The organism is Ruegeria sp. YTSA219 (assembly GCF_059609985.1).
On sequence record NZ_JBXWMT010000014.1, the window covers coordinates 55538 to 100339 of the forward strand.

Annotated in this window: 56 protein-coding genes (1 of these 56 running past the window's edge); 32 read left to right on the forward strand and 24 right to left on the reverse strand. The window is 57.2% G+C overall.

Features of this window, described 5'->3' with window-relative positions:
* Positions 1–566 carry the 5' portion of an adenosylcobinamide-phosphate synthase CbiB gene (cbiB, locus tag AC2FFB_RS16710; protein ID WP_496875213.1) on the reverse strand. 355 nt of this gene lie to the left of the window's left edge, so the window shows 566 of its 921 coding nt (coding positions 1–566); the start codon lies at positions 564–566; the stop codon falls past the left edge of the window.
* Positions 563–1528, reverse strand: a complete 966-nt coding sequence (locus AC2FFB_RS16715) for a threonine-phosphate decarboxylase (protein ID WP_496690327.1) — start codon at positions 1526–1528, stop codon at positions 563–565. The genes cbiB and AC2FFB_RS16715 overlap by 4 nt, the downstream gene beginning before the upstream one ends.
* A gap of 183 nt (positions 1529–1711) precedes the next feature.
* Between AC2FFB_RS16715 and AC2FFB_RS16720 the strand changes: the two genes are divergently transcribed.
* A complete protein-coding gene (locus AC2FFB_RS16720; RefSeq protein ID WP_281995887.1) occupies positions 1712–2074 on the forward strand; it encodes a response regulator transcription factor in 363 nt (120 codons plus the stop codon).
* On the opposite strand, the gene AC2FFB_RS16725 is transcribed toward AC2FFB_RS16720, so the two are convergent.
* On the reverse strand, positions 2056–3045 hold the full coding sequence (locus AC2FFB_RS16725; RefSeq protein WP_281995873.1) for a glutathione S-transferase family protein: 990 nt from the start codon (positions 3043–3045) through the stop codon (positions 2056–2058). The genes AC2FFB_RS16720 and AC2FFB_RS16725 overlap by 19 nt on opposite strands.
* A 212-nt stretch (positions 3046–3257) precedes the next feature.
* Here AC2FFB_RS16725 and AC2FFB_RS16730 point away from each other — a divergent pair, with 212 nt between their 5' ends.
* Complete coding sequence (locus tag AC2FFB_RS16730; RefSeq protein WP_142639206.1) at positions 3258–3611, forward strand: hypothetical protein; 354 nt, start codon at positions 3258–3260, stop codon at positions 3609–3611.
* A 35-nt stretch (positions 3612–3646) separates the two neighbouring features.
* Here the strand turns inward: AC2FFB_RS16730 and AC2FFB_RS16735 are convergent, their stop codons facing one another.
* Positions 3647–4819, reverse strand: coding sequence for a MalY/PatB family protein (locus AC2FFB_RS16735; RefSeq protein WP_496875214.1), 1173 nt, complete (start codon positions 4817–4819; stop codon positions 3647–3649).
* A gap of 94 nt (positions 4820–4913) precedes the next feature.
* Between AC2FFB_RS16735 and def (AC2FFB_RS16740) the strand changes: the two genes are divergently transcribed.
* Genes def (AC2FFB_RS16740) through AC2FFB_RS16760 form a run of 5 tightly spaced genes read left to right on the forward strand, consistent with a single transcriptional unit; the run spans position 4914 to position 7321 of the window.
* Positions 4914–5432 carry a peptide deformylase gene (gene def, locus AC2FFB_RS16740; RefSeq protein ID WP_271951383.1) on the forward strand — a complete coding sequence of 173 codons (519 nt, stop codon included), beginning with the start codon at positions 4914–4916 and terminating at the stop codon, positions 5430–5432.
* Positions 5429–5923 carry a peptide deformylase gene (def, locus tag AC2FFB_RS16745; protein WP_496714028.1) on the forward strand — a complete coding sequence of 165 codons (495 nt, stop codon included), beginning with the start codon at positions 5429–5431 and terminating at the stop codon, positions 5921–5923. The genes def (AC2FFB_RS16740) and def (AC2FFB_RS16745) overlap by 4 nt, the downstream gene beginning before the upstream one ends.
* 2 nt (positions 5924–5925) lie before the next feature.
* Complete coding sequence (gene fmt, locus AC2FFB_RS16750; RefSeq protein ID WP_496690326.1) at positions 5926–6840, forward strand: methionyl-tRNA formyltransferase; 915 nt, start codon at positions 5926–5928, stop codon at positions 6838–6840.
* 6 nt (positions 6841–6846) lie between these two features.
* Positions 6847–7083 carry a hypothetical protein gene (locus AC2FFB_RS16755; RefSeq protein WP_496690325.1) on the forward strand — a complete coding sequence of 79 codons (237 nt, stop codon included), beginning with the start codon at positions 6847–6849 and terminating at the stop codon, positions 7081–7083.
* Position 7084: 1 nt separating this feature from the next.
* Positions 7085–7321 (forward strand): GlsB/YeaQ/YmgE family stress response membrane protein, encoded by a 237-nt coding sequence (locus AC2FFB_RS16760; RefSeq protein WP_271951375.1) that lies wholly within the window; start codon positions 7085–7087, stop codon positions 7319–7321.
* 7 nt (positions 7322–7328) lie between these two features.
* Here AC2FFB_RS16760 and AC2FFB_RS16765 read toward each other — a convergent pair whose 3' ends face one another.
* The 6 genes from AC2FFB_RS16765 to AC2FFB_RS16790 all read right to left on the reverse strand — a co-directional run bounded on the left by AC2FFB_RS16765 (position 7329) and on the right by AC2FFB_RS16790 (position 11155).
* Complete coding sequence (locus AC2FFB_RS16765) at positions 7329–7958, reverse strand: trimeric intracellular cation channel family protein (RefSeq protein ID WP_496875215.1); 630 nt, start codon at positions 7956–7958, stop codon at positions 7329–7331.
* A complete protein-coding gene (rnhA, locus tag AC2FFB_RS16770) occupies positions 7955–8422 on the reverse strand; it encodes a ribonuclease HI (RefSeq protein ID WP_142639217.1) in 468 nt (155 codons plus the stop codon). Before rnhA ends, AC2FFB_RS16765 begins: the two co-directional genes overlap by 4 nt.
* Entirely contained in the window at positions 8415–8999 is a 585-nt protein-coding gene (locus AC2FFB_RS16775; protein ID WP_281995875.1) for a class I SAM-dependent DNA methyltransferase, read from the reverse strand. Before AC2FFB_RS16775 ends, rnhA begins: the two co-directional genes overlap by 8 nt.
* On the reverse strand, positions 8996–9448 hold the full coding sequence (locus AC2FFB_RS16780) for a DUF3429 domain-containing protein (RefSeq protein WP_496678771.1): 453 nt from the start codon (positions 9446–9448) through the stop codon (positions 8996–8998). Before AC2FFB_RS16780 ends, AC2FFB_RS16775 begins: the two co-directional genes overlap by 4 nt.
* Positions 9445–10395, reverse strand: a complete 951-nt coding sequence (gene ispH, locus AC2FFB_RS16785) for a 4-hydroxy-3-methylbut-2-enyl diphosphate reductase (protein WP_496690322.1) — start codon at positions 10393–10395, stop codon at positions 9445–9447. The genes AC2FFB_RS16780 and ispH overlap by 4 nt, the downstream gene beginning before the upstream one ends.
* 190 nt (positions 10396–10585) lie before the next feature.
* On the reverse strand, positions 10586–11155 hold the full coding sequence (locus AC2FFB_RS16790) for a LabA-like NYN domain-containing protein (RefSeq protein WP_142639223.1): 570 nt from the start codon (positions 11153–11155) through the stop codon (positions 10586–10588).
* A 140-nt stretch (positions 11156–11295) separates the two neighbouring features.
* On the opposite strand from AC2FFB_RS16790, the gene folK reads away from it, so the two are divergent.
* The 13 genes from folK to recO all read left to right on the forward strand — a co-directional run bounded on the left by folK (position 11296) and on the right by recO (position 21266).
* Positions 11296–11865, forward strand: a complete 570-nt coding sequence (gene folK / locus AC2FFB_RS16795) for a 2-amino-4-hydroxy-6-hydroxymethyldihydropteridine diphosphokinase (RefSeq protein WP_142639232.1) — start codon at positions 11296–11298, stop codon at positions 11863–11865.
* Between the two features lie 94 nt (positions 11866–11959).
* Positions 11960–12313, forward strand: a complete 354-nt coding sequence (gene rpoZ, locus AC2FFB_RS16800; protein ID WP_142639234.1) for a DNA-directed RNA polymerase subunit omega — start codon at positions 11960–11962, stop codon at positions 12311–12313.
* 26 nt (positions 12314–12339) lie between these two features.
* Positions 12340–14472: a RelA/SpoT family protein gene (locus AC2FFB_RS16805; protein WP_142639236.1), complete on the forward strand. Its 2133-nt coding sequence runs from the start codon at positions 12340–12342 to the stop codon at positions 14470–14472.
* 16 nt (positions 14473–14488) lie between these two features.
* The gene (locus tag AC2FFB_RS16810; RefSeq protein WP_142639238.1) at positions 14489–15187 is read left to right on the forward strand and encodes a DUF2062 domain-containing protein; all 699 of its coding nucleotides are present in this window, start codon (positions 14489–14491) and stop codon (positions 15185–15187) included.
* A complete protein-coding gene (locus AC2FFB_RS16815) occupies positions 15180–15926 on the forward strand; it encodes a pyridoxine 5'-phosphate synthase (RefSeq protein ID WP_281995877.1) in 747 nt (248 codons plus the stop codon). The genes AC2FFB_RS16810 and AC2FFB_RS16815 overlap by 8 nt, the downstream gene beginning before the upstream one ends.
* Positions 15923–16546 carry a LysE family translocator gene (locus AC2FFB_RS16820; RefSeq protein WP_282027895.1) on the forward strand — a complete coding sequence of 208 codons (624 nt, stop codon included), beginning with the start codon at positions 15923–15925 and terminating at the stop codon, positions 16544–16546. Before AC2FFB_RS16815 ends, AC2FFB_RS16820 begins: the two co-directional genes overlap by 4 nt.
* Positions 16543–16962: a holo-ACP synthase gene (acpS, locus tag AC2FFB_RS16825; RefSeq protein ID WP_142639245.1), complete on the forward strand. Its 420-nt coding sequence runs from the start codon at positions 16543–16545 to the stop codon at positions 16960–16962. Before AC2FFB_RS16820 ends, acpS begins: the two co-directional genes overlap by 4 nt.
* Positions 16963–17019: 57 nt before the next feature.
* Positions 17020–17859, forward strand: a complete 840-nt coding sequence (gene lepB / locus AC2FFB_RS16830; RefSeq protein WP_496694503.1) for a signal peptidase I — start codon at positions 17020–17022, stop codon at positions 17857–17859.
* Positions 17856–18536, forward strand: coding sequence for a ribonuclease III (gene rnc, locus AC2FFB_RS16835; RefSeq protein WP_496694502.1), 681 nt, complete (start codon positions 17856–17858; stop codon positions 18534–18536). The genes lepB and rnc overlap by 4 nt, the downstream gene beginning before the upstream one ends.
* 201 nt (positions 18537–18737) lie before the next feature.
* Complete coding sequence (gene era, locus AC2FFB_RS16840; RefSeq protein WP_142639251.1) at positions 18738–19646, forward strand: GTPase Era; 909 nt, start codon at positions 18738–18740, stop codon at positions 19644–19646.
* On the forward strand, positions 19643–19972 hold the full coding sequence (locus tag AC2FFB_RS16845) for a DUF1491 family protein (protein WP_142639253.1): 330 nt from the start codon (positions 19643–19645) through the stop codon (positions 19970–19972). Before era ends, AC2FFB_RS16845 begins: the two co-directional genes overlap by 4 nt.
* Positions 19973–20120: 148 nt before the next feature.
* Complete coding sequence (locus AC2FFB_RS16850) at positions 20121–20444, forward strand: SemiSWEET transporter (protein WP_496875216.1); 324 nt, start codon at positions 20121–20123, stop codon at positions 20442–20444.
* A 96-nt stretch (positions 20445–20540) separates the two neighbouring features.
* Complete coding sequence (gene recO, locus AC2FFB_RS16855; RefSeq protein ID WP_496787653.1) at positions 20541–21266, forward strand: DNA repair protein RecO; 726 nt, start codon at positions 20541–20543, stop codon at positions 21264–21266.
* Here the strand turns inward: recO and AC2FFB_RS16860 are convergent.
* Positions 21250–21642, reverse strand: a complete 393-nt coding sequence (locus AC2FFB_RS16860) for an META domain-containing protein (RefSeq protein ID WP_496752422.1) — start codon at positions 21640–21642, stop codon at positions 21250–21252. The two genes, recO and AC2FFB_RS16860, sit on opposite strands and share 17 nt — an antisense overlap.
* Positions 21643–21874: 232 nt before the next feature.
* On the opposite strand from AC2FFB_RS16860, the gene AC2FFB_RS16865 reads away from it, so the two are divergent.
* A complete protein-coding gene (locus tag AC2FFB_RS16865) occupies positions 21875–23104 on the forward strand; it encodes an SGNH/GDSL hydrolase family protein (RefSeq protein ID WP_496678791.1) in 1230 nt (409 codons plus the stop codon).
* A 2-nt stretch (positions 23105–23106) separates the two neighbouring features.
* Here the strand turns inward: AC2FFB_RS16865 and AC2FFB_RS16870 are convergent, their stop codons facing one another.
* Positions 23107–23664 (reverse strand): hypothetical protein, encoded by a 558-nt coding sequence (locus AC2FFB_RS16870; RefSeq protein WP_142639261.1) that lies wholly within the window; start codon positions 23662–23664, stop codon positions 23107–23109.
* Between the two features lie 216 nt (positions 23665–23880).
* On the reverse strand, positions 23881–25572 hold the full coding sequence (locus tag AC2FFB_RS16875; RefSeq protein WP_496694499.1) for an acyl-CoA dehydrogenase family protein: 1692 nt from the start codon (positions 25570–25572) through the stop codon (positions 23881–23883).
* 144 nt (positions 25573–25716) lie between these two features.
* Here AC2FFB_RS16875 and AC2FFB_RS16880 point away from each other — a divergent pair, with 144 nt between their 5' ends.
* Positions 25717–26481 carry a sulfite exporter TauE/SafE family protein gene (locus AC2FFB_RS16880; RefSeq protein ID WP_496694498.1) on the forward strand — a complete coding sequence of 255 codons (765 nt, stop codon included), beginning with the start codon at positions 25717–25719 and terminating at the stop codon, positions 26479–26481.
* Here the strand turns inward: AC2FFB_RS16880 and AC2FFB_RS16885 are convergent.
* The 3 genes from AC2FFB_RS16885 to AC2FFB_RS16895 all read right to left on the reverse strand — a co-directional run bounded on the left by AC2FFB_RS16885 (position 26478) and on the right by AC2FFB_RS16895 (position 29308).
* Positions 26478–27020 (reverse strand): hypothetical protein, encoded by a 543-nt coding sequence (locus AC2FFB_RS16885; RefSeq protein WP_271951321.1) that lies wholly within the window; start codon positions 27018–27020, stop codon positions 26478–26480. The genes AC2FFB_RS16880 and AC2FFB_RS16885 overlap by 4 nt on opposite strands.
* Positions 27021–27056: 36 nt before the next feature.
* A complete protein-coding gene (locus AC2FFB_RS16890; protein ID WP_246097302.1) occupies positions 27057–27434 on the reverse strand; it encodes a hypothetical protein in 378 nt (125 codons plus the stop codon).
* Positions 27435–27709: 275 nt separating this feature from the next.
* Positions 27710–29308, reverse strand: a complete 1599-nt coding sequence (locus AC2FFB_RS16895) for a phosphoenolpyruvate carboxykinase (protein WP_142639267.1) — start codon at positions 29306–29308, stop codon at positions 27710–27712.
* A gap of 347 nt (positions 29309–29655) precedes the next feature.
* Between AC2FFB_RS16895 and AC2FFB_RS16900 the strand changes: the two genes are divergently transcribed.
* Genes AC2FFB_RS16900 through AC2FFB_RS16930 form a run of 7 tightly spaced genes read left to right on the forward strand, consistent with a single transcriptional unit; the run spans position 29656 to position 35079 of the window.
* A complete protein-coding gene (locus AC2FFB_RS16900) occupies positions 29656–30360 on the forward strand; it encodes a response regulator transcription factor (RefSeq protein WP_142639269.1) in 705 nt (234 codons plus the stop codon).
* 32 nt (positions 30361–30392) lie between these two features.
* Positions 30393–32111 (forward strand): sensor histidine kinase, encoded by a 1719-nt coding sequence (locus AC2FFB_RS16905; RefSeq protein ID WP_281973490.1) that lies wholly within the window; start codon positions 30393–30395, stop codon positions 32109–32111.
* Between the two features lie 4 nt (positions 32112–32115).
* Entirely contained in the window at positions 32116–32586 is a 471-nt protein-coding gene (locus tag AC2FFB_RS16910; protein WP_142639273.1) for an HPr kinase/phosphorylase, read from the forward strand.
* Complete coding sequence (rapZ, locus tag AC2FFB_RS16915) at positions 32583–33464, forward strand: RNase adapter RapZ (protein WP_142639310.1); 882 nt, start codon at positions 32583–32585, stop codon at positions 33462–33464. The genes AC2FFB_RS16910 and rapZ overlap by 4 nt, the downstream gene beginning before the upstream one ends.
* Positions 33461–33874 (forward strand): PTS sugar transporter subunit IIA, encoded by a 414-nt coding sequence (locus AC2FFB_RS16920; RefSeq protein ID WP_142639275.1) that lies wholly within the window; start codon positions 33461–33463, stop codon positions 33872–33874. The genes rapZ and AC2FFB_RS16920 overlap by 4 nt, the downstream gene beginning before the upstream one ends.
* A complete protein-coding gene (locus tag AC2FFB_RS16925) occupies positions 33871–34140 on the forward strand; it encodes an HPr family phosphocarrier protein (protein ID WP_142639277.1) in 270 nt (89 codons plus the stop codon). Before AC2FFB_RS16920 ends, AC2FFB_RS16925 begins: the two co-directional genes overlap by 4 nt.
* A 39-nt stretch (positions 34141–34179) precedes the next feature.
* The gene (locus tag AC2FFB_RS16930) at positions 34180–35079 is read left to right on the forward strand and encodes a lysophospholipid acyltransferase family protein (RefSeq protein ID WP_271951305.1); all 900 of its coding nucleotides are present in this window, start codon (positions 34180–34182) and stop codon (positions 35077–35079) included.
* A gap of 65 nt (positions 35080–35144) precedes the next feature.
* Here the strand turns inward: AC2FFB_RS16930 and AC2FFB_RS16935 are convergent, their stop codons facing one another.
* Positions 35145–36020 (reverse strand): 3-hydroxybutyryl-CoA dehydrogenase, encoded by an 876-nt coding sequence (locus AC2FFB_RS16935; protein WP_142639281.1) that lies wholly within the window; start codon positions 36018–36020, stop codon positions 35145–35147.
* Positions 36021–36182: 162 nt separating this feature from the next.
* Here AC2FFB_RS16935 and AC2FFB_RS16940 point away from each other — a divergent pair, with 162 nt between their 5' ends.
* Positions 36183–37004 (forward strand): DUF6473 family protein, encoded by an 822-nt coding sequence (locus AC2FFB_RS16940; protein WP_496875217.1) that lies wholly within the window; start codon positions 36183–36185, stop codon positions 37002–37004.
* A gap of 61 nt (positions 37005–37065) precedes the next feature.
* Here the strand turns inward: AC2FFB_RS16940 and AC2FFB_RS16945 are convergent, their stop codons facing one another.
* From AC2FFB_RS16945 to AC2FFB_RS16970, 6 genes are all read right to left on the reverse strand, one after another.
* Positions 37066–37995, reverse strand: coding sequence for an electron transfer flavoprotein subunit alpha/FixB family protein (locus AC2FFB_RS16945; protein ID WP_142639283.1), 930 nt, complete (start codon positions 37993–37995; stop codon positions 37066–37068).
* Positions 37995–38753 carry an electron transfer flavoprotein subunit beta/FixA family protein gene (locus AC2FFB_RS16950; protein ID WP_496690308.1) on the reverse strand — a complete coding sequence of 253 codons (759 nt, stop codon included), beginning with the start codon at positions 38751–38753 and terminating at the stop codon, positions 37995–37997. Before AC2FFB_RS16950 ends, AC2FFB_RS16945 begins: the two co-directional genes overlap by 1 nt.
* Before the next feature lie 264 nt (positions 38754–39017).
* Positions 39018–39590 carry a cob(I)yrinic acid a,c-diamide adenosyltransferase gene (locus AC2FFB_RS16955; protein ID WP_142639287.1) on the reverse strand — a complete coding sequence of 191 codons (573 nt, stop codon included), beginning with the start codon at positions 39588–39590 and terminating at the stop codon, positions 39018–39020.
* Positions 39591–39794, reverse strand: a complete 204-nt coding sequence (locus tag AC2FFB_RS16960; protein ID WP_142639289.1) for a twin transmembrane helix small protein — start codon at positions 39792–39794, stop codon at positions 39591–39593.
* A gap of 80 nt (positions 39795–39874) precedes the next feature.
* Complete coding sequence (locus tag AC2FFB_RS16965) at positions 39875–40702, reverse strand: SDR family NAD(P)-dependent oxidoreductase (protein WP_281995884.1); 828 nt, start codon at positions 40700–40702, stop codon at positions 39875–39877.
* A gap of 68 nt (positions 40703–40770) precedes the next feature.
* Positions 40771–41373, reverse strand: a complete 603-nt coding sequence (locus AC2FFB_RS16970) for an SH3 domain-containing protein (RefSeq protein ID WP_246097307.1) — start codon at positions 41371–41373, stop codon at positions 40771–40773.
* A 201-nt stretch (positions 41374–41574) separates the two neighbouring features.
* Here AC2FFB_RS16970 and AC2FFB_RS16975 point away from each other — a divergent pair, with 201 nt between their 5' ends.
* On the forward strand, positions 41575–43923 hold the full coding sequence (locus AC2FFB_RS16975; RefSeq protein WP_496875218.1) for a DNA topoisomerase IV subunit A: 2349 nt from the start codon (positions 41575–41577) through the stop codon (positions 43921–43923).
* A gap of 95 nt (positions 43924–44018) precedes the next feature.
* Complete coding sequence (locus AC2FFB_RS16980) at positions 44019–44609, forward strand: hypothetical protein (protein WP_496678806.1); 591 nt, start codon at positions 44019–44021, stop codon at positions 44607–44609.
* Here AC2FFB_RS16980 and AC2FFB_RS16985 read toward each other — a convergent pair.
* Positions 44606–44802 (reverse strand): hypothetical protein (locus AC2FFB_RS16985; protein ID WP_271951280.1); only part of this gene is annotated, 197 nt, incomplete at its 5' end. The two genes, AC2FFB_RS16980 and AC2FFB_RS16985, sit on opposite strands and share 4 nt — an antisense overlap.

Consider the following 44802-nt stretch of genomic DNA (forward strand, 5'->3'; position numbering starts at 1 on the left):
GCCCATCCGAAATCGCGGTATTTATCCGTGCGATAGCCGACCATGCTGTCGGCAGTATTGATCGCCTTGTAAACCAGAAGCCCTGGCAGGCCACCCACCAGAAACCAGAAGGCCGGCGCGATGACTCCGTCGCTGAGGTTTTCAGCCGCGCTCTCGATCGCGGATCGGGCGACCTGTGCTTCGGTCATGTCCTTGGTGTCGCGTGACACGATCATGGCGACCTTCGCGCGCCCATCGACCAGCGAGGTCTGCAAACCCTCGCCAACAGCGCGAACATGTTCCACCAGCGATTTTTGTGCCATCAGCACAGCGCAGATGATGGTGCCGATGATCGGGCCAAGCAAAGACAGAAGCCCCCCAAGCCCAGCGGCACCTGCGACCAGCAGCGCGGCAACAGCTATGCCCTTAAGGCGACGGTACGAGTCATGGTTCAGGCGGTCGTCAAGCCACTCGATGAGTTTACCAATCATAACGGCGGGGTGCCGGATGCGCGACCACAGCCAATCCGGCTCGCCCAGTGCCGCATCCAGACACATGGCGCAGACCAAGATAAAGGCGGTGCTCACAGGGCCGCCTCAAGCCGCGCCCAGCCATCTGCCGGTGGCAGGCCAAGGCGCAGATAGGTTTGCGAATAGGGGAATACACGAGTCCAGATATGTGCGCGGGCCAGACGGTCTTGCCAGGCACTGGCGTCGTCGACCTGATAGAGCCGGAACAGGCTGGTGCCGCCGATCAGCTGCGCGCCTTTCTGCGTTACCATCCGATCCATCCGGGCGGCATCGGCCGCCAAAAGCAGGCGGGTCTCGTCAGCCCAGGCCGTGTCGCGCAGCGCTTGCTCTCCGATCCGCAAGGCGGGACCTGAGACCGCCCAAGGCCCGGTCAGATCGTTCAAACGTGCGATCAGATCAGAGCGTGCGATGGCAAATCCCAGCCGTAGCCCCGCCAGCCCCCAAAACTTGCCAAAGCTTTTCAGCACGATAACTCCGGGCCGGTCGGCAAGATGGATCAGCGAGGCATCGGGCGTGACGTCGCAAAAGCTCTCGTCGATAATCGTCAGGGGGGCATCCACATCGCCCACGCTCCAGATGCGCCCATCTGGGTTGTTGGGGTGCACGATCACGCGTGCCTCAACTGGGCCGGAGTTCTGTAGTGTCCAGCCCTGCGCGGCAAAGGCGGCGGCATGTTCGTTATAGGTCGGAGTGGTAATCTGAACTCGGCCGGTTGCAGCCAGCGCAGGAATGCGGGCGATCAGAGCAGATGCGCCGGGCGCAGGCAGGATCTCTGCACCCTCGGGAACTGACCAGAAACTGCGGGCCGCATCGGCCAGCCGTTCAAATGCGCGATGGTCGGGCAATTCCATCCAATCCGATGGGGTGAGCCCGGCAACCTCGTATGGAACCGGATTGATTCCGGTGGACAGGTCGATCCAATCGGTTCGCTTACCGCCATAAACTGACATGGCCCCATCCAGCCCACCGCCATGGTCCCGAGCGGCCCGCGGATTCAAATCTCTATTTTCGCGCGCCATCGGGCCCCTCGCCGGAATCACCAAATTTTGCCTGTTTCAAGCGGATTTCTGCCAGTTTTACAAGCAAATCCGCGTGATCAGGGGCGTGCTCCGTCTCGGTTAACACTTTGTTAATGAATTGGCGTGAACACAAACCTTAGGGGTCGGCACCACTCACCAATATAAGTGCCGAGGTTGTTGATGATGAATGTACTGATTGTTGAGAGTAACCCTGATTTAGGTCGGGTCTGGAAAAGGCATCTTGAGCGACAGGGTGCCGAGGTCACGCTTGTGACCGGGCAAGAGGATGCGATCCTTGCCCTTTATGGTGCCGAATTTGAGATCATCGTGATGGATCTGGTGCTGGAAACCGGTAGCGCCTTGGCCGTGGCTGATTTTGCCAGCTATCGCAGGCCCGAGGCCCGGGTGATCTTCGTGACCAACACCACTTTCTTTTCGGATGGCTCGATCTTTGCCCATAGCCCGAATGCCTGCGCTTATGTGCAAAGCTGCACGCCGCCAGAGGATCTGGCGGCGATGGTTGAGCATTACGCGGCGGGGCGCTGATCGCGCCCATGGGGCTCCAGATAGTTCAGGATCGGGTTCGTCGGGATGATCCGGTGCGGGTTAATGCTCTCATGGCTGTAGTGATAGTGGCGCACGATATGGTTTAAGTTCACGGTCCGCGCGACACCCGGCCACTGGTACAGCTCGCGGGTATAGGCCCACAGGTTGGGATAGTCGATCAGACGCCGCCGGTTGCATTTGAAATGCAGGTGGTAGACCGGATCAAACCGGATCAGCGTGGTGAACAACCGCCAGTCGGCCTCGGTGATGCGGTCGCCCATCAGATAGCGGCTGGTGGACAGCCGGTCTTCGAGCCAGTCCAGCGTGTCAAAGAGCGGGCCAACGGCTGCGTCATATGCCGCCTGGCTGGTGGCAAAGCCGGATTTGTAGACCCCGTTATTGATGTCGGAATAGACGCGGGCATTGACCTGTTCGATTTCGTCACGCATCGCCTCGGGCCAGTAATCATCGGTGTTCCCGGTGATCCCGTCAAAGGCCGAGTTGAACATCCGGATGATTTCCGAACTTTCGTTTGAGACGATGGTTTCCTGTTCCTTGTCCCACAGGATCGGAACGGTTACGCGCCCCGAATAGGTCGGGTCAGCCTTGGTATAGATTTGGTGGGTATAGTCCATTCCGTACAGTACGTCGCCCGCCGCCCCGTGTTCGTCGGTTGCAAATGTCCATCCCTTGGTCAGCATGTCTGGGTGTACGACCGAAACCGGGATCAGATCGGACAGCTCTTTCAGTTCGCGGAATATCAGTGTCCTGTGGGCCCAGGGGCAGGCATGGCTGACATAAAGATGGTACCGGTCAGGTTCGGCTTTGAAGCCGCCCGTGCCGGAGGGTCCGGCACTGCCATCAGCGGTCAACCAGTTGCGAAATTGCGCCGCGCTACGCTTGAAGGCGCCGCCTGTGGATTTGGTATCATACCATGTGTCGTGCCATTTGCCGTCGACCAATAGGCCCATGCTTGGATCCTCCGTAATGCGGTTTCCCGGAACATACGCTTTGAAGGGAACCGATCCTATGCGAGCCGCCGCGCATTGTGCCTGCGTTTTCGCACAGGTTGGAATGGGATTTCCGTGCAACAGGTTTGGATTCGACCGCGTTGAGTGATCGGCTTCACTGGATTTTTACAGTCTACGTTCCAAAATAGAGTCCGCTGCGGGGGAGTTTTGATATGAGTACCTATGTTTCCAAAGAAATCAGCGCCGAATTGGATGCTGCGCGAATCGCGAGTCTGAAGAAAACCAGCCGACTTCGTGTCGAATTGGGTGACAATACCTACAAAATTCTCCGATTGTGGAAGGATGGCTTCACCGTAGAGGCCGCGACCACGCCTCGATTGCGCGGTTTGGTCGATATCTACGATGGCGCGCGTCACTTATATCAATGCCTGATCATTGCCGATGAATGTGAGGCAGGCGAAATGCGCTATGAATTCAAGCGCAGCACGGCCGCCTCCGACAAGGCCCCTTTGGATTTCTATCGATCTCCGGACGCGCCCATCGCGCTGCTTGGAAACAAGGACTAGGCATTTGCCCATCGGGTCTGCCGATGGGCATCCCGCTATTGCAGATCGGAAAACGCGTGTTTCAGCCGTTTGCTGGCCTCTTCAACACGCCCGCGTTGCGTCGCAAGATTGAACCGCTCGAATGTCTCTCCGCCCGCACCAAAGCCGGGGCCGGGCGAGGTGGCGATTTTTGCATCCTCGCGCAGACGTCGGGTAAATTCTGCGTGGTCCATTCCGGTGCCCGAGAAATCAATCCAAGCCAAAAAGGTTGCCTGTAGGGGCATTGACCACAGGCCAGGGATTTCTGCGATTGCAGCGTCAAAGATTTTTCGGTTGCTATCAAGATGGGCGATCTGTTCATCCACCCAAGCGGCCCCTTCAGGCGAATAGGCAGCGGTGATCATTGCGACTCCCAATGCGCTGGGATCATAATCCAGTGTCTGGATTCGGCGGCGCATCGCGGCGCGCAGGTCCGGGTCGGGAATGATCATATTCCCCGTCCGTTGACCTGCGATGTTGAAGGTCTTGGACGCTGCAGTCAGTGTCACGGTCCGGGGCCGCGCATCCAGCGCGGCGACATCCATCGGAACAAAGGTCGTGCCGGGATAGACCAGATCGTGGTGAATCTCATCCGATACCAGAATCAGGCTGTTCCGTTCCGCAAATGCCGCGACTGCGCGCAATTCCTCTGGCGTCCAGACCCGGCCCGAGGGGTTCTGAGGCGAGCACCACAAAAGCATCTTCTCGGTTCCGTCCAGCCGCGACTGCGCGTCTTCCAGATCAAGGCCATAGCCGTCGCCGTCGCGCATCAGGGGGCACTCCACTACGCGCCGACCTGACTTGTTCACCTTATGTGCAAACTCATGGTAGACGGGTGTAAAGATGACCACTCCGTCGCCCGGACTGGTCCAGACATCGAGGCAGAGCGCAATCGCATTTCCCAGACCCTGCGACGTCAGAATCCAATCAGAATCGATCTCCCACCCGTGGCGGTTCTTCATCCACCATTGGACGGAATTCAGGTAGTCCGGGTGCATCCAGGAATATCCGAAAACACCGTGATCCGCCGCGTTACGCACAGCGCCGATCACACAAGGCGCCGTAGAATAGTCAGAATCGGCCGTCCACATTGCCAGACTGTCATCCGGCGAAAGGCCATACAGCTTTTCAAGCTTGTCCCATTTCGAACTGTTAGTGCCGCGGCGGTCGATCAGGTCGTTGAATGTCATATCTGCTCCATCTGTCCGGATGAAAGCTAGCCGTATATTCGGCAGGTGCAAGGGGGGCGTTGCGGCTTAGGGCGTGATGGCCTAAATCAACCTCATGAAACGCAATATACTGATCCATCCCGACCCCCGCCTGAAAAAGATCTGCTCTCCCGTAGTGGATCTGACGGACGAATTGCGCCAGCTGGCTGATGACATGCTTGAGACGATGTATGATGCGCCTGGTATCGGGCTGGCAGCGCCTCAGATTGGGATGCTGGACCGGCTGATTGTTATGGACTGTGTCAAGGAAGAGGGCGAGGCACCGCGCCCGCTGATCATGTTCAACCCCGAAGTGGTCGCGTCGTCTGACGAGACGAATGTCTATGAAGAAGGTTGTCTTTCGATCCCCGAACAATTCGCCGAAGTCACGCGCCCAAAGGTCGTGGATGTGGCTTGGATCGATCGTGACGGTAACGCGCAGCGGGAAACATTCGATGGCCTTTGGGCAACCTGTGTCCAGCATGAGATTGACCACCTGAACGGGAAGCTGTTCATCGACTATCTCAAGCCTATGAAACGCCAGATGATCACCCGAAAAATGCAAAAGCTGAAACGCGAGCAGGCGCGCGAATGACCGTTCGTACCTGCCTGCCATGGCCTGATAAGCGCCTGCGGACCAAAGCCGAAGATATCACCGAAATTACTGACGAGGTTCGTGCCATCTGGGATGACATGATCGACACGATGGAGGCGATGCCCGGCGTCGGCCTTGCCGCACCGCAGATCGGCGTGATGCTCCGGCTGGCGGTGGTCGATGGCTCGACCGAGAGGGGGCGGGCCGTGCGGCTGGCAAACCCTGAGATCCTGCACAGATCGGTCGAATTGCGCGAGCATGAAGAAGCCAGCCCAAACTTGCCTGGCGTGTCGGCTAAGGTGAAACGTCCCCGGGCTGTGACGGTAAAGTTTCTCAACGAAAATGGCATCATCGACCGCCGTGACTTTGTCGGGATCGAAGCCACCAGCGTGCAGCACCAGATCGACCATCTAAACGGGCGGATGTATTTCGACAGGCTCAGCAAGGTCAAACGCGACATTCTGCTGCGCAAAGCTAAAAAGCTGGGGTAGGCATGCGGCTGATCTTTATGGGGACACCCGATTTCTCGGTTCCGGTGCTGGACGCGCTGATTGATGCGGGGCATGAGGTTGCCGCCGTCTACTGCCAGCCTCCGCGCCCAGCGGGCAGAGGCAAAAAGGATCGTCCAACCCCCGTTCATGCTCGGGCCGAGGCATTGGGACTGACCGTTCGGCATCCGGTCTCATTGAAATCGGCGGAAGAACAGGACGCCTTTGCCGCGTTGAATGCGGATGTGGCTGTCGTCGTGGCCTATGGCCTGTTGCTGCCCCAACCGATTCTGGATGCGCCATCGCAGGGATGTCTGAACATTCATGCAAGCCTGTTGCCGCGTTGGCGCGGGGCCGCTCCGATCCATCGGGCGATCATGGCGGGTGATGCGCAGACCGGTATTTGCATCATGCAGATGGAGGCTGGTCTGGATACCGGGCCAGTCCTGTTGCGGCGGGCCACCGACATTGGTGCGCAGGAGACCACAGGGCAGTTGCATGACCGGCTGTCTGAAATGGGCGCTTCTCTGATCGTCGAGGCACTGTCCAAACTGCCGAACCTGACGCCCGAGCCTCAACCCGACGACGGCGTGACCTATGCCGCCAAGATCGACAAGGCTGAGGCGCGTGTTGACTGGGCCAGACCCGCGGTCGAAATTGACCGTCAGATCCGTGGCCTGTCCCCCTTTCCCGGCGCCTGGACCGAGATGAATGGCGAGCGGATCAAGCTGCTTGGTTCCAAATTAGCTGAGGGGCAGGGTGTTGCAGGAGAGGTTCTTGACGACCAACTGAAGGTTGCCTGTGACGATGACGCGATCGAGCTGCTGCGCTTGCAACGGGCGGGTAAAGGGGCGCAGGATAGGGAAACTTTTCTGCGGGGGTGGCCGATTGCCGTTGGTACCCGCCTGTCATCGGAGTAGGCCGCCATGTTCATGATCCTGATGGGGACTGTCGTTATTGCTGGGATTGTCGGCTATCTGTCCGAGAAATCCGGCTTTACCCATAATGGCATTCTGCAGTCGATCATCATCTGCTTAGGTGGTGCATTCCTGTTCTATTTCGTGCGCATCATGTTCGGGGTCAGCTTTGGCCCGCCCGGTCTGGATGCAGTGCTGTCCTCTGTCGGGGCGCTGATCATCGTTCCGACCCATTGGAGGAAGTGACATGCCCCTCATCGCCCTGATCGTCATCGGCGCCGCTGCGGGTTTTCTGGCCACCCGCCTGATGCGGATTGAGGCAGATATTCCCACCACCATGCTGATCGGTATCATTGGTGCCTTGGTAGGTGGGTTTCTCCTGCGGGCATTGGTCACGATGATGGGCTGGCTGTCCGGGTTCATCGGCGCTGTGCTGGGCGCGCTTCTGGTGATCTGGATCTGGCAGACCTATATGCGCCGCTAAGCCTTGATCAAGGGCGACTGCGTGGCGGGCGGCTTTTGTAGACGGGCAGTTTCCAGCCGAACAGCAGCGATCCTGCCCGCAATGCCCAGCAGATCAGGGCGCAGGCGGCAAGCACGGTCAGCTCCTCGAACCCCATCCGTTTGGCAATAACGGCCGCTACCGAGCCTGCAAGGGCGCAAGACACATAAAGCTCACCCTGTTTCAGCACCAGCGGAACCTCGTTGCAGACCACGTCCCGCATCAGGCCGCCAAAGCATCCGGTGGTGACACCCATCAACACCACGATCGTGCCGGATTGGTCCAAGGATAATGCGACGCCCGTGCCGGCAGCTACTGCAATGGACAGGGCGAAACTGTCCAACCAAACCAGCCAGTTATATCGGCTTTCGACCAGATGGGCTGTAAAGAACACAAGCACCGCCGCACTGCAGGCCATCAGGACATAGCTGGGCTGGCCAACCCAGAACACCGGATTCCGATCCAACAGCAGGTCACGCACCGTGCCGCCGCCAACGGCGGTCAGGCAGGCGATAAAGGCAAACCCTACAAGATCAAGCTGCGCGCGACTGGCGACCAATGCGCCAGTCAGCGCAAAAACCAGAACCGAGGCATAATCGAGCAGGTCCAAACCGGTCATGTCTGTGCCTTCTTTGGTTTGAATGGGGCCATGCCTGCGCGGGCAAGTTCATCGGCCTTTTCGTTTTCCGGGTGACCCGCATGGCCCTTGACCCATTCCCAAGTCACATCATGGCGCATCTGCGCCTCATCCAGCCGTTGCCACAGATCGACATTCTTAACCGGCTTCTTGTTCGAGGTCTTCCAGCCATTCTTTTTCCAGCCGAAGATCCAACCGGTGACGCCGTTTTTCACATAGGCGCTGTCAGTGATTACGGTGATTTTAGAGGCACGTTCAAGCGTTTCAAGCGCGCTGATCGCGGCCAGCAGTTCCATTCGGTTGTTGGTGGTTTCAGCTTCGCCGCCGCTCAGTTCACGCTGTTTCAGGACGGTGTCGCCTTCCATTGCACGCAGCAACACGCCCCAGCCACCCGGGCCTGGATTGCCAGAACAAGCACCGTCAGTATAGGCAAACAGTTCAGGCATGGGCCAGCACCAGAATGAAGCCATCGTAAGAACCCGCCAGACCTTTGCCGATCCCGGTCCTAATCCCGTCGATGGTAAAGCCGGCATCTGCCAGGGCCTCCTCGATCTCTGTCTGCGAGAAGTAGCTATAATAGCGATCCAGATGATCGCGATGTTCGCCCGTGCCCAGTTTGAGGCCCAGGAAAAAAACGCCCTGCGGTTTCAGCGCCCGGTGGATGGCCGCCAAATGGCGTGGGAAATCCTTGCGAGGCGCGTGCAGCAGCGAGAAGCTGGCGTAGATGCCGTCATATGCGGCCACTTCGGTCACGTCGTCGAAAGTACCCAGATGCGCGTCCACGCCATTGGCGCGCGCATAGTCAACAAAAGCGGGCGTCGCATCCAGCGCATGCACGCTCAGGCCCTGGCGTAGAAAGAACGCGCTGTCTGACCCGGGGCCCGAGCCCAGATCCAACACATGCCCCTTACCGACGGCATCGGCAAATTCCTGACGCGATGTCAGCTGCTCCGGTGGTAGAGGAACCTTGAGGTATTCGGCCACGTTGTTGGTATAGGCGTTGATAGTTTTGGGATCGCTCACAGATAGACTCCGACGGCAAGGCAGGCCAATACGACTGCGGTCAGCAAAATGCGCAACCGCATCCACCAGACTGGTGTTAGCCGCCAATACGAAAAGATGGCATCCAACACCAGTAGCCCGCCAAACCCCCACATCAGATTTGTGCCAGTGCTGACAGGCCCGCTGCCGGTTTTCAGAAAGGCCCACAGGGCGGGTAATGTGGACAGCGCATAACAGGTCGCGGCCTTGCTGCCAGAGGTTTTACTGGAAAACCCCCACAGCACGCCGGACATAAAGCTGAGGATGATCGCCCCATAATACAACTGGATATACGGACCGACAAAACGTGCGCCCAGTGCCTGTCGGCCCCAGTCGTTCAGATCGCCGTTCAGATAGGTCAGCGCGCCCCAGATGAAGGGGATCAGCCCGGCCAACCCCAGAAACAGCGGCGCCCTTGGTATGCCACTCATGCGGGTTGGCGCAGGACGCGCGGGACTTTGAACTCGACATTCTCGGTCGCTGTTTCGACCATCTCGACCGTCACATCGTAATGCTGTCTGAACGCATCAATAACTTCGTTGATCAGAACCTCGGGGGCAGAAGCGCCTGCTGTCAGAGCGATCGAAGAGATACCTTCGAGTGCGCGCCAGTCGATGTCGGTCGCGCGTTGCACCAGTTGGGCATAGCTGCATCCCGCGCGTGCCGCGACCTCGACCAAACGGCGCGAGTTTGATGAATTCGGCGCCCCCACAACCAACAGGGCATCGGACTTCCGGGCCACAACCTTGACCGCCTCTTGCCGGTTGGTTGTGGCGTAACAGATGTCTTCTTTGTGGGGGCCGACAATGGACGGGAACCGGGCCTGAAGTGCCTCGATGACATCCTTTGTGTCGTCAACCGACAGGGTCGTCTGAGTGACAAAGGCCAGTCTGTCAGGGTCGCGGACCTGGACGTCGGCGACATCTGCAACGGTTTCGACCAGCAAAACCTCTCCGTCCGGGAGCTGTCCCATGGTTCCGATGGTTTCGGGATGGCCCTTATGACCGATCATGATCATCTGCAGCCCGGCTTCGGCGTGGCGCTGTGCTTCGACATGGACTTTGGAGACCAGCGGGCAGGTGGCGTCGACATAGACCATCTGGCGCTGCGCCGCCGTCGCGGGTACCGATTTGGGAACCCCGTGCGCCGAGAATATCACTGGGCGATCGTCGGGGCAGTCTTCCAGCTCATCGACAAAGATCGCACCTTTGGCGCGCAGTCCATCGACCACGAATTTGTTATGGACAATCTCGTGCCGAACATAGACTGGGGCACCCCATTTCTGCAGCGCCATCTCGACAATCTTTATGGCCCTGTCGACACCAGCACAGAACCCGCGCGGGGCGGCAAGATAGAGGGTCAGGGGGGGCTTGGTCATGTCGCGTTCTCCTTACCGACACAGGTAAGTCTTTTCACGGCCATGGTCCAGTCAGGACAATGTCATTGATCCGACATGGTTCAATGCTAGCCAATAGGTGTTTTCAGCACCTGATCTTTGTTTAAAAGCGCGGCCAGGGTTTCCCCTGACCGCGCTAATTTTCAACCGAGTTTGCTTTGGGGCCAGGTTATTACCCGCCTGCGGCAACGGTGCGCGGTTCCATCGGCATTTCGCGCGGCGGGCGACCGATCACGTCGCGGAGATCTTCCAGCTCAATGAAGTTGTCGGCCTGGCGGCGCAATTCGTCCGAGATCATGGGGGGCTGGCTGCGGATGGTCGACACCACAGAAACGCGTACCCCCTGACGTTGCAGGCTTGCGATCAGCGGGCGGAAATCTCCGTCGCCGGAAAACAGCACGATATGGTCTACACGTGGTGCAAGCTCCATGGCATCGACGGTCAGTTCGATATCCATGTTACCTTTGACTTTCCGACGCCCCATGCTGTCGGTGTATTCTTTTGCCGGTTTCGTAACCATGGTGAAGCCATTGTAATGCAGCCAATCAACCAGTGGACGGATGGGCGAATACTCGTCATTTTCAAGTAGCGCTGTGTAATAGAAAGCTCTGAGCATCTTACCGCGGCGCATGAATTCCTGGCGCAGCAGTTTATAGTCAATGTCAAACCCCAGTGCTTTTGCGGCTGCATAAAGATTCGAGCCGTCGATGAACAGCGCTAGCCGTTCGTCTTTATAAAACATAAATAGATCCTTCCGGTACAAATCAGCGCGCTGCGTGTTACGTGAGTGAGGCTTGGGAAAATACAGCGCATTGATATCCCCATAATTAGGGGTTTTATGGTGTATCGCAAGTATGCAATTCGCCGAATATAGGGAGTAGGATGCGCAAAACCACCTCAAAAGCAGTGCTTGCCCTCGGCGCAAATCTCAAAGTGAGAGGTTTTGAGCCCCATCTGACGCTACGGCATGCCATTGACGCGATTTTGCGCCAGGGGCTGTTGATTCGGGCTGAAAGCCGCTTTTATGCGACCCCTTGTTTTCCTGAGGGCGCGGGCCCGGACTATGTGAATGCGGCCGTGTTGATCGAGACTGAAAGGTCACCCTTTGAGTTGCTGCAGATATTGCATGGAATTGAACATGATTACGGGCGTGAGAGGATTCAGCGCTGGGGAATGCGGACGTTGGATCTGGACCTGGTCTGTTACGATGATCTGGTTCTGCCCGACCGCGAGGTTTTTCAAAGCTGGTTATCTCTGCCACCCGAAGATCAGAAACAGCAGGCGCCGGATCAGTTGATCCTGCCGCACCCAAGGGTACAGGATCGTGCGTTTGTGCTTGTTCCCATGGCGGATGTTGCCCCGAACTGGCGGCATCCGATACTGGACCAGACCGTCATGGAAATGCTTGCGGGGCTTCCTTCGGACGATATTGCGGCAGTTACCCCGTTATGATTGGTGCATTTGCAGCATTTCCTGCTTGTCAAGGCAGGGATTCGCCCTTAGATAAACCTCTTCCTGACATGGATTCAGTAACGGAGAGCGCCCCATGGCCCGCGTGACGGTTGAAGATTGCGTAGACAAGGTTCCGAACCGGTTTGAACTGGTGATGCTTGCCGCCCATCGTGCGCGCGAGATTTCCGCCGGTGGTCCGATCACCGTTGACCGTGACAACGACAAAAACCCGGTTGTTTCTCTGCGTGAGATCGCTGACGAGACTCAAAGCGCTGATGAGCTGCGCGAGCGGCTGATTGAGGCCAACCAGACCCAAATCGAGGTCGACGAGCCTGAAGAAGACCAGATGGCGCTGCTGATGGGTGCGGAAACAGACAAGCCTGCGGATGACGACATGTCCGAAGAAAAGCTGCTGCGCGCTCTGATGGAGGCTCAAGGCCAGGGGTAATCCCCACAAATGAAGGTGCGGACCGGATGATTTCTGCTGAAGACCTGATTGCGCTGGTCCGCAACTACAATCCCAAGACGAATGCAGACCGCATTGCCAAAGCTTATGAGTTCGGCAAGCAGATGCATGATGGGCAATTCCGCCATTCTGGCGAGCCCTATTTCACCCACCCTGTTGCCGTTGCCGCCATCCTGACCGAACAGCGTCTGGATGATGCGACTATTATCACGGCGCTGCTGCACGATACGATCGAAGACACCAAGGCCAATTACGGCAAAGTGTCTGAGCTGTTTGGCGAAGAAGTCGCCAAGCTGGTTGATGGGGTCACCAAACTGACAAACCTTCAGCTGTCCAGCCGCGAAACCAAACAGGCCGAGAACTTCCGCAAGCTGTTCATGGCGATGTCCAAGGATTTGCGGGTCATTCTGGTCAAGCTGGCAGACCGTCTGCACAATATGCGCACAATCAAGGCGATGCGGCCCGAAAAGCAGATCGTCAAAGCGCGCGAGACGATGGATATCTACGCGCCGCTTGCAGGCCGTATGGGTATGCAATGGATGCGGGAAGAGCTGGAAGACCTCGCCTTCCGCGTTCTCAACTCTGAAGGCCGCCAGTCCATCATCCGCCGCTTCATCACGCTGCAGCGCGAAACGGGTGACGTGATCCACCGGATCACCGGCGACATGCGGCACGAACTTGAAAAGGCCGGGATTGAAGCCGAGGTTTTTGGCCGTGCCAAGAAACCCTATTCGATTTGGCGTAAGATGCAGGAAAAGGACCAGGGGTTCTCGCGTCTGTCCGACATCTACGGGTTCCGCATCATTACGCAAAGCGAAGAAGACTGCTATCGAACCCTTGGCGCGATCCACCAGCGTTGGCGCGCCGTGCCGGGGCGGTTTAAGGATTATATCAGTCAGCCGAAATCGAACGGTTACCGGTCGATCCACACCACCGTTTCAGGCCGTGACGGCAAGCGGGTCGAGGTTCAGATCCGCACCCGTCAGATGCATGATGTCGCCGAAACCGGCGTGGCCGCGCACTGGTCCTATCGGGATGGCGTGCGTTCGGAAAACCCCTTTGCCGTAGACCCGGCTAAGTGGATCGCCAACCTGACTGAGCAGTTTGACAGCGAAGAGGATCACGAGGATTTCCTCGAGGCAGTCAAGCTCGAGATGTATTCGGATCAGGTCTTTTGTTTCACGCCTAAGGGGGACGTGGTGAAACTGCCGCGTGGTGCGACGCCGATCGACTTTGCCTATGCCATCCACACGCGCATCGGGCACGCCTGTGTAGGGGCCAAGGTTGATGGTATTCGCGTGCCACTTTGGACCCGGATCAAAAACGGGCAGTCGGTGGATATCATTACAGCTGACGGTCAGACTCCCCAAGTCACGTGGTTGGAAATTGCCGTCACCGGTAAAGCCCGTACAGCCATTCGTCGCGCCCTGCGCGAGGTTGACCGAGAGCGGTTCATCAAGCTGGGCAAAGAACTGGCGCGATCGGGATTTGAACATGTCGGGCGCAAAGCGACCGACAAGGCGCTGGACACTGCTGCCAAGCATCTGCGCCTGAAAGACCGGCATGAGCTGCTGGCGCGCCTGGGCAGTGCAGAACTAACTGCCCATGATGTGGTCAGCGCCGTCTACCCGGAACTGACGCAGGATGATGGTGATGCCATTCCGATGCGCCGGGCCGTGATCGGTCTTGAGCCGGGGCAGAAGTTTGACCGCGCCCCTTGCTGCCAGCCATTGCCGGGTGAACGGATCGTCGGGATCACTTATCGCGGCAAAGGTGTTGTCGTGCATGCAATCGACTGTGATCGCCTGAGCGAATACGAGAGTGAGCCCAAACGCTGGGTCGATCTGCACTGGCACTCGGGAACTCACCCGGCTGTTTACGGGGCAACGATTGATGTTACGATTGGCAATGACGCAGGTGTGCTGGGTCGCATTTGTACATTGATCGGCGAGAAAAAGGCCAATATCTCGAACCTAGAATTTGTGGATCGCAAACCGGATTTTTACCGCCTGCTGGTCAACGTTGAACTGCGCGACCTAGAGCAGTTGCATTCGTTGATGTTGATGCTTGAGGCCGAAAGCGATGTTGCAGCGGTTGAACGTTTCAGAGACAGAGCTAAATCCGCAGTTGCGGCTGGCTGAGAAGGGGTGATCAGGAGTGGTATTCAAGCGCCGAGATCGACGCTCGCCTGTCCAGATCGCATCGGAATTCGTCTATCCTCGTGGTGGCTGGACCCGGGCCTTTCACTATGTGAAACACCGCGTCCGGCGATTGCCGGATTCACCTGAACGCATCGCCCGCGGGGTAGGGTTTGGAGTGTTTGCGGCCTTTACACCTTTTTACGGGCTGCATTTTGGCATTGCCGCCCTGGCTGCGCGATTGTTCAACGGCAATATGCTGGCTGCACTCAGCGGTACGTTTTTCGGAAACCCTTTGACCTATGTGCCCATCGGGGTGGTTTGCCTTCAGACCGGGCATTTCCTGTTGGGCACCGAGTTTGAAGAGGGCGACACCCATGGGCTTATGGGGAAGTTTGCCAATGCGATCGGTGATCTCAAAGACAACCTGATTGCAGTATTCACTGACCGGGTAGCTGACTGGCACGGGCTGGGAATTTTCTACGACGAGGTTTTCTTTCCGTACCTGATTGGCGGCATTCTTCCCGGATTGCTGGCTGGGGTGGTTTGCTACTATCTCAGCCTGCCGCTGGTCCACACCTATCAGCAACGGCGTCGCGACAGGATCAAAAAGAAGTTTGAAGAAATCAAACGTCTGGCTGAATCCGAGGCTGCCGTTCCAGAGTCAAACCAACTAGGCTCGAGCCAGGATTTGGGAAAGGAATCAAAGGATGTCTGAGAACCGTTTGCGTCTCGGTGTGAATATCGACCATGTGGCCACAGTGCGGAATGCACGTGGTGGGGTCTATCCCGACCCTTTGCGCGCGGCCACGCTGGCCGAGCAGGCCGGTGCAGATGGCATTACTGCCCATCTGCGCGAAGATCGCAGGCATATTTCGGACGCAGATATTGACGGGTTGATGGAGGTTCTTTCGGTACCTCTGAATTTTGAAATGGCAGCCACGCCCGAGATGCAACAAATCGCTTTGCGCCATAAGCCGCACGCGGTCTGCATCGTCCCCGAAAAGCGCGAGGAACGGACCACCGAAGGCGGGCTCGAAGTCGCGCGCGAAGAAAACAAACTGGCCCATTTCATTGCACCTTTGCGTGATGCGGGCTGTCGCGTGTCGATCTTTATCGCCGCCGACCGTCGCCAGATCGAGGCCGCGCATCGCATCGGCGCCGAAGTGATCGAACTGCACACAGGCGCCTATTGTGACGCCCATGCCGAAGGCAAACTGGATGAGGCAGCGCAAGAGCTGGAAGGCCTGCGCGACATGTCCACCTTTGCCCATTCGCTCGGCCTCGAAGTGCATGCCGGACATGGTCTGACATACGACACGGTCAAACCTGTCGCCGCTTTCCCCGAGGTGCGCGAGTTGAACATTGGTCACTTTCTGATTGGCGAATCGATCTTTTTGGGCATGACCCCCGCCATTCAGGAAATGCGCCGCCTGATGGATGAGGCGCGGGGATGATAACCTCGGGTTTCATAGCAATCTGGATCGCCTGGCTGATGGCCGGAGGCTCACCCGGTCCGGCAACCATGGGCATCGCCGGAACTGCAATGAACGAAGGCCGCCGCGCCGGCCTGGTCTTTGCACTGGGCATCTGTGCTGGGTCCGCTGCCTGGGGCATCGCCGCCGCGCTGGGCCTGTCGGCGATCATGCTGGCCAATGTCTGGGTGTTCGAAGTGATCCGCTATGTCGGTGTAGCCTATCTGGGCTGGCTGGCGCTCAAGGCCCTGAAACGGGCGCTGTCGTCGGAGGAGATGGCGTTGGGCAACCCGGTCACCGGCTCGCTACGCACCATCTTTGCCAAAGGCGCGGCGATCCACCTGACCAACCCCAAGGCGATCCTCAGCTGGGGCTCGATCTACGCCATCGTTGCCCCGAATGACGCCAGCTTGTCGATGCTGCTTGGCTATTTCGGCCTGCTCTACGCGGGCTCGTTGCTGATTTTCATCAGCTATGCATTCCTGTTCTCGTCTAAGCGCACAGTCGGCGCCTACCGCCGCGCCCGCCGCTGGTTCGATTTTGCCTTTGCCGGGTTCTTTGGGGTGGCAAGTTACAAGATTTTGACGGTGCGGTTGTCATGATCCTAGGCATCGGCACAGACCTCGCAAACATAGACCGCATTCAGGGCACGCTCGATAGGTTTGGTGACCGGTTCCGTAACCGCGTTTTTACCGACACTGAACAACGCAAGGCCGAACGCCGTGCAGACACAGCAGGCACATACGCCAAGCGCTGGGCCGCGAAAGAGGCGTGCTCCAAGGCGCTGGGCACCGGGCTTCGTATGGGGATTTCCTGGAAGGACATGGCTGTAACCAACCTTAAAACCGGCCAACCAGTGATGCATGTGACCGGTTGGGCGGCGGAACGGCTCAACGATATGACCCCCGAGGGTCATGCGGCGATCATCCACGTCACCCTAACCGATGACCACCCCTGGGCGCAGGCCTTCGTGGTGATCGAGGCGCGCCCAATTCGCGAACGCAGCGCTCTGTCTTGACTAACCCCGCCGCGCCGCGCATGTAGCACCCCAACAAACCAAGGACCGGAGAGCAGCATGGCCGAAGACGTCAAAACCGGAAATCCCGTGTGGGAGACGATCAAAACCATCGTCTATGCGCTGTTGATCGCGGGCGTTTTCCGTACCCTGTTCTTTCAGCCGTTCTGGATTCCGTCAGGGTCGATGAAACAGACCCTGTTGATCGGGGATTTCCTGTTCGTCAACAAAATGGCCTATGGCTATTCCTATGCTTCTTGCCCCAGTCTGATCATCCCCAGCGTCGGCCTGAATATCGACGCCGAAGATGTTTGCGGCTGGATGCAAAGCGATGACAACTCGCGTATCTGGGCCGGTGATCCCGAGCGCGGCGATGTGATCGTATTTCGCCATCCGGTGACCGGCCGCGACTACATCAAACGCCTGATTGGCCTGCCCGGTGATCGTATCCAGATCATTGAGGGCCAGATCATCTTGAACGGGACGCCGGTTCCACAGCAGCCCGATGGGGTCTTTACCGAGGTCGCGGCTCCGCAAGGTCCGCAGGGTCTGCGCCCGCGCTGTGAAAACGGCCCGGTTGGCCGTGGTGGCGTGTGTGAGAAATCCCGCATGATCGAAACCCTGCCCAACGGGGTGTCCTATGATGTGCTCAATATCGGTAATCAGGGGTCGGACAATACCGGCGTCTATACAGTGCCCGAAGGCGAATACTTCTTTATGGGCGATAACCGCGACAATTCCAGCGACAGCCGCCTGCCGCAATCGGCCGGGGGTGTCGGATATGTACCCTATGAAAACCTGATTGGTCGTGCAGATCGCATCATGTTCTCCTCCGCTGGCCGGTCGATGCTGTTCTTCTGGACCTGGCGCGGAGACCGTTTCTTTAAGGCCGTGAATTGAAGCTATCCGCCGAAATAAAGGCGTTTCAAAAGCGTCTGGGGTATGAATTTGCCAACCCCGAGCTGTTGGTGCGCGCGTTGACCCATGGATCGGTATCCTCGACTACGCGCCCGGACAACCAGCGGCTCGAGTTTCTGGGCGACCGGGTGCTGGGTCTGGTGATGGCGACGGCCTTGCTGGAGGCGGACAAAAAGGCCAGCGAAGGTCAGCTTGCACCCCGGTTCAATGCGCTTGTGCGCAAAGAGGCCTGTGCAGATGTGGCGCTGCAGATTGATTTGGGTGCTGTACTGAAACTGGGCCGGTCTGAAATGCTGTCCGGTGGGCGGCGCAAACAAGCTTTGCTTGGCGACGCGATGGAGGCGGTCATCGCTGCAGTTTATCGCGACGCCGGGTTCGAGGTCGCCAGCGCCGTTATCCTAAAACTCTGGGGTGATCGCATCCACGATGTCGAGGCCGACGCCCGTGACGCCAAAACGGCGCTTCAGGAATGGGCGCAGGCACGGGGCCAGAAACCGCCCAGCTATGTCGAAGTCAGACGCTCTGGCCCGGACCATGCGCCGGTCTTCACCATTGCTGCGCGTCTTCAGGACGGGGCAGAAGAGCAGGCAACAGCAGGGTCAAAGCGTCAGGCCGAACAGGCGGCTGCCAAGTCGTTGCTGGACCGTTTGCAGAATTAGTCTACCGGGTAAAAATAGTCGGTCTCCTGAGGGCTGGCCGGAAATGCCTATCGGTCGAACCCGGGTCATTTCGGTGACGGGTCGCCCACCATACCCCACCCAATGCCATCCTGAATGCATGTGCCAAAGCTGCAAATCGCTCTGGTCCGCTGCCTCTTTCTGCGATAGGGAGGCCCATCTGCAAACAGGATCAAACCCCAGATGACGACACGCGCCGGATTTATCGCCCTGATCGGAGAGCCCAACGCAGGCAAATCCACCCTTCTGAATCGCATGGTCGGGGCCAAGGTCTCGATCGTGACACATAAGGTTCAGACGACCCGCGCCCGCATCCGGGGCGTGGCGATGGAAGGTGATGCACAGCTGGTCTTTGTGGACACGCCGGGCCTTTTCAAACCGCGTCGCCGTCTGGATCGGGCAATGGTGGCCGCCGCATGGGGCGGGGCCGCGGATGCCGATGTGGTTGTCCTGATGGTCGAAGCGCATCGTGGCATCACCGAGGGCGTAGAGCGCATCCTTGAAGGTCTGAACGAGATCGGTCCGGGCCGCACCGTCGCGCTGGCCATCAACAAGATCGACAGGGTGCAGTCCGAAGTTCTGCTGGCCCTGACCAGCGACCTCAATTCGCGCTACGCGTTTGCCGAGACCTTCATGATCTCGGCCGAGAAAGGCCATGGGGTTGACGATCTACGTAAATGGCTGGCAGGCGAATTGCCCGAGAGCCCGTGGCTGTATCCCGAAGACCAGATCGCTGATCTGCCGTTGCGTATGATCGCGGCTGAAATGACACGCGAAAAGCTGACCCTGAGGCTGCATCAGGAACTGCCCTATCAGCTGACCGTCGAGACCGAGAATTGGGAAGAGCGCAAGGACGGGTCGGCAAAGATCGACCAGATCATCTATGTCATGCGCGACGGCCATAAAGGTATCGTTCTGGGCAAAAAGGGCGAGACCATCAAGGCCGTCAGCCAGGCGGCCCGTGCCGAGCTGGAAGAGTTCCTTGATCGCAAGATCCACCTGTTCCTGCAGGTCAAAGTCCGGCCAAACTGGCTGGAGGAATCTGAGCGCTATTCGGAAATGGGTCTGGAATTCAAAGACGGAAACGCATGACGCGACTGACGGCAGACTTCTGGGTTCACGCCTATCTGGCACGGTTGCGATTTCAGGAAATACCGGCCTTTGTTGTGGCCCATGGTGACGACACAGCCGGCGCGGTTTTGATCAAGCTCAACACGTTGGACGGTCAGGCCACAGCCTTTCAGCGCAGCTTTGATCTGATGAGCGGTGAGCGCAAGTGGGTTGAACTCTCCTCTGGTCCCGAGGTCGATGTGGACGAGGCGATCCAACGCCAGCGCAGCTTTGACCCTGACCTCTGGGTGATAGAGGTCGAAGACCGGCAGGGGCGCCATTTGCTGGGTGAGGACGGTCTGGATTAGCGGTACTAGCACAGACGCGGTGCAGGCCTCTGCCAAAGTTATGGCATAGGTCTTGGTAAGACGGTCCATTTTCGCTATTTGTACGCGTATTTAACGGATGGTGCGGAAACGGGTCGTTGCAGCCTATGACAAGGATAGAGGTCTTACGTTGGCTGAAACAATTGGTCAGAAGTTCATAAAGTCAAACCTTGGTCTTGTGATGAAGCACATCGAGGGCTTCATGGTATTTGTCGGCATTTTAGGCCCATTTGCCACGCTTCCACAGCTTGTGAAGCTCTTCTTTACCCACTCTCAACATGCGTCGGGCCAATCTCTGTTAACGTGGTCGCTCTATGCGGCGTTGTCTTTGCTTTGGTTCATCTACGGTCTGATCGTCAAGAAGTTGCCCATCTATGTTGGCAACGGCATTTCTATGGTGCTGAACCTTCTTATGGTCCTGGGTATCCTGATCCACGCGGGGGTCACGTTCTGACCCAATAGGTCGTCGATTTCCCTGTCTCTCTTGCAGTGGTCCCGGCTTTGCGTTCTTTTGCTCGGGCAGGACTGACCCCACAAGATTGGACACGCTTTGGACTGGCGCGACCACGGCATACTTCTGACCTCACGCCGCCATGGCGAAACGGCGGCGATTATCGAAGTCTTTACCGAAGGCCACGGTCGTCATGCCGGCGTCGTACGTGGTGGAACCAGCCGCAAGATTGCGCCGATCCTGCAGCCCGGGGCGCAATTAGATGTGCTTTGGCGCGCACGACTCGAGGAGCATATCGGCACTTTTCAGGTCGAGCCCCTGCGGTCGCGGGCGGCGGCGGCGTTTTCGGGTAGGCTTGCGCTGGCCGGATTGAATGCGGTGGTGGCACTGCTCTCGTTCTGTTTGCCTGAGCGCGAAGCGCATCCGCGCATCTATAAACAAACCGAACAGTTGATGGACCTGCTGGGTCAGGACGAAATTTGGGTGCTTGCCTATCTGCGTTGGGAATTGTCGCTGCTGGAAGAGCTGGGGTTTGGCCTTGACCTGACACGCTGTGCCGTGACGGGTGTAACAGAAGGTTTGGATTATGTTTCTCCGAAAACAGGTCGTGCGGTCAGCGCTGATGGGGCAGGGGACTGGGTGGATAGGTTGCTTCCCTTGCCACCTTGCCTGCGTGGCGTGGGCGACGCGCCGGATACCGAATTGGTGCAAGGATTGTTGACCACCGGACATTTTCTAGAGAACCATGTTGCTCCGTCGTTGGGGAACAACCCTCTGCCCGGCGCACGGGCGCGGTTTATTGATCAGATCAATCGGCAGCTTTGAACACCATTTCCTGTCCGTCCTCATTGCGCAATATCAGCAGGTTCCCTGATACTTCGGATTGGGTCATGGCAAGCAGGGCGGCGAAATAGATCCCTTCTGCCTCAAGCCCGGCACAGGCGGCACGGGTCGCTGTCAGGCCGGTCAGCTCAAACCATGGATAGGGCACGTTAAGCCTGCCCGTGTAGCTGTTGCAGGGGGCGTTGCCCGTTACTTTGCCTTCTTCCAGAAATCGCAATAAGGCACTTGCATTGTAGGGCTGACCGTTGATCTCTTGCAGGGCCCATTCCCGTTCGGCAGCACCATAGGCCGCAACGGTTTCATCCTTCTGACATTGGAGTAATCCGGAAAGGGAAAGCAGCATTATGTAACGCAACATGGCAGAATTCCTGAAATCAGCGAAGAACAGTTTCCTGGGCTTGGACGCATTGTTTTGAACCGACTAGGTAAAGGATCGGATACAATGGTGACCGTTGACTTGCAAAACATCTTGGACATATTGAAAGCGAATAACGGGCCTTTCCTAAGATTTGGGCAGTTAGGTGGAATTTTTACACCGGTATATACGCCAGGTTTATTTGATTTTGACCTGATAGAATTGGAGCTTCGTAGTGAGCGGAAATGATGATGTTGGCATGGGGCGGATGCGACCTGTAACCAAGTTTTTTATGATTTTGATCTATGCCCTCTTTCTCTTCCTGCTGGTTGAACTGCTTTCGTATTTCACAGTGGTTTATGTGTATGACAACACGCTGGGCAATACGGCAGAGCGACATCTATACTCTTCGATCCGTGGTCACAAACTGAACCCAGACTATCAGCGAGGATTTGATACTGGCGGACAGCGTATCCATTCCGATCAAGGGTTCCGCCACGATACGCTGATTGAACAGCCAAAACCCGACGACACGTTCCGCATTTTTCTGATGGGTGGCTCAACTGCTTATGCCATCGGATCGCAGGGCAGTATTTATCCTGACCACCCAACGCTCGCCAATCAGGAAACGGTTGCGTATTTCCTGCAGCAGGACCTGCGCGAGCGGTTGGGCGATCAGATGCCCGGTGTGACGATTGAAGTGATCAACGCCGGAGTTGTTGCGTATCACAGTTTTCAACATGTGTTGTACCTGTACGAGACGCTATATGAGTACAGCCCGGACATGATTGTGTTTCTGGATGGCCACAATGATTTTTACAATGTTGGGGTCGATAATCCGGTCCAAAGTTATGCTTACTCGTCCGCACGCATGATTGACGCCTTGAATGATCGCAAACCCTTCTTTTCAGCCTATGCGTTCCTGCGGTACCCGGCGCAGTATTCCTATACCTTCAAACTGGCTTCGAAATTTACGCAAGGCTTGTTCGACCGCTATGAAATCCCCAAAAATATCACGTATGGGGATGTTACCGCCTTGCAAAGAGACTTTTCAGCAGAGCTTGCGCAGACTGCAAAGGTCGGATTTTTGCGCAATTACAAGCTGATCGAAACATTCGGCGACTACCACGGGTTTTGCTATCACGTCTTTTTGCAGCCTGAGGTCGTCTATGAGGACACCAATGTCCTAAGCGAGACCGACCGCGAAATCGCCCAGCTCACGCGGGATTGGTACAAGCCGGGACGCGAAGATCTGATGCATCGCGCGCGGGTCGATTTCCCTGCTTTGTTTGAAGAGGCCAATGTGCCTTTCACCGATATTGCCGAGATCGGCGGTCCCCTCCACAAAGACAAGGTGCTGTATGTCGATTACACGCATCTGACGCCCGAAGGGTCAAAGCTGGTGGCTGCGCGGATGCTGCCCGTGGTGGCGGAACGGATCAGCCAGTGTAAGACCCCGTCCTGACCTCAGTAGGGTTGCTCTCCGTTTAGCAAAGCGGTGCGCACCTCCATGCGGGTACGCCAGTTGTATCGCGTATCTTCGCGCGTTGGCGCCCAAGTCAGCGCGCCACTGTTGCGCCATGGGTCAAGGATGATGCCTTCGAACATCGTGTCGCCCTTTGCGCTGATCACTGCGGAATGGTGGATGATCCTCAGCGGCGTTGGCGGTGATGTAGCCCAGTGCATTTCCAGGGTGCGGAAGTTTTCGGCCCTTAAACGGCTGGTCATCGCTTCGGCCCAGTCGTTGCACAGGCCGCGCTCACGAAATCCGTTAATGACCTTGGCGTTGTGGATGATGGCCGGGTCGGTGACCTGCCATTCTCGGGCCAGACGCTGCGAATAGGTATAGGCAATGTTGGCCGCCTTCTGTGCCTCGGCTGGATCAACCGCGGGACCCATGGAACGGATGGCCAACGCCAGTTCGTCTATGTCGTTCTGCGTTGCTGTCGGCTGAGAGGTGGTGGCACAGCCAGCAAGGGCCAAGGCCGCAAGCGTGGCCAGAAGGGCAAGAATGGATCGGGTCATGTGGTTCGCCGCTGGTTCGTGATCGCACGCTGATCTACCGGGAATATCGGCGCTGCGATAGGGGGAAGTTTCTGCCGTGGCTGGTCATGGCTGAACGTAGACAGCAGGGAAGGTAAGGGTAGGATTTCGAGGAACTGAGGGCTGCAGTAGTTTGGGCAAAAAAAGACCCGGCGCGCGCGCCGGGTCAAGTCGGGGAAACAGGGTTGCCGTTACAGGTTAGCTCAGCAAACGCCGCGCGATCACCTGTGCCTGAATTTCGGCAGCCCCTTCAAAAATATTGAGAATACGTGCGTCACACAGCACGCGACTGATCTTGTATTCCAGTGCAAAGCCGTTGCCGCCGTGGATCTGCAGGCCGTTATCGGCAGCAGCCCAGGCCACGCGGGCGCCCAGCAGCTTGGCCATCCCGGCCTCAAGATCGCAGCGATGACCGTTGTCTTTTTCCCAAGCCGAGAAATAGGTCAGCTGTCGTGCGATCATGATCTCGACCGCCATCATCGCCAGCTTGCCGGACACGCGGGGGAAGTTGATCAGCGACTTGCCGAACTGTTTGCGGTCCTGCGCATATTGCATGGCGATGTCCAGCGCGCTTTGGGCCACACCGATGGCGCGGGCTGCGGTCTGGATGCGGGCGGATTCGAAGGTTTCCATGAGCTGCTTAAAGCCTTTGCCTTCTTCGCCGCCCAGTAGGTTCTCACCCTTGACCTTGAAGCCATCAAAGCCCAGCTCGTATTCTTTCATCCCACGATAACCCAGAACTTCGATCTCGCCACCGGTCATGCCAGGGGTGGGGAAGGGGTTGTCGTCCGTGCCGGGCGTCTTTTCCGCCAGGAACATCGACAGGCCGCGATGATCGGAAGTGTCAGAGTTGGTGCGCGCCAGCAAAGTCATCACATGGGTCCGGGCCGCATGGGTGATCCAGGTCTTGTTGCCGGTGATCTCGTAATCACCTTCGGTATTCTTGACTGCTCGGGCGCGCAAGCTGCCCAGATCAGAGCCTGTGTTGGGTTCAGTGAAAACTGCTGTCGGCAGTATCTCGGCGCTGGCGATCTTGGGCAGCCACTGCGCTTTTTGCTCATCCGTTCCACCGGCAATGATCAGCTCGGCCGCGATCTCGGACCGGGTGCCCAGCGATCCGACGCCGATATAGCCGCGCGACAATTCTTCGGACACCACGCACATCGAGGCCTTGGAAAGGCCAAACCCTCCGAACTCTTCGGGGATGGTCAGGCCAAATACACCCATCTCGGCAAGTTCCTCGATGATTTCCATCGGGATCAGCTCATCCTTGAGGTGCCAATCATGGGCGTTTGGTTCGACTTTTTCCTGGGCATAGCGGCGGAACTGGTCGCGGATCATTTCCAGTTCTTCGTCCAGGCCCGACGTTCCGAACATCGTGGCACCGGCCTGTTCTTCCATCAGTTCAACCAAGCGACTGCGTGCAGCCTGTGAATTGGCCTGTGCCATCAGTGTCTGAACTTCAGCGCATTGGAAACCGGACAGCGCGTCCCAGCCCAGACCCATGTCCTGAAGACGCAAAATCTCACCCTGGTTCATTGGGATGCCGCCCGCGACCTGATGCAGGTATTCACCAAAGGCGATTTGGTGCAGCAGCTGCTCGATCTCGCCGAATTTGCCTTCTGCCTCCAAAGCATCGGCCCAGCGTTGCATTTGCTGCAGCGACTGGTTGTATGTCGCCAGCCATGCCAACCCATGAGCGGCGGTCTGATTGGCCTCGATCAGAGCGCCGGACACGCGACCATCTTCTGTCACCATCGCGCGGACCGACTCGCGGGCGCGTTCGAATACGGTGTCCACAGCCGGCAGAGCCGCACGTGTCAGCGTCAGAAGCTCGGGCAAAATCGCGGATGCAATCATCTGGGTCATATCCTGTCCGTCATGGGCCATGAATCAGCTCTCTCCTAAAGTCGTCTGGTCATATCATGCTGCACGTGCAGCGCAACAAAAATACGAATTATGCGACTAAAAAGTTCTAAAGTTGCTTGATCATTTTTGCAGTGCAGCACCTGTCAGGAGTGATATCAGGGGGACATGACGTTGTTTTCTATGCTCTCTGCCCAAGAACTGCTGCTGGCCTGTGGGGTTGCCTTCATTGCCGGTTGGGTCAAAGGCATGGTCGGGTTCGCCATGCCAATGGTTCTGATCTCTGGGCTGAGCATGTTCCTTTCGCCGGATATGGCGATCGCGGGGCTTATCCTGCCAACCCTGGTGACAAATGGGGTGCAGGCATTGCGCGGGGGTGTTCCGGCCGCCGTGTCCTCGATCCGTCAGTTCCGTGTATTTCTGGTTGTCGGGTTGGTGTTTCTGCTGATTGGTGCTCAGTTGGTCAGCGCAGTGCCAGCATCAACTTTTTTGTTGATGATTGGCATCCCGGTGACAGTCTTTGCATTGATCCAGGTATTGGGGCTGCGTCTGAAATTGGCCAGCCCATCTGCCCGAATAGAGGGCATGATCGCTGCGGTTGCAGGCTTTGTCGGGGGGATGTCTGGAATTTGGGGACCACCAACCGTGGCTTATCTGACCGCCTTAAACACCCCGAAAGCGGTGCAGATGCGTGTGCAGGGGGTCATCTATGGTTTGGGGGCGCTGGCGTTGCTGTTCGCGCATATGGGCTCCGGGATTTTCCGCGCCGAAACCGCTCCGTTCTCGGCTGCTCTGGTGCTGCCGGGGCTGGCGGGCATGTGGGTGGGGTTGCAACTGCAGGCGCGCATAGATCAGGCGCTGTTTCGCAAGATCACCCTGTTCGTGCTGCTTATCGCAGGGCTGAACCTGTTGCGACGCGGGCTGATGGGCTAGGCACGCCGATCTATCGCGCGCAGCGTGAAATAGAGCCCCAGCATCAGAAAGAACAGGCCCGAGATATCGCCGATCAGGAAGGCGATATATTCCAGCCCACCGCTGCCAAAAGCCAGGTTGGTCAGTACGGACACCAATACTGACGTGACGATCCCGACCCCCATCACGCAGGACCAGCATGGTTTGCGGTCCGGGTGGGGAAACAGATCGAAGCCGACCCATTTGCATAGGTAAAATACAGCAGGAACGGTTGTGACGGCGATTGCTATGGCGGCCAGACGGTTGGGCAGGAAGACGTCGCTTCCGCCGAGAAAGGCAAAGACAAGAAAGACACCGGGCAAGAGCGCAAAAATCGCCCGCCACCCCAACAACCAAGCAGAGAGCACACGCACACCATGCGGGAGAAACAGCAGGCTGGCCTTGCTGGGATATTCGGGGAAGAATACGTTCTGCAGTGGCATCAGAACCTCGAACGTAAGGAACGAGGCAATTACGTAGGCCAGTGAGGCAAAGAACGTTTCAGAGGCCCATCTGCGCACGGCGGTCAGCCAGCAATGCGCAGATCAAACGCTTTATTACTTAGGCGCATGCACAACATACCGTCCACGGTTCGCGCTACCGCTTTGTGACAAATACCCCTTCTGCACCAGCGACTTCAGCGCACGAAAAAAGGTCGGGCGCGAGACGCTTTGCACAAGCGTGTGTTCAATCAACCCAAATGTCCGAACTTCCTGGTCAGCTTTGGACAGTTCTTCGGCGGCGTAATAGATATCGCGCTCTACCGGTGAGAGTTGTTCCAGCCCCAACGTGCGCTCCATGCTTTGCATCAGTTTGCGCAGTTCGGTCAGTTTCAAGATTTCAGTCATTTCGTTACCTGTCGTTTCCCATGTCACGCGCTGCGACAAAGCAGCGGTATGAGACGAACTGAAATCTGAATGTTCAGAAAGTCTCATATTGACACTCATCCCCATTGGCATACACTTGCTATCTGATTAGGTTTCTCAATTCGCGAATGTGAGTGCGCGGCTGAGTTACCCAAGGTATTTTTAAACAACGCCCGGCGCGATTGCGTCGGGCGAATTTGTCTTAATGACATCATTGGATAGCTTAAACCGGCAAATCGGGCAACGAATTTGTAAGGACACCTTACGTTAGACGTATAAGGACGATTGCCAACAGATGTGCTGTCCGAAAAAAAGGGGAGAGGTTTGCCCCCCCTTTTGCAACATTAACCGATTGCTACGGCTTTGATGTCTTCGTCGATGAAAGGCAGATACTGCTCAAAGTTTTCAGCAAACATCTGAACCAGCTTCTCAGCCTGTTTATCGAAGGCGGCCTGGTCGTCCCAGGTGCGACGCGGATCCAGCAGAACTTCGGCGACACCAGGGACGGAAACCGGCACATCAAAGCCAAAATTCGCATCCTTGCGGAATTCCGCATCCCGAAGCGATCCATCCAGAGCGGCAGTCAGCAAACCGCGGGTCGCACGGATCGGCATCCGGCTGCCAACGCCATAGGCGCCGCCAGTCCAGCCGGTATTCACCAGCCAGCAGGTCGCGCCGTGCTGGGCGATCTTGTCGCGCAGCAGGTTGCCATAGACTTCTGGGCGACGCGGCATGAACGGCGCGCCAAAGCATGTCGAGAATGTGGGTTGGGGCTCGGTCACGCCGCGCTCTGTGCCAGCAACCTTCGAGGTGAAGCCCGACAGGAAGTGGTACATCGCCTGAGCCGGGGTCAGCCGCGCAATCGGGGGCAGAACACCAAACGCGTCACAAGTCAGCATGATGATGTTCTTCGGATGCCCGCCCAACGCGCTTTTCGAGGCATTGGAGATATACTCGAGCGGATAGGCGCAACGCATGTTTGCGGTCAGCGAGTCATCTTCGAAATCCAGCTCCTTGGTCTCGGGATCGAAAACCATATTCTCGATCACGGTGCCGAATTTGCTGGTGGTTGCATAGATCTCGGGTTCGGCCTCGGCGTTCAGGTTGATCGTCTTGGCATAGCACCCGCCTTCGAAGTTGAAAGTGCCACGGTCTGACCATCCATGTTCGTCATCGCCAATCAAGGTGCGGGCCGGATCAGCGGACAGGGTGGTCTTGCCAGTTCCCGAGAGGCCAAAGAAGACCGCAGTATCTACGGGGTTACCGACCGCGTGGTTCGCCGAGCAATGCATCGGCATCACGCCTTTTTCAGGCAGCATGTAATTCAGTAGGGTGAAGACGGATTTCTTGTTTTCACCGGCATATTCTGTGCCGCCGATCAGAATCAATTTGCGGTCGAAGTTCAGTGCGATCACTGTCTCGCTACGGCAGTTGTGCTTGGCCGGATCAGCTTGAAAGCTGGGACAGTTGATGATTGTGAAATCCGCGATGAACTCATCCAGGTCTTCACGATCCGGGCGGCGCAGCAAGTGACGGATGAACAGATTATGCCATGCCAGTTCGGTGACCATGCGCACGTTGATCGAATAAGCGGGGTCGGCGCCGCCGACCAGGTCCTGCACAAAATAGTCACGACCCTTCATGTGCTCGATCATATCGGCATAAAGCGTTTCGAAACCCTCAGGGCTCATCTCGGCGTTGTTTTCCCACCAGATCGAATCGGCGACACTGTCGGTGCGGACAACATGTTTGTCCTTGGGAGAACGGCCAGTGAACTTGCCGGTACTGACAAGAAAAGCTCCGCCATTGCCAAGTGTACCTTCACCCCGCTTGAGGGCTTCTTCAATCAGTGCCGGTTCCATGAAGTTGTAATAGACATTGCCCAGACCCTCGATGCCCTGATCTTCGAGGCGGAATTGCGGGTTCACCCGTCCAGATGTCATGTGTGTCTTCTCCTGTGGCGGCGCGGCGGCAGATTGGCCAAGGTGCGCTCTTGGGGCAGTGTACCGGGAAAACCGGCGATTGGGCGGGTCTTATCATGGTCGTTTAGGGCGTGAACAGGACGGTTTGGCGCAGTTAGCGCAACCAAGTTCAGGTTTAGCGCCACCATGTTTTTTCTGCCGGAAATACAGACACTTTTCGAAGACCATTAACGGCTTTTTTGCCGCATGTGTGTGACAACAATCGCACGATTCGTAGATGGTGATTGATTCGCGGCCATAAAAACGACAAAAATGCCCTACAAATAAGCGAATTGTTTCGTATGAGAGCAGGAATAGGGGTTAACCCGATGTCAAAGATTGCACTGGTGGATGACGACAGGAACATTCTGACGTCCGTATCCATGACGCTCGAAGCCGAGGGTTTCGAGGTAGAAACGTATAACGACGGGCAGGCTGCTCTGGATGCGTTTAACAAGAAGCTGCCCGATATGGCAGTGCTGGATATCAAGATGCCGCGTATGGATGGCATGGATTTGCTGCAGCGACTGCGGCAGAAGACCCAGATGCCGGTGATCTTTCTGACTTCGAAAGATGACGAGATCGACGAAGTTCTGGGTTTGCGTATGGGTGCTGATGATTATGTCAAAAAGCCCTTTTCGCAACGGTTGCTAGTAGAACGGATACGGGCCTTGCTGCGCCGTCAGGAAGCGACCTCGGGTGATCCCGTGGCTGCCAACACAGGCGACGCCAAGGTGATGGAACGGGGCGAATTGCGGATGGACCCCTTGCGCCACGCGGTGAGCTGGAAGGGATCGGATGTCTCTTTGACAGTGACCGAGTTCCTGCTGCTGCAGGCCTTGGCGCAGCGTCCGGGATTTGTCAAAAGCCGCGATCAGCTGATGGATGTTGCCTATGACGATCAGGTCTATGTAGATGACCGCACGATCGACAGCCACATCAAGCGTCTGCGCAAAAAGATGCGCGCTGCTGATCCGGAGTTTTCGGCCATCGAAACGTTGTATGGTATTGGGTATCGGTACAACGAAGAATAAGCGTGGCCTAAGTTAAGGGGTTACTGGGTCTCGTGCGCGACACTGAGCAAGAAAACGAGTTACGCGACGGTGACGTCGTTCTTGGGGATGACTGGGTCATCCCCCAGAGCGACGATTCCGCCGAACTCAGGGCCACACGCGGCCGCCGCAATCTGTTTTCTCTGCGGGGCTCGCCTCTGGCGCGCAAGATCATCACATTCAACATGATTGCATTGGTGATTCTGGTCACCGGATTGCTATATCTGGATAATTCGCGAGAAGAACAGGTGCAGCAAACCGCCCGGAACCTGGTTGGTGATGCGCAGTTGGTCAGCAACGTATTTGAAACCCAACTGCGACAGAATGTGACTGGCATTACCCGCGACGCGGCCATTCTGGATGTCAAAGATACGTTGGCTGGTCTCAGCCTGCCGGTCGGCGGTGAAGTCTTTGTTTACGATGCTCGTGGGACGCTGATTGGTTGGACGCGCGGCGCGCCTGCGGTCTCAGAGATGCCGGTCATGCTGCGCTCAGAAGCTGATGCGCAGACTGGAAGCACACTGATCAGTGATGCCTTGAACGCGGTTTGGACCGGGCTGTCCAAAGTGTTCAAGCAAGATGAAACCAGCGAAGCGCCAACCTTGGCCCAACGCGTTCAGGCCATCATTCCACAGGCGCTGACCGGGCATATTCAGGTTCAGGCGGTTCAGGATGACGCAGGCGAAACGGTTATCGTTGCTGCGGCCCCGATCCAACTGGATGGAAAGCCCGTTGGCGCAGTTGCCATGGCCGGTCCCGCCGGAGAAATCGACGCATTGGCCCGCCGTGATCAAGAGCGGATTCTGCGCATGTTCGTCGTGGCGCTTTTGGTTTCCGTTGGCTTGAGCCTTGTCCTTGCATCGACCATCGCCAACCCGCTGGCCGATCTGGCATCCGCCGCCGAGATGGGCAAAGACCGCGGTGCGGGGGTCAACCCGGGCCGCATCCGCATCCCCGATCTGAGCGCGCGACCGGACGAAATCGGACGACTCAGCCGAGCTTTGCGCGGCATGGTTACAGCGCTGTACAACCGGATTGATGCAAACGAACAATTCGCGGCAGATGTGGCGCATGAGATCAAAAACCCCCTAGCCAGCCTTCAATCTGCTGTGGGCACGTTGCGCATGGTTAAAAGAGACGACCAGCGCGACAAGCTGTTGGGGGTGATCGAACATGATGTCCGTCGGCTGGATCGTCTGGTCAGCGACATTTCGAACGCCTCGCGCCTGGACGCCGAACTGGTCAAGGAGGAAGAGCAGCCATTTGATTTGTTGAACCTGATCGGAAACCTCGGTCAGTATCTGGGCGAGGATGCGCGCGCCAAGGGAATCGATTACATCACTGATCTGCCGCCCGAACCAATCACCGTGACCGGGCTTGAGGCGCGATTGGCGCAGGTGTTCGTAAACCTGATCACCAATGCGATTTCCTTCTGCGAAGAAAGCGATGCCATACGTGTGTGGGTACGCCGGCGCGAGGATCGGGTTCTGGTTGTTGTTGAAGACACTGGCCCAGGCATCCCCGAGCAGGCCCTGACCAAAGTGTTCAAACGGTTCTATTCCCAACGTCCCGTTGAGCATTTCGGCAATAACTCGGGGTTGGGTCTGGCGATCTCGAAACAGATTGTCGAGGCGCATGGCGGGGTGATTTGGGCCGAGAATATCCGCCCGACCGAAGCGGACATAACTTCAGACCCTCAGGGCGCGCGATTCGTCGTGGGCCTGCCGGTTTGACGCGGTGAGCACGTCCGCACTCTCCTCTGTTGAACACAAAGATACTGCCATCGTTCACGCCTCTTGTGTCGCGATAGCAGACCGTGCTGTTTTGATCGTGGGGCCTTCGGGCACCGGGAAGTCAGCGCTGTCTTTGCAGATGATGGCGTTGGGGGCCGATCTGGTCGCGGACGATCGGGTTCGGTTGTATATGGATGGCAATCTCGCCCTGGCAGAGGCGGCTCCAAATATCGGTGGACTGATCGAGGCAAGAGGTCTTGGCCTGTTGCGGGCAGTCTCGGTTGGGCCGGTGCCGGTTGGCTTTGTGGTGGACATGGCGCAAGAAGAACCCGAGCGCCTGCCAGAACCCCGTTCAATTCTTATCCTGAGGCAAACTGTTCCCTTGCTTCGGGGCGCTGGCGTCTCCAATTTACCAGCAGCGCTCTTGCTACTGATGAAAAACGGGTGCGCAGACCCGGAATGGCCCAATCAATGACGACCCAAAGACGCATCGTACTTGTCACCGGCCCATCCGGCGCAGGCCGGTCCACCGCAATCCGTGTGTTAGAGGATCTGGGGTTCGAGGCCATCGACAACCTTCCCATGGGTCTTTTGCTGCGTCTATTAGACGGGCCAAAAACCGACCGTCCCATGGCGCTTGGTATTGATGCGCGCAACCGCGATTTTTCCACGATTGGCGTCATCGAATTGCTGGCTAAGCTTCGGTGGATGGAACAGGTTGACCTGACCACGCTTTATCTCGATTGCAGCGATGAAGTCCTGCTGCGCCGGTATTCGGAAACCCGCAGACGTCACCCGGTGTCTGCGGATGCCAGCCCTGAAACCGGCGTGCGCCAGGAAAAAGAGTCGCTGGCCCCAATTCGTGAACTTGCAGATACGTTGATCGATACCACGCCACTGAATGTTCACCAACTGCGCGAAGAGGTAGAGCGTTGGTTTGCACCTCAGGGTGGGCGGCATCTGGCGGTAACCATCGAATCATTTTCCTATAAGCGTGGTTTGCCTCGCGGATTGGATATGGTCTTTGACTGCCGTTTTCTCACCAACCCGTACTGGCGTCCCGAGCTTCGGGCCGAAGATGGTCGCAATTCGGATGTGGCGAGCTATATTCAAACCGACGCGAACTATGCGCCTTTCTTCGAAAGGGTGGTTGACCTGCTGACTTTGTTGTTGCCCGCCTACCGGGCCGAGGGCAAAGCCTACCTGTCCGTGGCCTTTGGCTGTACCGGAGGGCAACACAGATCGGTTGCAATGGCCGAAGCGGTTGCAAGGGCCCTTGCAGAGGGGGGGCAGCAAGTGGCAATTAGGCATCGCGAAATGGAAAGACGATCGTTGAATGTGAGGCCGGATTGATCGGGATCGTACTCGTAGCACATGGTGGGCTGGCCAAAGAATATTTGGCCGCTATGCAGCATGTGGTCGGCAATCAGCCCGGCCTGGCCGCGATCTCGATCGAGGCCGATCATGATCGCGAAGCGAAGCAATCGGAAATCTGTGCGGCCGCCGACAGTGTTGATGTTGGTGACGGTGTTGTCGTCGTGACCGATCTGTTTGGCGGAAGCCCGTCGAATCTCAGCCTGCGTGCCTGCGCGCCGCAGGATCGCCGTATCCTTTACGGCGCAAATCTTCCCATGTTGATAAAACTGGCCAAATCCCGCCACCTGCCGATTGGCGAAGCCGTGCGGCAGGCAATGGAAGCTGGACGTAAGTATATCAATGCGCAAAATGTGACGTTTGATGAGAACCGGACAGATAAAGAATGACCACCCGAAGCTTGAAAATTATCAATGAAAAGGGCCTGCATGCCCGCGCCTCGGCCAAGCTGGTCGAGTTGGTAGAAGGGTTCGACGCTCAGGCCGAGGTGTCGAAAGATGGGCTTTCCGCATCCGGCGACAGCATTATGGGTCTTTTGATGTTGGCAGCGTCTCGCGGAACGACTATTGACGTCGAGACGTCCGGACCGGATGCTGAGGCGTTGGCTGATGCGTTGGAGACTCTGGTGAACGACAAGTTCGGAGAAGGTTTCTGACCGCACCCGCCGTGATACGAAGAACGGGATAACCAGGAATTGGCGGAAACAACGCACGAGACCAAGACAGGCCCGGTGGTGGATGGGACCAAGGACCAGGGCGAGATCTATGATCGTAAGACCCTGACCTACGCAAACTCGTTCGACGACCCTTGGACTGCAACAGCGATCCGCACCATTGAATGGTGTACGGGTAAGTTGACCATTTTGGGTATGGTTAACAAGTTCGAGAAGCAGAATGAACAATTCCGCGGCCAACGGTTCTGGGCAGGTGCGCTTAATATAATGGGCATCGACCTGACCACGCCAGAGGAACAGATCGCGCGTATTCCGAAAACGGGGCCCGTGGTCGTCGTAGCCAACCATCCCCATGGCATGGTCGACGGCATGATTTTGGCAGAGCTGATCGGCAGGGTCCGCAGCGACTATCGGATCTTGACCCGTTCGGTTCTGACAGGTTTGGACGAGGCGGCGACGTCGTTCATGATTCCGGTGCCCTTCCCGCACGATCCCGAGGCACAGGCCAAGATGCTTGAGATGCGCGGCAATGCGATGGAGCATCTGAAAAACGGGGGCGTTGTGGCCTTGTTCCCCTCAGGCGTCGTGATGTCTTCGGATGACTGGTTCGGGCCGGTGATCGAGCGTGAGTGGAACGTGTTCACGGCCAAAATGATCCGTCGATCTGGCGCGCAGGTCCTGCCGATCTTTTTCCCTGGCAGGAATTCGCGTGCCTACCAGATCGCCAACAAGCTTTCTGCGATTCTGCGCCAGGGTTTGTTGCTGCACGAGATCGTTCGATCCTGCAACAAACCGCAATCCCCGGTGATCGGAGAACCGATCTCGGATGAGGATATGCAACTGCTGGAGCGAGATCCGCGCGGCTTTATGGCTTGGCTCAGAAAGCACACGCTGGGTCTTGGGCAGGCAACCAAGCTCTGACCTGCAATTTCACCTGATCAGGACAATCTCGTGGCTGCGCCCGGATGAATTCCGGGCGGTGGCCTTTACCGGGTCGGCACTGGCGCCTCGCCCCGATAGTCATAAAAACCACGCTGCGTTTTACGTCCCAGCCAGCCCGCTTCGACATATTTCGTCAACAGCGGACAAGGGCGATATTTGGTATCGGCCAATCCATCATGCAGCACGTTCATAATGGCCAAACAGGTGTCCAGACCGATAAAGTCAGCCAGTTCTAGTGGTCCCATCGGGTGGTTTGCGCCCAATTTCATCGATTGGTCAATCGACTGAACATTCCCCACGCCTTCATACAGGGTGTATACGGCCTCGTTGATCATCGGCATCAGGATGCGGTTGACAATGAAAGCCGGGAAATCTTCGGCGCTGGCGGCAGTTTTGCCAAGGCGGTCTACAACGGCCTTACAGGCAGCAAATGTTGGTTGATCCGTAGCAATGCCCCGGATCAGTTCAACCAGTTGCATCACCGGAACTGGGTTCATGAAGTGAAAACCCATAAAGCGTTCGGGCCGGTCTGTTCGGCTCGCCAAACGTGTGATCGAAATAGATGACGTATTTGACGTCAGGATTGTATGCGGTTGCAGATGTGGCAGCAAACTTTCGAAAATGGCTTGTTTGACGGTCTCACGCTCGGTTGCGGCCTCGATCACCAGGTCAGTCTGGCCCAGCTGTGGCAGCTCCATTGTGGTCGTGATGCGTTTCAGCGCGGATTGCATCTCCTCATCCGAAATTTTTCCGCGCGATGCCTGGCGCGCCATATTTCCTTCAATCGTCGCCATGGCGCTGTTCAGCGCGTCCTGGCTAACGTCGTTCAGCAGAACGTCATATTCCGCCAAAGCCAGTACGTGGGCGATACCATTGCCCATTTGGCCTGCGCCAATCACTCCGACTGATTTTACATCCATTTTTTGATGCCTCTGTGCCACGGGGTAGGATGACACTATCGGCAGATCGGGGCGGGCGGCAAGGGGATCAGACCGTTCGACTTTGCTTCAAATGCGCACATTAGGAGATTCTCAAGGCTTGCGGCTGCAAGATGGCATCCGGGTGAAAATTGGGTGAGTGATATGAGCTATCATCAAGCTGGCTCGGGAAGACTCGAGCATGACGTGTGCCAATACGGTGAGTCACGATTGTGGTTTCGTGGGCCAATGCGTTCGCTGGAGAAGTCATTTGTGGCCTGCGCAGGTGGGACCGAAACATTCGGGCGATTCGTCGAGCAGCCATTCGCGGCAGTTCTCGAAGAGAGGTTGGACAGACGGTGCCTGAATTTCGGAAGCCTTTTTTGCGGCGTAGATGCGCTGTGCGATGACACGGAGTTGAGGGGTTTACTGAACCAAGCAGAGCTCTGCGTGGTGCAGCTTAGCGACATATTGGGGCAGTCCAATCGATTCTACCGGGTTCATCCCCGACGCAACGACCGTTTTCTGGCTCCGACAGAGGATCTGAAATCTCTCTATCCCCAGATCGACTTTGCCGATGTCCATTTCGTACATCACCTGATGATTTTGTTGCAGGGCCGCAATGATGCGCGGTTCGAGGTAATCGCAGAAGAGCTGCGACGGAATTGGATCGACCGCATTGGGGGGCTTGTTGAGGCGCTTGAAGCGCCTGTTGTCTTGTTGAATTTGCAGGTCCTGCGTGAGGCAGAAAGTGATCAGCCCAAGCACGGTGCTGATATTCGGATCACGCCACAGATGATCGAGGCCCTGCGCCCTCTCAGCGCCGAGATCGTTGAGGTGACGGTCAGCGTGTCGGGGCAGTCCGATGAGCTTGAAGATATGCTGTTTGGAACACTGCAACAGCCCATGGCGGAATATATGATAGGTCCTGCAGCACACAGGTCGATTGCTGACGCCTTGGTCGGTCCGATCAGAAACCTGCAATGAAAAGGGCCCGCCGATGGCGGGCCCAATGCAAGATTCTTCGTGGAAAAGTCTAGCCCGTTGATCAGCCGAGTTTCTCGGTCAGTTCTGGCACGGCCTGGAACAGGTCGGCGACCAGACCGTAATCGGCAACCTGGAAGATCGGCGCTTCTTCGTCTTTGTTGATCGCCACGATGATTTTCGAGTCTTTCATACCTGCCAGATGCTGAATCGCACCCGAGATGCCGACAGCGACATACAGATCCGGGGCAACAACCTTGCCGGTCTGACCCACTTGCCAATCGTTCGGAGCATAGCCCGAGTCGACTGCGGCGCGCGATGCGCCTACTGCGGCCCCCAGCTTGTCAGCGAGACCTTCGATCAGCTTGAAGTCCTCTTCAGAACCGACACCACGGCCACCCGACACAACAACGCCAGCCGAAGTCAGCTCGGGGCGGTCGCTTGTGGCTACCTTGTCTTCGACCCAGGACGATAGACCGGGGTTCTCGCCGACCGAGATGGTCTCAACGGCTGCCGAGCCATCTTCGCCCGCAGCATCAAAACTTGCGGTTCGGAAAGTGACGACTTTTTTGGCGTCTACAGATTTGACGGTCTGGATCGCGTTGCCCGCATAGATTGGGCGTTCGAAGGTCGAGCCGTCGACGACTCCGGACGCGTCCGAGATGACCATGACGTCCAGCAGCGCGGCAACGCGGGGCATAACGTTCTTGGCATCGGTGGTGGCGGGGGCAACGATGTGCTCATAACCATCAGCAAGACCTACGATCAGCGCAGCAGTGGATTCTGCAAGGCGATGGCCCAGCGATTCGTCCTCGGCGACCAGAACCTTTGAGACGCCGGTGATCTTGGCGGCAGCTTCACCGGCAGCAGCAGCGGAACCGCCTGCGGCCAGAACGGTTACATCACCCAGTGCCTTTGCTGCGTTTACAGCTTTGGCGGTTGCGTCCAGCGCCAGTTCACCATTGTTGACTTCGGCGAGAAGAAGAACAGCCATTACACAGCCCCCGCTTCTTTGAGTTTCGCGACAAGCTCGTCTACCGAGCCGACGATGATGCCAGCGGCACGTGCCTGTGGTTCTTCGGTTTTGACGACTTCCAGGCGCGGCGAGACGTCGACGCCGTAATCATCGGCGGTTTTCTCGTCCAGCGGCTTTTTCTTCGCCTTCATGATATTGGGCAGCGACGCGTAACGGGGCTCGTTCAGGCGCAGGTCCACGGTCACGATTGTCGGCATTTTGACGCTGATGGTTTGCATGCCGCCATCGACTTCGCGGGTGATCTTTGCGCTGTCGCCGTCGATGTCGATGTCGGACGCAAAGGTGCCTTGTGACCAGCCCAAAAGAGCTGACAACATCTGACCAGTTGCATTCATGTCGTTGTCGATAGACTGCTTGCCGCACAAAACGATACCAGGCTGCTCTTCCTCGACCACTTTGGCCAGGATCTTGGCAACGGCCAGAGGTTCTATGTCCTGATGGACATCATCTGCAGCAACGACCAGGATGGCACGGTCCGCGCCCATGGCCAGCGCAGTGCGCAGTGTTTCCTGGGCTTGTTTTACGCCGATAGAAACAACGACGACTTCGTCTGCCTTGCCTGCTTCTTTCAGGCGGATTGCCTCTTCGACAGAAATTTCGTCGAACGGGTTCATCGACATTTTGACATTGGCGAGATCGACACCGCTGCCATCCGCTTTGACGCGAACTTTAACGTTATAGTCAATCACGCGTTTGACAGGCACGAGTACCTTCATTTTGCGCTAGCTCCTCACAAAAAACGGCAAGCCGCGTCGCGACTCCACCAATGTTCATGAGGGCTTGAATAGCGATTCAATTCAGGCGGCAACAGGGCAAAATCGTCACGTCATCTGCAACGGACGTCGCGTTTTGCTATTTTTGACGTGACCAAGCACCAGACATCCACCCAAAAGGCAGAAAGCTATCGGTTTGCGCCCGCCCGTCGGGCCGGGGCTTCGCCCTTCCGGTCGCCGCCGCGTCCACTGGACGCGACGCCGCTTTCAGCGGTTCGCGCCCGGAACCCACAGAACATCTTGGGTTCCGTTTTCATTGGCACAACGGGCTGCGACGAAGAACCAGTCGCTCAGACGGTTCAGGTACTTGACTGCGGTTTCGTTGACCGGCTCCATGTTGGTCAGCTCAACCGCAAGCCGTTCGGCCCGGCGCGATACGGTTCGACATACATGCAGATGCGCCGCAAGACGCGAGCCACCGGGCAGGATGAAACTGCGCAGCGGTTCCAAGGCTTCGTTCATCGCGTCGATTTCAACCTCCAGCCGGTCAATCTGCGAGGGCACGATGCGCAGAGGCGGATAGTCTGCTTCGGCATCCTTTTCCATGTCGGGACGACAGAAATCTGCGCCCAGATCAAACAGGTCATTCTGAATGCGGGCGAGTGCAGCTTCGACATCCCCATCTGCCTCGGTCCGGGCGACGCCGACAAAGGCGTTCAACTCGTCCACGGTGCCATAAGCGGTCACGCGGCCCGAGTATTTGGCGACGCGTTCGCCATTGCCGAGTGCGGTTTTGCCATCATCACCGGTGCGGGTGTAAATCTTGTTCAATACGACCATTTACTGACCTCCCTGACCGCGCAGCCAGACGTAAAGCACGATCAGAATCACGGCGATGAACTGAAACAGGATACGCAGGCGCATATACTTGTTGCTTTTCAGTGCCGCGTCCCTGCCGCTTTTGCCAAAATTCGAGATGCCAAGCGCCAATACGACGACAACCGCCGCCATGGCCAAAAGCAAAATGACCATCATTAGGTCCATGAGTACACCGTCCGCGTTTCTGTTTGCCTAGGGCTATCATCTAGACCCGTGCGTGCCAAAAGCGAACGGGTTATTTCGCCTCAGACCCCTGCAAGGATGCGGTCAATCGCACGTGTCGACAGGATGCGGCGCAAACAACCGGCAATAAATGTAGGTGTTGTCACATAGTATCGGGGGCGCGGGCGCTTGGATTCTACGGCGTGGGCCAGCTTGGTCGTAACCGCTGATGCGGGCAGTTCAAACCGATCCGGCCCCGGCGATTCATACAGTCTTTTCAACAAAGAGGACTCATACCGCTCGCGCAGGGCCGAGTTTTGCCAGTTGATGAACCGCTCGAAGAATGGGATTGAGTTTTCGCGGATTTTAGATGTGATCGGGCCGGGTTCGATCAAAATGACCTTGATCCCCGTATCAGCCAGTTCCAGGCGCAGTGTATCCGTCAGCCCTTCGATTGCATATTTCGTGGCCACATAGGCGCCGCGCCACGGATAGGCCACCAGACCCAGCACCGAAGAGTTCTGAACGATTCGCCCGTGTCCTTGACTGCGCATAATCGGGATGACCTGCCTGGTCAGTTCGTGCCAGCCAAAGAAGTTCGCCTCGAAAATCTGACGCAGGCCTTCGGTCGGCAGGTCCTCGACCGCGCCGGGCAGGCCATGTGCGCCATTGTTGAACAGCGCGTCCAGGGTGCCTCCGGTGGCCTCCAACACTTCGTTCAAACCCGACGAAATGCTGGCCGTATCGGTATAATCAATGCGCGGGCTTTCAAACCCCTGCGCCCGCAACCGGTCGCAATCGCGCTGTTGTTTGCACGAGGCAAACACGCGCCAACCCCGCGCGCGCATCCCATGCGCCGCATCCAGTCCGATGCCCGATGAGCAGCCAGTAATTAGAATGGTCTTCTGCATGATTTTCCCGATTCTGAACCAGCCCCAAGCTAGGGTGCACAGAGTATGGGAACAATCATTGCTCCACGTCAGTCTGGTGTTTTTCTGACCAAAGAGGTCGAAATCCACCCCACCTGTTGCTGCGGCAACACGCGCAGTCGCAACCATCCGGTGCCCGAGTCACTTAGCACCTCGACCTTCTGGCCGATGCGCGCTTTGCCAACAATCGGGTAGATCGTTCCAGGGCCGTCACGCATGTTCACGCGGGTCCCGGAGATTTCCCGGATATCTTTCCTGGGTTCAGGCTGGGCGGCGGGTTCAGGCTGCACGTCCTTGGTGATTTGCTTCAGGCCAGTTACACCGTCTTCTAGGGACGCAAGCGTGATGCTGGCAGTCTGATCGTCAAACACCGAAAGCGCGTTGAAAGTGTCCAGACTGGCGGGTTCTGCGACAATCGCTGCGACTGCTGGCTGGGGATCAATCGGGCGCTCGCGCACGACCGGCGAGCGCATAGCGACATTTGTCACAAGCTCTTTTGCCGGAGACGGTGCTACGGTTTTGGGGGCCGCTTTCGAGGCGACTCGCACAGGCTGTTCTGACCGCACACCGCGCGGCTCGAAATTAGGCCCGCCACTCATGACGTAAAAGCACCAGCCAAGTGCAGCGAAACTCATTACAATCAGGCGCGTCATGGCGCATCCCCCGGTCGATCAATCAAAACAAAAAAAGGCAGCAGACTAATGTCAGACATCCTAGCATAATTCGCGACCCAAGTCGAAAAACGGGGGAAATCGGGGGGTTGCCTCCCCCTGTTGCAAAAAGCGCCACTTGTCCCCAGTAAAATATGTCTTGCTTGCTTTACCCGCGCGCCCTTGCGTCGTATCACATCATCTATGAATGATACGATCGACGACCCCAATATGGTGGCCCCCGGAAACGGGGGCGAAGTAGCCGAACCGCTGCGCCGCGCGATTGGTGAACGTTATCTGACCTATGCGCTGTCCACCATCATGCACCGGGCCTTGCCCGATGCACGGGATGGTCTGAAGCCGGTGCATCGGCGAATCCTCTATGCGATGCGCGAACTGCGACTCAGTGCAACGGGCGGGTTCCGTAAGTCGGCGAAAATCTCGGGCGATGTGATGGGTAACTATCACCCGCACGGCGATGCCGCGATTTATGACGCGATGGCGCGTTTGGCGCAGGATTTTAATGTGCGCTATCCGCTGGTCGACGGGCAGGGGAATTTCGGCAATATCGACGGCGATAACCCGGCGGCCTCTCGTTATACCGAGGCTCGGATGACCATCGTGGCCGAGGCTCTGCTTGAGGGTCTGAACGAGGATGCTGTCGATTTCCGTGACAACTATGACGGCACGCTGACCGAACCGGTGGTTCTGCCCGCGCAATTTCCGAATCTGCTGGCCAATGGCTCCAGCGGTATTGCGGTGGGCATGGCGACGAATATCCCGCCACATAACATCTCGGAACTGTGTGACGCCTGTTTGCATCTGATCAAGACGCCGGATGCGCGCGACGATACGCTTCTGAACTACGTGCCCGGACCGGATTTTCCAACCGGCGGCGTAATCGTTGAACCGCCTGCGAATATCGCGCAGGCCTATCGCACCGGGCGCGGGTCATTCCGCCTGCGCTGTAAGTTCGAGGTCGAGGATCTGGGCCGCGGTCAGTGGCAGATCGTCGTCACCGAGATTCCCTATCAGGTTCAGAAATCGAAGCTGATCGAAAAGATCGCCGAGCTGATTCAGACCAAGAAAATCCCGATCCTTGGCGACGTTCGTGACGAATCCGCAGATGACATTCGCCTGATCCTTGAGCCGCGTTCCAAGAACGTGGACCCCGAGGTACTGATGGGCATGCTTTACCGTAACTCAGACCTTGAGGTGCGGTTCAGCCTGAACATGAACGTGCTGATCGACGGGGTGACACCCAAAGTCTGCTCGATGAAGGAAGTGCTGCGCGCTTTCCTGGATCACCGGCAAGAGGTTCTGCTGCGCCGGTCGCGCCACCGGATGGCCAAGATCGACCATCGGCTGGAGGTGTTGGAGGGCTTTATCGTTGCCTTCCTGAATCTTGACCGCGTGATCGACATTATCCGCTATGACGATGACCCCAAGGCTGCGCTGATGCGCGAAGACTGGGGCATCGACCATGTCCGCGCCACCAATGAGGCCGACTATGTCTCGCCCAAACCGGGCGAGGGCGAGCTGTCCGAGGTCCAGGTCGACGCAATTCTCAACATGCGTCTGCGCAGCTTGCGCCGTCTGGAAGAGATGGAGCTGGTTCGCGAACGCGATGAGCTGATGTTGGAACGTGCCAATCTCGAAGATCTGCTAGCCGACGAAAGCCTGCAATGGGCCAGCATCGCCGAGCAACTGAAAGAGACCAAGAAAACCTTCGGCAAGGACTATGAGGGCGGAGCGCGGCGCACCCAGTTTGCCGAAGCCGGTCAGGTCGAAGAGGTCCCGCTTGAGGCGATGATCGACCGCGAACCGATCACGGTTGTCTGCTCTCAGATGGGCTGGATTCGCGCCATGACCGGCCATATCGACCTGAACCGCGAGTTGAAGTTCAAGGATGGCGATGGGCCACGGTTCATCTTCCATGCGGAAACCACCGATCGGCTGCTGGTCTTTGCCTCGAACGGTCGATTCTATACCATCAGTGCCGCGAATCTGCCCGGCGGTCGGGGTATGGGCGAGCCGCTGCGCCTGATGGTCGACCTGCCGAATGAGGCGCAGATAATCGACATCCTGATCCACAAACCGGGGCGCAAGCTGCTGGTGGCCTCGGATGCGGGTAACGGCTTCACCGTGCCCGAGGATGACGTGCTGGCACAGACCCGAAACGGCAAACAGGTGCTGAACGTCAAAGGCGACGAAACAGCGATTATCTGTAAGGCGATCGAAGGTGACCACGTTGCAGTGGTTTCTCAGAACGGCAAGTTTCTGGTCTTCCCGACCGAGGAACTGCCTGAAATGACCCGCGGCAAGGGCGTTCGCCTGCAGAAATACAATATGGCGCGCGGGCGGCAGGGGACGCTGGAATTGGACGGCGGGCTGTCAGATATCACCACCTTCAACTGGGAAGAGGGCCTGAAATGGTCCATGGGTGGCGACAAGACCCGGCACGAGGCAGATCTTTCGCAATGGCTGGCCAAGCGTGCCAGCGTCGGGAAAAAGCCGCCATACGGCTTCCCGCGTGATTTTAAATTCTCCTGATCAGGCCCGGTCACAGAGGATTTATGCCGATACGGCTTGGCACAAGCCGTATCGGTGCGTTAGATCAAAGAAAAACAGGCCTATCGAGACGAGACATGTTGCGCATTTTGACACTGATCACCGGATTGGCCCTGATGGGCGCCTGCACCCAAACGCAGGTTTACGAAGAGCCTGAGTCGCTGGGCGAATTCAAGTTGCGGGTAAACTATGCCTTTGCCGATAAGGCGGTGCAGGGGCCGGTAAGCCGGGATGCGACGCCCGACGAATGGACTGCGGCCATTCAAAACGCGGTGGATATCCGCCTTGGGCGCTATACGGGCGCTCAGGAATACGACATCGGCATCAGCCTCGAGGGCTATATGCTGGCCCCTCCCGGAATTCCGGTGATCTACAACCCCAAGAGCACTGCGATTGTTCTGGTCAACGTTTATGACGTGAACAAGAAAGAGTTTCTTGCCAAAGGTAAGCAATTCCAGGTGCTGGAAGACACAACCGGCGGCAGTGCCCTGAAAGGTTCGGGCCATGAACGGACGAAACAAGAGCAAATGAGCGGGCTGGCTCTGAAAGTTGCGGACCGAGTCGAAGAATGGTTGGCCGAGGAACATTTGGAAAACGGTTGGTTCGACCGGCGTCCCGAACTGATCCAGCCACTCGATTCAGGTGAAGCAACGCAAAATCCGGCTTAAAGAACGGCATTTCCCGCAGGATGTGCTTGATTTTCTCCTTTGAACCCAATATCTCGCGCGCGCAGATGTAACCACGGGACCAAGGGTCCCCCAAAGCACAAAAGGGCGCCTGAGGAATGGCAAAGGAAAAGTTTGAGCGTAATAAGCCGCACGTCAACATCGGCACGATTGGCCACGTTGACCACGGCAAGAC

Excerpts from the sequence above, each read along its gene's own strand:
- AC2FFB_RS16715 (WP_496690327.1), bottom strand. The coding sequence starts at position 1,528 with ATGGCGCGCGAAAATAGAGATTTGAATCCGCGGGCCGCTCGGGACCAT.
- AC2FFB_RS16720 (WP_281995887.1), top strand. The coding sequence starts at position 1,712 with ATGAATGTACTGATTGTTGAGAGTAACCCTGATTTAGGTCGGGTCTGG.
- AC2FFB_RS16725 (WP_281995873.1), bottom strand. The coding sequence starts at position 3,045 with ATGGGCCTATTGGTCGACGGCAAATGGCACGACACATGGTATGATACC.
- AC2FFB_RS16730 (WP_142639206.1), top strand. The coding sequence starts at position 3,258 with ATGAGTACCTATGTTTCCAAAGAAATCAGCGCCGAATTGGATGCTGCG.
- AC2FFB_RS16735 (WP_496875214.1), bottom strand. The coding sequence starts at position 4,819 with ATGACATTCAACGACCTGATCGACCGCCGCGGCACTAACAGTTCGAAA.
- def (WP_271951383.1), top strand. The coding sequence starts at position 4,914 with ATGAAACGCAATATACTGATCCATCCCGACCCCCGCCTGAAAAAGATC.
- def (WP_496714028.1), top strand. The coding sequence starts at position 5,429 with ATGACCGTTCGTACCTGCCTGCCATGGCCTGATAAGCGCCTGCGGACC.
- fmt (WP_496690326.1), top strand. The coding sequence starts at position 5,926 with ATGCGGCTGATCTTTATGGGGACACCCGATTTCTCGGTTCCGGTGCTG.
- AC2FFB_RS16755 (WP_496690325.1), top strand. The coding sequence starts at position 6,847 with ATGTTCATGATCCTGATGGGGACTGTCGTTATTGCTGGGATTGTCGGC.
- AC2FFB_RS16760 (WP_271951375.1), top strand. The coding sequence starts at position 7,085 with ATGCCCCTCATCGCCCTGATCGTCATCGGCGCCGCTGCGGGTTTTCTG.
- AC2FFB_RS16765 (WP_496875215.1), bottom strand. The coding sequence starts at position 7,958 with ATGACCGGTTTGGACCTGCTCGATTATGCCTCGGTTCTGGTTTTTGCG.
- rnhA (WP_142639217.1), bottom strand. The coding sequence starts at position 8,422 with ATGCCTGAACTGTTTGCCTATACTGACGGTGCTTGTTCTGGCAATCCA.
- AC2FFB_RS16780 (WP_496678771.1), bottom strand. The coding sequence starts at position 9,448 with ATGAGTGGCATACCAAGGGCGCCGCTGTTTCTGGGGTTGGCCGGGCTG.
- ispH (WP_496690322.1), bottom strand. The coding sequence starts at position 10,395 with ATGACCAAGCCCCCCCTGACCCTCTATCTTGCCGCCCCGCGCGGGTTC.
- AC2FFB_RS16790 (WP_142639223.1), bottom strand. The coding sequence starts at position 11,155 with ATGTTTTATAAAGACGAACGGCTAGCGCTGTTCATCGACGGCTCGAAT.
- folK (WP_142639232.1), top strand. The coding sequence starts at position 11,296 with ATGCGCAAAACCACCTCAAAAGCAGTGCTTGCCCTCGGCGCAAATCTC.
- rpoZ (WP_142639234.1), top strand. The coding sequence starts at position 11,960 with ATGGCCCGCGTGACGGTTGAAGATTGCGTAGACAAGGTTCCGAACCGG.
- AC2FFB_RS16805 (WP_142639236.1), top strand. The coding sequence starts at position 12,340 with ATGATTTCTGCTGAAGACCTGATTGCGCTGGTCCGCAACTACAATCCC.
- AC2FFB_RS16815 (WP_281995877.1), top strand. The coding sequence starts at position 15,180 with ATGTCTGAGAACCGTTTGCGTCTCGGTGTGAATATCGACCATGTGGCC.
- AC2FFB_RS16820 (WP_282027895.1), top strand. The coding sequence starts at position 15,923 with ATGATAACCTCGGGTTTCATAGCAATCTGGATCGCCTGGCTGATGGCC.
- acpS (WP_142639245.1), top strand. The coding sequence starts at position 16,543 with ATGATCCTAGGCATCGGCACAGACCTCGCAAACATAGACCGCATTCAG.
- lepB (WP_496694503.1), top strand. The coding sequence starts at position 17,020 with ATGGCCGAAGACGTCAAAACCGGAAATCCCGTGTGGGAGACGATCAAA.
- era (WP_142639251.1), top strand. The coding sequence starts at position 18,738 with ATGACGACACGCGCCGGATTTATCGCCCTGATCGGAGAGCCCAACGCA.
- AC2FFB_RS16845 (WP_142639253.1), top strand. The coding sequence starts at position 19,643 with ATGACGCGACTGACGGCAGACTTCTGGGTTCACGCCTATCTGGCACGG.
- AC2FFB_RS16860 (WP_496752422.1), bottom strand. The coding sequence starts at position 21,642 with ATGTTGCGTTACATAATGCTGCTTTCCCTTTCCGGATTACTCCAATGT.
- AC2FFB_RS16870 (WP_142639261.1), bottom strand. The coding sequence starts at position 23,664 with ATGACCCGATCCATTCTTGCCCTTCTGGCCACGCTTGCGGCCTTGGCC.
- AC2FFB_RS16875 (WP_496694499.1), bottom strand. The coding sequence starts at position 25,572 with ATGGCCCATGACGGACAGGATATGACCCAGATGATTGCATCCGCGATT.
- AC2FFB_RS16880 (WP_496694498.1), top strand. The coding sequence starts at position 25,717 with ATGACGTTGTTTTCTATGCTCTCTGCCCAAGAACTGCTGCTGGCCTGT.
- AC2FFB_RS16890 (WP_246097302.1), bottom strand. The coding sequence starts at position 27,434 with ATGAGACTTTCTGAACATTCAGATTTCAGTTCGTCTCATACCGCTGCT.
- AC2FFB_RS16895 (WP_142639267.1), bottom strand. The coding sequence starts at position 29,308 with ATGACATCTGGACGGGTGAACCCGCAATTCCGCCTCGAAGATCAGGGC.
- AC2FFB_RS16900 (WP_142639269.1), top strand. The coding sequence starts at position 29,656 with ATGTCAAAGATTGCACTGGTGGATGACGACAGGAACATTCTGACGTCC.
- rapZ (WP_142639310.1), top strand. The coding sequence starts at position 32,583 with ATGACGACCCAAAGACGCATCGTACTTGTCACCGGCCCATCCGGCGCA.
- AC2FFB_RS16925 (WP_142639277.1), top strand. The coding sequence starts at position 33,871 with ATGACCACCCGAAGCTTGAAAATTATCAATGAAAAGGGCCTGCATGCC.
- AC2FFB_RS16935 (WP_142639281.1), bottom strand. The coding sequence starts at position 36,020 with ATGGATGTAAAATCAGTCGGAGTGATTGGCGCAGGCCAAATGGGCAAT.
- AC2FFB_RS16940 (WP_496875217.1), top strand. The coding sequence starts at position 36,183 with ATGAGCTATCATCAAGCTGGCTCGGGAAGACTCGAGCATGACGTGTGC.
- AC2FFB_RS16945 (WP_142639283.1), bottom strand. The coding sequence starts at position 37,995 with ATGGCTGTTCTTCTTCTCGCCGAAGTCAACAATGGTGAACTGGCGCTG.
- AC2FFB_RS16950 (WP_496690308.1), bottom strand. The coding sequence starts at position 38,753 with ATGAAGGTACTCGTGCCTGTCAAACGCGTGATTGACTATAACGTTAAA.
- AC2FFB_RS16955 (WP_142639287.1), bottom strand. The coding sequence starts at position 39,590 with ATGGTCGTATTGAACAAGATTTACACCCGCACCGGTGATGATGGCAAA.
- AC2FFB_RS16960 (WP_142639289.1), bottom strand. The coding sequence starts at position 39,794 with ATGGACCTAATGATGGTCATTTTGCTTTTGGCCATGGCGGCGGTTGTC.
- AC2FFB_RS16965 (WP_281995884.1), bottom strand. The coding sequence starts at position 40,702 with ATGCAGAAGACCATTCTAATTACTGGCTGCTCATCGGGCATCGGACTG.
- AC2FFB_RS16970 (WP_246097307.1), bottom strand. The coding sequence starts at position 41,373 with ATGACGCGCCTGATTGTAATGAGTTTCGCTGCACTTGGCTGGTGCTTT.
- AC2FFB_RS16975 (WP_496875218.1), top strand. The coding sequence starts at position 41,575 with ATGAATGATACGATCGACGACCCCAATATGGTGGCCCCCGGAAACGGG.
- AC2FFB_RS16980 (WP_496678806.1), top strand. The coding sequence starts at position 44,019 with ATGTTGCGCATTTTGACACTGATCACCGGATTGGCCCTGATGGGCGCC.